The sequence below is a fragment of the Stenotrophomonas sp. YAU14D1_LEIMI4_1 genome, assembly GCF_003086815.1.
In the GTDB taxonomy this organism is placed as follows: domain Bacteria; phylum Pseudomonadota; class Gammaproteobacteria; order Xanthomonadales; family Xanthomonadaceae; genus Stenotrophomonas.
In genome coordinates this window covers 2701630-2756891 of record NZ_CP025997.1, presented here as the reverse complement: position 1 = coordinate 2756891, position 55262 = coordinate 2701630, and the positions used below count along the sequence as shown (strand labels likewise).

The 55262-nt window shown below is 67.0% G+C and carries 55 protein-coding genes (2 of these 55 only partly in view); 27 read left to right on the top strand and 28 right to left on the bottom strand.

The window, feature by feature from the left end; all coding sequences use genetic code 11:
- The 3 genes in view from ccmC to ccmA are tightly spaced (at most 43 nt apart) and all read right to left on the bottom strand, a layout consistent with a single transcriptional unit that may run on beyond the window.
- On the bottom strand, window positions 1–86 hold the start of the coding sequence (gene ccmC, locus C1932_RS12905; RefSeq protein ID WP_108762447.1) for a heme ABC transporter permease CcmC. 691 nt of this gene lie to the left of the window's left edge; only the first 86 of its 777 coding nucleotides appear in the window; its start codon is at window positions 84–86; its stop codon lies beyond the left edge, outside the window.
- Window positions 87–129: 43 nt separating this feature from the next.
- Window positions 130–825: a heme exporter protein CcmB gene (gene ccmB, locus C1932_RS12900; RefSeq protein ID WP_108762446.1), complete on the bottom strand. Its 696-nt coding sequence runs from the start codon at window positions 823–825 to the stop codon at window positions 130–132.
- The gene (gene ccmA / locus C1932_RS12895) at window positions 822–1469 is read right to left on the bottom strand and encodes a heme ABC exporter ATP-binding protein CcmA (RefSeq protein ID WP_108753605.1); all 648 of its coding nucleotides are present in this window, start codon (window positions 1467–1469) and stop codon (window positions 822–824) included. The genes ccmB and ccmA overlap by 4 nt, the downstream gene beginning before the upstream one ends.
- 173 nt (window positions 1470–1642) lie before the next feature.
- Here ccmA and C1932_RS12890 point away from each other — a divergent pair, with 173 nt between their 5' ends.
- The 3 genes from C1932_RS12890 to C1932_RS12880 all read left to right on the top strand — a co-directional run bounded on the left by C1932_RS12890 (window position 1643) and on the right by C1932_RS12880 (window position 4158).
- Window positions 1643–2791: a pyridoxal phosphate-dependent aminotransferase gene (locus C1932_RS12890; protein WP_108753604.1), complete on the top strand. Its 1149-nt coding sequence runs from the start codon at window positions 1643–1645 to the stop codon at window positions 2789–2791.
- A gap of 12 nt (window positions 2792–2803) precedes the next feature.
- Complete coding sequence (locus tag C1932_RS12885; protein ID WP_108762445.1) at window positions 2804–3610, top strand: amidohydrolase; 807 nt, start codon at window positions 2804–2806, stop codon at window positions 3608–3610.
- A 113-nt stretch (window positions 3611–3723) separates the two neighbouring features.
- A complete protein-coding gene (locus C1932_RS12880; RefSeq protein WP_108751591.1) occupies window positions 3724–4158 on the top strand; it encodes a hypothetical protein in 435 nt (144 codons plus the stop codon).
- A gap of 3 nt (window positions 4159–4161) precedes the next feature.
- On the opposite strand, the gene C1932_RS12875 is transcribed toward C1932_RS12880, so the two are convergent.
- The 4 genes from C1932_RS12875 to C1932_RS12860 all read right to left on the bottom strand — a co-directional run bounded on the left by C1932_RS12875 (window position 4162) and on the right by C1932_RS12860 (window position 8101).
- A complete protein-coding gene (locus C1932_RS12875) occupies window positions 4162–4422 on the bottom strand; it encodes a hypothetical protein (RefSeq protein ID WP_108753602.1) in 261 nt (86 codons plus the stop codon).
- A gap of 197 nt (window positions 4423–4619) precedes the next feature.
- Entirely contained in the window at window positions 4620–6311 is a 1692-nt protein-coding gene (locus C1932_RS12870; protein ID WP_108753601.1) for a pseudouridine synthase, read from the bottom strand.
- Entirely contained in the window at window positions 6304–7182 is an 879-nt protein-coding gene (scpB, locus tag C1932_RS12865; RefSeq protein WP_108762444.1) for an SMC-Scp complex subunit ScpB, read from the bottom strand. Before scpB ends, C1932_RS12870 begins: the two co-directional genes overlap by 8 nt.
- A 13-nt stretch (window positions 7183–7195) precedes the next feature.
- Window positions 7196–8101 carry a ScpA family protein gene (locus C1932_RS12860; RefSeq protein WP_108762443.1) on the bottom strand — a complete coding sequence of 302 codons (906 nt, stop codon included), beginning with the start codon at window positions 8099–8101 and terminating at the stop codon, window positions 7196–7198.
- A gap of 362 nt (window positions 8102–8463) precedes the next feature.
- Here C1932_RS12860 and C1932_RS12855 point away from each other — a divergent pair, with 362 nt between their 5' ends.
- The 10 genes from C1932_RS12855 (at window position 8464) to C1932_RS12810 (ending at window position 22307) form a co-directional block, all read left to right on the top strand.
- Complete coding sequence (locus C1932_RS12855; RefSeq protein ID WP_108762442.1) at window positions 8464–8763, top strand: YciI family protein; 300 nt, start codon at window positions 8464–8466, stop codon at window positions 8761–8763.
- Window positions 8760–9035: a BolA family protein gene (locus C1932_RS12850; protein WP_108762441.1), complete on the top strand. Its 276-nt coding sequence runs from the start codon at window positions 8760–8762 to the stop codon at window positions 9033–9035. Before C1932_RS12855 ends, C1932_RS12850 begins: the two co-directional genes overlap by 4 nt.
- Window positions 9036–9183: 148 nt before the next feature.
- Window positions 9184–10221, top strand: coding sequence for a LacI family DNA-binding transcriptional regulator (locus C1932_RS12845; protein WP_108750096.1), 1038 nt, complete (start codon window positions 9184–9186; stop codon window positions 10219–10221).
- 75 nt (window positions 10222–10296) lie between these two features.
- Window positions 10297–13353 carry a TonB-dependent receptor gene (locus C1932_RS12840; protein ID WP_108762440.1) on the top strand — a complete coding sequence of 1019 codons (3057 nt, stop codon included), beginning with the start codon at window positions 10297–10299 and terminating at the stop codon, window positions 13351–13353.
- A 236-nt stretch (window positions 13354–13589) separates the two neighbouring features.
- On the top strand, window positions 13590–15197 hold the full coding sequence (locus tag C1932_RS12835; RefSeq protein ID WP_108762439.1) for a glucoamylase family protein: 1608 nt from the start codon (window positions 13590–13592) through the stop codon (window positions 15195–15197).
- Window positions 15198–15201: 4 nt separating this feature from the next.
- Window positions 15202–16545: a sugar ABC transporter substrate-binding protein gene (locus C1932_RS12830; protein WP_234412136.1), complete on the top strand. Its 1344-nt coding sequence runs from the start codon at window positions 15202–15204 to the stop codon at window positions 16543–16545.
- Complete coding sequence (locus tag C1932_RS12825; protein WP_108762437.1) at window positions 16542–17423, top strand: sugar ABC transporter permease; 882 nt, start codon at window positions 16542–16544, stop codon at window positions 17421–17423. The genes C1932_RS12830 and C1932_RS12825 overlap by 4 nt, the downstream gene beginning before the upstream one ends.
- Window positions 17420–18256 (top strand): carbohydrate ABC transporter permease, encoded by an 837-nt coding sequence (locus C1932_RS12820; protein WP_108750092.1) that lies wholly within the window; start codon window positions 17420–17422, stop codon window positions 18254–18256. Before C1932_RS12825 ends, C1932_RS12820 begins: the two co-directional genes overlap by 4 nt.
- Window positions 18253–21420 carry a discoidin domain-containing protein gene (locus C1932_RS12815; protein WP_108762436.1) on the top strand — a complete coding sequence of 1056 codons (3168 nt, stop codon included), beginning with the start codon at window positions 18253–18255 and terminating at the stop codon, window positions 21418–21420. Before C1932_RS12820 ends, C1932_RS12815 begins: the two co-directional genes overlap by 4 nt.
- Window positions 21421–21422: 2 nt before the next feature.
- Window positions 21423–22307: an endonuclease/exonuclease/phosphatase family protein gene (locus C1932_RS12810; RefSeq protein WP_108762435.1), complete on the top strand. Its 885-nt coding sequence runs from the start codon at window positions 21423–21425 to the stop codon at window positions 22305–22307.
- 365 nt (window positions 22308–22672) lie between these two features.
- On the opposite strand, the gene C1932_RS12805 is transcribed toward C1932_RS12810, so the two are convergent.
- Window positions 22673–25921: an Rne/Rng family ribonuclease gene (locus C1932_RS12805; protein ID WP_108762434.1), complete on the bottom strand. Its 3249-nt coding sequence runs from the start codon at window positions 25919–25921 to the stop codon at window positions 22673–22675.
- A 408-nt stretch (window positions 25922–26329) separates the two neighbouring features.
- Here C1932_RS12805 and C1932_RS12800 point away from each other — a divergent pair, with 408 nt between their 5' ends.
- The gene (locus tag C1932_RS12800) at window positions 26330–27304 is read left to right on the top strand and encodes an RluA family pseudouridine synthase (protein WP_108762433.1); all 975 of its coding nucleotides are present in this window, start codon (window positions 26330–26332) and stop codon (window positions 27302–27304) included.
- Window positions 27305–27432: 128 nt separating this feature from the next.
- On the opposite strand, the gene zupT is transcribed toward C1932_RS12800, so the two are convergent.
- The 3 genes from zupT to C1932_RS12785 all read right to left on the bottom strand — a co-directional run bounded on the left by zupT (window position 27433) and on the right by C1932_RS12785 (window position 29104).
- Window positions 27433–28242 (bottom strand): zinc transporter ZupT, encoded by an 810-nt coding sequence (gene zupT / locus C1932_RS12795; protein ID WP_108750087.1) that lies wholly within the window; start codon window positions 28240–28242, stop codon window positions 27433–27435.
- 98 nt (window positions 28243–28340) lie between these two features.
- Window positions 28341–28757, bottom strand: a complete 417-nt coding sequence (locus C1932_RS12790; RefSeq protein ID WP_108762432.1) for an energy transducer TonB — start codon at window positions 28755–28757, stop codon at window positions 28341–28343.
- The gene (locus C1932_RS12785) at window positions 28757–29104 is read right to left on the bottom strand and encodes a 4a-hydroxytetrahydrobiopterin dehydratase (protein WP_108750085.1); all 348 of its coding nucleotides are present in this window, start codon (window positions 29102–29104) and stop codon (window positions 28757–28759) included. The genes C1932_RS12790 and C1932_RS12785 overlap by 1 nt, the downstream gene beginning before the upstream one ends.
- 90 nt (window positions 29105–29194) lie before the next feature.
- Here C1932_RS12785 and C1932_RS12780 point away from each other — a divergent pair, with 90 nt between their 5' ends.
- A complete protein-coding gene (locus C1932_RS12780; RefSeq protein WP_108753590.1) occupies window positions 29195–29794 on the top strand; it encodes an NfuA family Fe-S biogenesis protein in 600 nt (199 codons plus the stop codon).
- Window positions 29795–29804: 10 nt separating this feature from the next.
- Window positions 29805–31568: a hypothetical protein gene (locus C1932_RS12775; protein WP_108762431.1), complete on the top strand. Its 1764-nt coding sequence runs from the start codon at window positions 29805–29807 to the stop codon at window positions 31566–31568.
- A gap of 65 nt (window positions 31569–31633) precedes the next feature.
- Here the strand turns inward: C1932_RS12775 and C1932_RS12770 are convergent, their stop codons facing one another.
- The gene (locus C1932_RS12770) at window positions 31634–32047 is read right to left on the bottom strand and encodes a barstar family protein (protein ID WP_108762430.1); all 414 of its coding nucleotides are present in this window, start codon (window positions 32045–32047) and stop codon (window positions 31634–31636) included.
- Window positions 32044–32493, bottom strand: a complete 450-nt coding sequence (locus C1932_RS12765) for a ribonuclease domain-containing protein (RefSeq protein WP_108762429.1) — start codon at window positions 32491–32493, stop codon at window positions 32044–32046. The genes C1932_RS12770 and C1932_RS12765 overlap by 4 nt, the downstream gene beginning before the upstream one ends.
- A gap of 222 nt (window positions 32494–32715) precedes the next feature.
- On the opposite strand from C1932_RS12765, the gene C1932_RS12760 reads away from it, so the two are divergent.
- Window positions 32716–33327 (top strand): superoxide dismutase, encoded by a 612-nt coding sequence (locus tag C1932_RS12760; RefSeq protein WP_108750080.1) that lies wholly within the window; start codon window positions 32716–32718, stop codon window positions 33325–33327.
- A 79-nt stretch (window positions 33328–33406) separates the two neighbouring features.
- Here C1932_RS12760 and C1932_RS12755 read toward each other — a convergent pair whose 3' ends face one another.
- Window positions 33407–34255 carry an endonuclease/exonuclease/phosphatase family protein gene (locus C1932_RS12755; RefSeq protein ID WP_108762428.1) on the bottom strand — a complete coding sequence of 283 codons (849 nt, stop codon included), beginning with the start codon at window positions 34253–34255 and terminating at the stop codon, window positions 33407–33409.
- A gap of 162 nt (window positions 34256–34417) precedes the next feature.
- Between C1932_RS12755 and C1932_RS12750 the strand changes: the two genes are divergently transcribed.
- Together C1932_RS12750 and C1932_RS12745 are read left to right on the top strand one after the other, a co-directional pair.
- On the top strand, window positions 34418–35983 hold the full coding sequence (locus C1932_RS12750) for an oligopeptide:H+ symporter (RefSeq protein WP_108762427.1): 1566 nt from the start codon (window positions 34418–34420) through the stop codon (window positions 35981–35983).
- Window positions 35984–35995: 12 nt separating this feature from the next.
- A complete protein-coding gene (locus tag C1932_RS12745) occupies window positions 35996–36619 on the top strand; it encodes a rhomboid family intramembrane serine protease (RefSeq protein WP_108750077.1) in 624 nt (207 codons plus the stop codon).
- Window positions 36620–36668: 49 nt separating this feature from the next.
- Here C1932_RS12745 and C1932_RS19935 read toward each other — a convergent pair whose 3' ends face one another.
- Window positions 36669–36830, bottom strand: a complete 162-nt coding sequence (locus C1932_RS19935; RefSeq protein WP_199911963.1) for a hypothetical protein — start codon at window positions 36828–36830, stop codon at window positions 36669–36671.
- A 210-nt stretch (window positions 36831–37040) separates the two neighbouring features.
- Here C1932_RS19935 and C1932_RS12740 point away from each other — a divergent pair, with 210 nt between their 5' ends.
- The 3 genes from C1932_RS12740 to cfa are packed head-to-tail and all read left to right on the top strand — an operon-like array spanning window position 37041 to window position 39405.
- The gene (locus C1932_RS12740; protein ID WP_108750076.1) at window positions 37041–37343 is read left to right on the top strand and encodes a GNAT family N-acetyltransferase; all 303 of its coding nucleotides are present in this window, start codon (window positions 37041–37043) and stop codon (window positions 37341–37343) included.
- A 36-nt stretch (window positions 37344–37379) separates the two neighbouring features.
- Complete coding sequence (locus C1932_RS12735; protein ID WP_108763443.1) at window positions 37380–38267, top strand: DUF3298 and DUF4163 domain-containing protein; 888 nt, start codon at window positions 37380–37382, stop codon at window positions 38265–38267.
- 19 nt (window positions 38268–38286) lie between these two features.
- Entirely contained in the window at window positions 38287–39405 is a 1119-nt protein-coding gene (cfa, locus tag C1932_RS12730) for a cyclopropane fatty acyl phospholipid synthase (protein ID WP_108762426.1), read from the top strand.
- Between the two features lie 149 nt (window positions 39406–39554).
- Here the strand turns inward: cfa and C1932_RS12725 are convergent, their stop codons facing one another.
- Window positions 39555–41723 carry a M3 family metallopeptidase gene (locus C1932_RS12725; RefSeq protein ID WP_108762425.1) on the bottom strand — a complete coding sequence of 723 codons (2169 nt, stop codon included), beginning with the start codon at window positions 41721–41723 and terminating at the stop codon, window positions 39555–39557.
- 140 nt (window positions 41724–41863) lie between these two features.
- On the opposite strand from C1932_RS12725, the gene C1932_RS12720 reads away from it, so the two are divergent.
- Entirely contained in the window at window positions 41864–42343 is a 480-nt protein-coding gene (locus C1932_RS12720; protein WP_108762424.1) for a glutathione peroxidase, read from the top strand.
- 59 nt (window positions 42344–42402) lie between these two features.
- Here the strand turns inward: C1932_RS12720 and C1932_RS12715 are convergent, their stop codons facing one another.
- The 5 genes from C1932_RS12715 to C1932_RS12695 form a co-directional block, all read right to left on the bottom strand.
- Window positions 42403–42966 (bottom strand): TlpA disulfide reductase family protein, encoded by a 564-nt coding sequence (locus C1932_RS12715; RefSeq protein ID WP_234412132.1) that lies wholly within the window; start codon window positions 42964–42966, stop codon window positions 42403–42405.
- Between the two features lie 84 nt (window positions 42967–43050).
- Window positions 43051–43830 (bottom strand): ferredoxin--NADP reductase, encoded by a 780-nt coding sequence (locus C1932_RS12710; RefSeq protein WP_108753581.1) that lies wholly within the window; start codon window positions 43828–43830, stop codon window positions 43051–43053.
- Window positions 43831–43929: 99 nt separating this feature from the next.
- Window positions 43930–45783: an ABC transporter ATP-binding protein gene (locus tag C1932_RS12705; protein ID WP_108763441.1), complete on the bottom strand. Its 1854-nt coding sequence runs from the start codon at window positions 45781–45783 to the stop codon at window positions 43930–43932.
- 219 nt (window positions 45784–46002) lie between these two features.
- Window positions 46003–46452 (bottom strand): carboxymuconolactone decarboxylase family protein, encoded by a 450-nt coding sequence (locus C1932_RS12700; protein ID WP_108763440.1) that lies wholly within the window; start codon window positions 46450–46452, stop codon window positions 46003–46005.
- Between the two features lie 36 nt (window positions 46453–46488).
- Window positions 46489–47385 carry an RNA polymerase sigma-70 factor gene (locus tag C1932_RS12695; protein ID WP_108762423.1) on the bottom strand — a complete coding sequence of 299 codons (897 nt, stop codon included), beginning with the start codon at window positions 47383–47385 and terminating at the stop codon, window positions 46489–46491.
- Between the two features lie 160 nt (window positions 47386–47545).
- Between C1932_RS12695 and C1932_RS12690 the strand changes: the two genes are divergently transcribed.
- The gene (locus C1932_RS12690) at window positions 47546–49063 is read left to right on the top strand and encodes a fumarate hydratase (protein ID WP_108753578.1); all 1518 of its coding nucleotides are present in this window, start codon (window positions 47546–47548) and stop codon (window positions 49061–49063) included.
- Window positions 49064–49283: 220 nt separating this feature from the next.
- On the opposite strand, the gene arsC is transcribed toward C1932_RS12690, so the two are convergent.
- The 3 genes from arsC to C1932_RS12675 all read right to left on the bottom strand — a co-directional run bounded on the left by arsC (window position 49284) and on the right by C1932_RS12675 (window position 51384).
- Entirely contained in the window at window positions 49284–49625 is a 342-nt protein-coding gene (gene arsC / locus C1932_RS12685; protein ID WP_108762422.1) for an arsenate reductase (glutaredoxin), read from the bottom strand.
- The gene (locus C1932_RS12680; RefSeq protein WP_108762421.1) at window positions 49625–50779 is read right to left on the bottom strand and encodes a phospholipase A; all 1155 of its coding nucleotides are present in this window, start codon (window positions 50777–50779) and stop codon (window positions 49625–49627) included. The genes arsC and C1932_RS12680 overlap by 1 nt, the downstream gene beginning before the upstream one ends.
- A gap of 119 nt (window positions 50780–50898) precedes the next feature.
- A complete protein-coding gene (locus C1932_RS12675) occupies window positions 50899–51384 on the bottom strand; it encodes a DUF456 domain-containing protein (protein ID WP_108762420.1) in 486 nt (161 codons plus the stop codon).
- A 237-nt stretch (window positions 51385–51621) separates the two neighbouring features.
- Between C1932_RS12675 and C1932_RS12670 the strand changes: the two genes are divergently transcribed.
- Window positions 51622–51831, top strand: coding sequence for a cold-shock protein (locus C1932_RS12670; protein WP_065197592.1), 210 nt, complete (start codon window positions 51622–51624; stop codon window positions 51829–51831).
- Between the two features lie 73 nt (window positions 51832–51904).
- Here C1932_RS12670 and C1932_RS12665 read toward each other — a convergent pair whose 3' ends face one another.
- Together C1932_RS12665 and C1932_RS12660 are read right to left on the bottom strand one after the other, a co-directional pair.
- Window positions 51905–52399, bottom strand: coding sequence for a glycine zipper 2TM domain-containing protein (locus C1932_RS12665; protein WP_108750065.1), 495 nt, complete (start codon window positions 52397–52399; stop codon window positions 51905–51907).
- A gap of 128 nt (window positions 52400–52527) precedes the next feature.
- Window positions 52528–52962 carry a hypothetical protein gene (locus C1932_RS12660; protein ID WP_108762419.1) on the bottom strand — a complete coding sequence of 145 codons (435 nt, stop codon included), beginning with the start codon at window positions 52960–52962 and terminating at the stop codon, window positions 52528–52530.
- 79 nt (window positions 52963–53041) lie between these two features.
- Here C1932_RS12660 and C1932_RS12655 point away from each other — a divergent pair, with 79 nt between their 5' ends.
- The gene (locus C1932_RS12655; RefSeq protein WP_108762418.1) at window positions 53042–53866 is read left to right on the top strand and encodes a tRNA threonylcarbamoyladenosine dehydratase; all 825 of its coding nucleotides are present in this window, start codon (window positions 53042–53044) and stop codon (window positions 53864–53866) included.
- A gap of 24 nt (window positions 53867–53890) precedes the next feature.
- Here C1932_RS12655 and C1932_RS12650 read toward each other — a convergent pair whose 3' ends face one another.
- Both C1932_RS12650 and C1932_RS12645 read right to left on the bottom strand, forming a co-directional pair.
- Complete coding sequence (locus C1932_RS12650; protein WP_108762417.1) at window positions 53891–54664, bottom strand: TatD family hydrolase; 774 nt, start codon at window positions 54662–54664, stop codon at window positions 53891–53893.
- Window positions 54661–54876 carry a DUF6116 family protein gene (locus C1932_RS12645; RefSeq protein ID WP_108750061.1) on the bottom strand — a complete coding sequence of 72 codons (216 nt, stop codon included), beginning with the start codon at window positions 54874–54876 and terminating at the stop codon, window positions 54661–54663. The genes C1932_RS12650 and C1932_RS12645 overlap by 4 nt, the downstream gene beginning before the upstream one ends.
- A 163-nt stretch (window positions 54877–55039) precedes the next feature.
- Here C1932_RS12645 and C1932_RS12640 point away from each other — a divergent pair, with 163 nt between their 5' ends.
- A protein-coding gene (locus C1932_RS12640) for a glycine zipper 2TM domain-containing protein (RefSeq protein WP_108753570.1) crosses the window boundary here: on the top strand, window positions 55040–55262 show its start. It continues 617 nt past the right edge of the window; 223 of the gene's 840 nt are visible here — the first part of the coding sequence; the start codon lies at window positions 55040–55042; its stop codon lies off the right edge, out of view.

The following is a 55262-nucleotide window of genomic DNA, read 5'->3' as shown; positions in this document are numbered from 1 at the left end:
TAGAACACGCGGGACCAGCGCGCGGCGAAACGATCGAAGGTCGGAGGTGAACCGAGTTGGTGGAACCAGCGGACGATCGGATTCATGCGTGGCGGCTATCCAGCAGGGATGGATTGGCTCTCAGCTCGTTCAACTCAGAGAAATACGGATGGCCGCGGCCGTGGCCAGCGGTGCCAGCACCAGGGCAACCACCAGCCCCGCGCCCAGCATCAGCAGCGCACCGACTGGATCCTGCCCACGGCCGGCTGCCGCCAGACTGCCTGCACCGAACACCAGCACCGGTACATACAGCGGCAACGACAGCAACGCCACGAGAATACCAGAGCGCCGGATGCCGACGGTCAGTGCTGCCACCACACCGCCGATCAGGCTCAACACGGGTGTTCCCAGCAGCAACGATGCCAGCAACATCGTCAGTTGGTCATGTGGCAGATGCAGCATTTCCGCCAGCAACGGGCTGACCACGATCAGCGGCAGCGCCGTGGTGGCCCAGTGCACCAGCACCCGCACCAATACCAGCCAGGCCAACGGCACCGGGGCCAGCAGCCATTGTTCCAGCGAGCCGTCTTCGGCATCGGAACGGAACAGCGAGTCCAGCGCCAGTTGCCCGGCCAGCAGAACCGCCAGCCACAGCACGGCACCGGCCGTAGCGGCCAGCGACTGCGGATCGCGGCCCTGGGCCAGGGCGAACAGCACCACCACCAGCAGCGCGAACAGCAGCGGCTGCAGGGCATCGCCACGGCGGCGCCACAGCAGGCGCATGTCGCGCGCCACCAGGGCGCGCGCGGTCTGCCACAGACCCGGTTCGGTGCCCGGCGCGATCATGCGGCTTCTCCCTGGGCAAGATCCGGCTGCAGTTGCAGCAGGCGCGTGCGTACCGGCGGTGCGGCATAGGCACCATGGGTGGTGACCAGGGCGGCACCGCCACTGCGCAGGTGCGCCGAAATCATCCGGTTGACCAGGTTGATGCCGTCCAGGTCCAGGTTGGCGTAGGGCTCGTCCAGCAGCCACAGCGGGGCCGGTGACAGCCAGATGCGGGCCAGTGCCAGCCGCCGTTTCTGCCCGGCCGACAGGTGCCGCACCAGGGTGTCCTCGTAACCGGCCAGGCCGACGATGGCCAGCGCATTGCCCGGCATCTGCCGCGCACGCCGCCCATGCAGGCCGCACAGGAAGTGCAGGTTTTCCAGCGTGTCCAGGTCCGGCTTCAGCGCGGGCAGGTGGCTCAGGTAGGCCACGTAGCGCGCGCGCTCGGCCGTGCTGGCCTGCTTGCCGTCGATGCGTACCTGACCGGCGCCCGGCCGGGCCAGGCCGGCCAGCACGCGCAGCAGGGTGGTCTTGCCGGCGCCGTTGCCGCCCTGCACCAGCAGCGCCTCGCCGGCGTCCACATGGAAGTCCAGCGGGCCGAACACGGGCTCATCATTGCGGGAGAAGCTCAGGCCGCTGGCGGCCAGCAATGCAGGGGTGTTCAAGGGCCAGGGATCTTCATGCCGGGGTGCGGCGGCAATTGTAGCGGTGAATGCGGCCCCGGTAGCGCCGGACCAGGGCGGCTGGCGACGTGGAATATGCAAAGAACGGCCCGGTTCCGCAGGCAGGGCGTGGATTTCGTACACTTCCGGGCCTTGTTCTCCCATATTCCAGGCCGATGCAACCGAACACCAAGCTGCCCAAGGTCGGCACCACCATCTTCACGGTCATGTCCCAGCTCGCCGCCGAACACGGCGCGGTCAACCTGGGCCAGGGCTTCCCGGACTTCTCCGCACCGCAGCGGCTGATCGACGAGACCAGCAAGGCCATGGCGGCCGGCTTGAACCAGTACCCGCCGATGACCGGCGTGGCGCCGCTGCGCCAGGCCATCGCGCAGAAGTCGCTGGACCTGTACGGCGCCACCATCGACCCGGACACCGAGATCACCGTGACCAGCGGTGCCACCGAGGCCATCTTCAACGCCATCCACGCCGTGGTGCGTGCCGGCGAGGAAGTGATCGTGCTGGACCCGGCCTACGACTGCTACGAACCGGCCATCGAGCTGGCCGGCGCCACCGCCGTGCACGTGCCGCTGGACCCGCAGACCTTTGCCGTGGACTGGGACCGCGTGCGCGCGGCAATCACCCCGCGCACCCGCATGCTGATGGTCAACACCCCGCACAACCCGTCCGGCGCCATGCTGGACGAGGCCGACATGCAGGCGCTGGCCGACCTGCTGCGCGGTACGCAGATCTACCTGATTTCCGATGAGGTGTACGAGCACATCATCTACGACGGCCGCCGCCACGAATCGGCGCTGCGTTACCCGGAACTGCGCGAGCGCACCTTCGTCATCTCCAGCTTCGGCAAGACCTACCACTGCACCGGCTGGAAGATCGGCTACGCGGTGGCGCCGCCGCTGCTGACCGCCGAATTCCGCAAGGTGCACCAGTACAACACCTTCACCAGCTTCGGCCCGGCCCAGTATGGGTTTGCCGCGATGATCCGCGACGAGCCGGAACACCACCTGGAACTGGGTGCGTTCTACCAGGCCAAGCGCGATCGCTTCCGCGAACAGCTGGCCGGCACGCGCCTGAAGCCGCTGCCGGTGCCGGGCGGCTACTTCCAGCTGGTCGACTATTCGGACATCAGCGATCTGCCCGACCACGAATTCGTGAAGTGGCTGACGATTGAAAAGGGCGTGACCGCCATTCCGCTGTCGCCGTTCTACGAAACCGCGCCGGTGGGCCAGCGCCTGGTGCGCCTGTGCTTTGCCAAGAACGAAGCCACCCTGGACGCGGCGATCGAACGCCTGCGCCTGCTCTGAGGGGACACGACCATGCAGGACCTGCGTATTTCCCTCGTCCAGGGCGACACCCGCTGGCATGACCCGACGGGCAACCGCGATTACTACGGCGCGCTGCTGGCGCCGCTGGCCGGCCGCACCGACCTGGTGATCCTGCCGGAGACCTTCACCAGTGGGTTTTCCAACGATGCCATTGCCCAGGCCGAGGGCATGGACGGCCCGACGGTGGCCTGGCTGCGCGAGCAGGCACGTGCGCTGGATGCCGCGGTGATCGGCAGCGTGCAGCTGCGCGAAGGCGAGGGCGTGTACAACCGCCTGCTGTTTGCCACGCCTGATGGCGAACTGCAGTACTACGACAAGCGCCACCTGTTCCGCTACGGCGGCGAGCACGAACGCTATGCCGCCGGCCGCGACCGCCTGAGCGTGGAATGGAAGGGCTGGCGGATCAACCCGCAGGTCTGCTACGACCTGCGTTTCCCGGTGTTCTGCCGCAACCGCTACAACGTGGAGCGGGCAGGGCAGATGGATTTCGACCTGCAGATCTTCGTGGCCAACTGGCCCTCGGCACGTGCCTATGCGTGGAAGACCCTGCTGCGCGCACGCGCCATCGAGAACCTGTGCTTCGTGGCGGCAGTCAACCGCATCGGTGTGGACGGCAACCAGCTGCACTACGCCGGCGACAGTGCGGTGATCGATTTTCTGGGCCAGCCGCAGGTGGAGATCCGCGAGCGCGAGCAGGTGGTCACCACCACCATCTCGGCCGAGGCCCTGGCCGCGCACCGCGCGCGCTTCCCGGCCATGCTCGATGCCGACGCCTTCCATCTGGACGAGCGCGCCTGAGCGCACGCTGCGGCGGCTGAACGCTTGCCGCACCCACGCGCGCGCCTGCATCCACCGTGCACGCGCGCGCTGCTAGATTCGCCGGCAGTCCGAATGAAGTGGAAGTGCTGCCGATGAAGAAGTCCCTTGCCCTGCTGCTGGCCCTTGCCGCCAGCGCCCTGGCCCCGGCCGCGCAGGCCGGCGGCAACCTGGATTGCCAGTTGCGCTACAACCTGTCCGGCTGGTCGCTGATCTACAAGACCGCCTCGGGCACCGGCACGGTCCGCTGCAGCAACGGCGCCAGCATGCCGGTGCGCATCCAGCTCAAGGGCGGTGGCCTGACCGTGGGCAAGTCGAAGATCACCGATGGCCGTGGCAGTTTCACCGGCGCCAGCAGCGTGGGTGAGCTGCTGGGCACCTATGCCTCGGTCGGTGCCCATGCCGGTGCGGTGAAATCCAGCAACGCCCAGGTGATGACCAAGGGCGACATCTCGCTGGCCCTGTCCGGCACCGGCAAGGGCTGGGACCTGGGCGTGGATGGTGCGGCGTTCACCATCAGCCGCCGCTGAGCCTTACCAGCCGATCTGCAGGTGCCAGGCGTGGCCGGTCACGCTGAGCTGTTCGACCACGTAGCCGCGATCCTGGTAATGCGCCAGTACCGCTTCGGCCTGGCCTTCGCGGGCCTGGCCGCGCGGCAGGGACACTACGATGCGGCGTTCGCCCTTGCGCGAGTTGGCGTCGATGGAATGATCGATGTCCTGGATGAATTCGCCGGTGGTGCGGCCAGCGAGGTCGGCGTTGGCGCGGGCCTGGTCGGGGGTGATGCCGGTCATGGGTGTTGCCTTGTCGTGTGAGTGAGCCTTGACGATAGGCAGCGGCCGCACCAGATGCGGCGACCTATGGCACAAATGGCCTGTTTTCAAACAATTCCTAGAGAAAGCCCGCGCAACGATCAGGCGCCCTCACGACCCAGCCACCAACAAAAAACCCCGGCCGAAGCCGGGGTTTTTCATTTCAGCGAGGACCGCGATCAGCCGCCGCGCGGGCCGCTGCGGCGCGGGCCGCCTGGGCCGCGGTTGCCACCAGGGCCACCCGGGCCACGGTTGCCACCCGGACCGCCGGGACCACGGTTGCCGCCCGGGCCACGGTTGCCACCGGGACCGCCCGGACCGCGACCGCCCGGACGGGCGCCGTGCGCCGGCTTCGGGCTGCCATACGGGTTGAAGCCCGGGGTGGCATGGTCGGACGGGAAGCTGGGGGCATTGCCCGGATGGCCGTACGGGTGCTTGTTGCCCTGGCCCTGCGAGCGGTTGCCCGCGCCGGCCGGACGACCCTGGCCGCCACCGGCGCCACCACGGCCTTCGCCGCCGAAGCCGCCACGGCCCTGGCCGCCGGCATTACCGCGACCTTCGCCGCCGAACCCACCACGGCCCTGGCCGCCGCCGGCACCCGCACCCGGGCCCTTCGGCTTGCCGTACGGACGGCCCTGGCCGCCTGCGCCCGGACCACGGGCACCCGGGCCACGCGCGCCGGGGCCGGCGTTGCGGTGGCCGCTCGGGCCGGTGCTCACGCCATCGGGCACATACCAGGTGCGGAACGCGGCCGGGTTGCCTTCCGGCAGCGAACGATCGTTCTTCGGCGCGCGCTGCTTGAACGGCTTCTGCGACTGCTTGGCCGCCGCTTCACCGCTGACGGTCAGGCCGCCCTTGAAGCCGCCGCCCTTGCCGCCACGGCCACGGCCGCGGTCTTCGCGCACGTTGTCGAAGCGGCGCAGTTCGCGGCCTTCATCGGCCGTGCTGTGGCCATTGACGTAAGCGTTGCCGCGGCCACCTTCGCGCACGCGCACGGTGGTCTTGGCGGCGCGGCGCTGGCCGATCACCGGCTGCAGGGTCAGCGCCGACGGCGCGCCTTCTTCCAGCTTCAGCTGCGCACGCAGGGCTTCCACCTGGGCGCTGGGCAGTTCCACGGTCTGGCCACGGGCCAGTTCGCGCGGCAGCGACACCTTGCCGTAGCGGGTGCGCTTGAGGCGGCTGACCTGGCAGCCCTGCGATTCCCACAGGCGGCGCACTTCGCGGTTGCGGCCTTCCTTCACTACCACGCGGAACCAGTCGTGCGAGTCGGTGCCGCCGATGCGTTCGATCTCGTCGAACTTGGCCGGGCCGTCTTCCAGCGCCACGCCACGGGCCAGGCGGTCGACGATCGCGTCGCTGACCTTTTCTTCGCCTTCCGGCGCACGCACGCGCACCACGTACTCGCGCTCGACCTCGAACGACGGGTGCATCATGGCATTGGCCAGTTCACCGTCGGTGGTGGCCAGCAGCAGGCCGGTGGTGTTGATGTCCAGGCGGCCGATCGCGATCCAGCGCGCGCCCTTCAGCGGCGGCAGCGCTTCGAACACGGTCGGGCGGCCTTCGGGATCTTCGCGGGTGGTCACTTCGCCTTCCGGCTTGTTGTAGACCAGCACGCGCGAGGGTTCGGCCAGTGCGGTGGCGACGAAGCCGCGGCCGTCCAGCTCGATCTTGTCGCCGCTCTTGACCGACATGCCGGTCTGCGCGACTTCACCGTTGACCTTGACCAGGCCTTCGGCGATGCGCTGTTCCAGCGCGCGGCGCGAACCCAGCCCGGCCTGGGCCAGCACCTTGTGCAGGCGCTCTTCCAGCTTGAACTGTTCGGAGGTGGCTTCGCGCTTCAGCGACAGCTTGTTACGGGGGGTGTCACTCATCAGATTTGCTCCGGCCGACGGTTTCGAGGTCGGCCTCTGGTTCGGAATCGGCTTGGTCAACAGCCACGGTCGTCATCGCGACGGCGTTGTCTTCGCGTTCGTTCACGGGAACCGCGCGCTCGCCCGGCGCGGAATCGGGGTGCCCAGCATCGAAGGGCGAAGGTGCTTGCTCGTCACTGGCCGGTGCAGGGGCTGCGCCGGCGGAATCGGGGGTGTTGCCAGTGCCTGCGTCCAGGCGGGTGTCATCGTTGGCAGCGCCGTCAGGGTCGGCACTGATGTCCGGGCCGGCGGCGCCGGCGGCGGCCGGGCCGTCACGGTCCAGTGCCAGCTGCGGCTCCAGCTCGCCCAGGTCCTTCAGTTCGGACAGTGGCGGCAATTCGTCCAGCCGCTTCAGCCCAAAGTAGTCCAGGAAGCCCTTGGTGGTGCCAAACAGCGCCGGCTTGCCGGGTACGTCGCGGTGGCCGACCACGCGGATCCACTCGCGTTCTTCCAGCGCCTGGATGATGTTGCTGCTGACGGCCACGCCGCGCACCTGCTCGATCTCGCCGCGGGTGATCGGCTGCCGGTAGGCGATCAGCGCCAGCGTTTCCAGGGTGGCGCGGGTGTAGCGGGTCTTGCGTTCGGTCCACAGCCGGCTGATCCAGCCATGCACTTCGGCGGTCACCTGGTAGCGGAAGCCGGAGGCTACCTCCAACAGTTCCACGCCGCGGCCGGCGCAGGCCTCGCGCAGCTGTTCCAGGGCGCGCTCAATGCTGCCCGGCGGCGCCGGCTCGTCTTCCGGGAACAGGTCTTTCAGCTGGGCCAGGGTGAGCGGCTGGCTGGACGCCAGCAGGGCACCTTCGACAATACGGTTGATCAGCGGTTGGTCCATCGGCAGGCAGCGCTCACTCGTTCTCGTTGGCGGCGTCGTTGTCGTCGAACTCGCTGCTGAACTGCAGCGGGGCGTTGGTGTTGCCGGCCGCCAGCGATTTCACGTAGATCGCCGCCAGCGGTTCTTCCTGCACGATGTCCAGCAGCTGTTCCTTGGCCAGTTCCAGCATGGCCAGGAAGGTGACCAGCACGCCCAGCTTGCCTTCCTCGGCGGTGAACAGACTTTCAAACCGGTAGAACCGGCCATCTTCCATGCGGCCCAGGATCTCGCCCATGCGCTGGCGCACGCTCAGTGCCTCGCGCTTGATCGCATGGCCAGTGAACAGCTCGGCGCGCTTGAGCACGTCGTGCAGGGCCAGCAGCATTTCCTTCAGGTCCACCGGCGGCGGCAGCTTCACCGTCGCTCGTTCCGGCATGAACGCATGCGCCACCGTGGTGTCGCGGTCCTGCCGGGGCAGGGCGTCGATATCCTCCGCCGCCTGCTTGAAACGTTCGTACTCCTGCAGCCGGCGCACCAGCTCGGCGCGCGGGTCGGCCTCGTCGCCGTCCTCGCTGACCGGGCGCGGCAGCAGCATGCGCGACTTCACTTCGGCCAGGATCGCGGCCATCACCAGGTATTCGGCGGCCAGCTCGAAACGCAGCTCGCGCATCACCGTGATGTATTCCACGTACTGCCGGGTGATCTCGGCCACGGGAATGTCCAGCACGTCCAGGTTCTGCCGGCGGATCAGGTACAGCAGCAGGTCCAGCGGCCCTTCGAAGGCATCCAGGATGACTTCCAGCGCGTCCGGCGGGATGTACAGATCCTGCGGAATCTGCAGGACCGGTTGCCCATGCACCACGGCCAGCGGCATTTCCTGCTGCTGGGGGGCGGGCGGCCGGGTTGGCGGGTTCGCGTCGAGCGCGAGTTTGGAAGTCATCTAATGGACGTCAGTATTGCAACGGACCAGTCGCGGTACCCGCCATGCCGGGCCAACGCCACGGCCACGGGGGCACCAGGCACGCCTGTCTCGGCGCGATTCCACACATATGAAACAGCAGCACGCGCTGCACAACAGCGGCAGCGACAAGACTACGGGGAGGTCGTCTACGTGGCCCGTCAGGAAGCGGCGGGGCGATCGTCGGGGGCTGCGGAAGCCGCGGAAACCGACGGGCTGCTGCATCCAGCCACGTGCAATTGACCCTAGGGTAAGGCTTTGCCGCGCCAGTGTCCAGCAACGGCAGGCAACCGGCTGGCATTGGCTAGAATCGGCGCACCGCAACATGAACGAGGAACCACCCCATGTGGTACGTGATTGAAGGCTATGACGGCCAGGATGTGCTGGCCCAGCGGCTGCAAGTACGCCCGCAGCATCTGGCGCGACTGCAGGCGCTGAACGACCAGGGGCGCCTGCTGCTGGCCGGTCCTTGCCCGGCCATCGACAGCGAAGACCCGGGTCCGGCCGGCTTCAGCGGCTCGGTGGTCATCGCCGCATTCGACTCGCTGGCGCAGGCACAGGAATGGGCCGAAGCCGACCCGTACGTGGCTGCGGGCGTGTACGTACGCACCCAGGTGCGTCCGTTCCGCAAGGTGCTGCCATGAACGCGCGGCGCATCGAACAGATTCGTGATGCGCTGCAACAAGCATTGGTCCCCAGCGTGCTGGAGATCGAAGACGCCAGTCATCGCCATGCCGGCCATGCCGGCGCGCGCGATGGGCGCGGCCATTTCAACGTGCACGTGGTCAGCGAACGCTTCGCCGGCATGGCCCCGCTTGCGCGCCACCGCGCGGTCTACGCCGCGCTGGGCAGCCTGATGGACACCGACATCCATGCGCTGTCCATCCGTGCACATACCCCGTCAGAACAGGGCTGAACATGACCCAGATACTGTCTTTGCAGGTCACCGTGCGGGCCTGCCCGGGACAACTTTTTGTGTCCGGAATGGGACATTCGCCTAACGGACAGTTTACAAGCGCAGATGGAAACGCTTACATTCCGCGCCAAGCTGGTGGGTCCAAGCCGTGGAGGGCGGCTTCGTGAACAAGGCAGCCATAACAATCAAAGATGTCGCACGCGAAGCCCGGGTCTCCGTGGCCACGGTTTCCCGCGCGCTCAACGGGCATGAGAACGTTGCCGAACCGGTCCGCCAGCTTGTGCTGGAAGTGGCCGCGCGGCTGCGTTACACCCCACATGCTGCCGCGCGCAGCCTCAGCAGCCGCCGTACCAATACGGTGGGCGTGGTGCTGCCCGATCTGTACGGTGAATTCTTCTCCGAGCTGATGCGCGGCATCGACGGGGTGGCCCGCAGCCGCCGCCAGCACCTGCTGGTGTCCAGCTACCACGGCGACCAGGAACAGCAGGGCGCAGCGCTGCGCGCCATGCGCGGCCGCGTCGATGGCCTGCTGGTGCTGTCCCCGTATGCGGAAAGCCCGGGGTTCCTGACCGACAACCTGCCGCAGTCGCTGCCCACCGTGCTGATCAACACCTACCTGCCCACGCAGGACCACCCGGTGTTGAGCATCGACGACCACGCAGGGGCGATGGCCATGACCCGCCACCTGCTCGATGCCGGCCACCGCCGCATCGCTTTCATTTCAGGCCCGGACCTCAACTTCGACGCGCGCGAGCGCCTGCGCGGCTTCCGTGACGCGCTGGCGGCTGCTGGCAACGGCGCCGAAGGCATCGAGCTGCCCGGTGATTTCGACGAAGCTTCCGGCCATCGCGCCGGTCAGGAGTTGCTGGCAGCCGGTGCGCTGCCCGATGCCGTGTTCGCCGCCAACGACATGATGGCCTTGGGGTGTCTGTATGCGTTCGCGCAGGCAGGCGTCCACGTGCCCACCGATGTCGCCCTGGCGGGTTTCGATGACATTCCGCTGGCGCGGTTCGTACACCCATCGTTGACCACCATGCAGGTCAGTATCGCCGAGTTGGGCGATCGGGCCATGACGCGCCTGTTGCAGTTGATGGACGGCACTACCACGGAAGGGGCAGGGGACAAGCAGACGCTGGTACCCCGCCTGATCGTTCGAGATTCCACCACCTCGCCATCCGGCCGTTGAAGCCGGAGGCTTTCCTTTTCTTTTGACTGATCGCAGGAACCGCGCAAGCGGGACCACCACCCGGAGATTGAGTTGATGATGCATTCCACCATCCGCACGCCGGCACGCCGGCTGCTGAGCACCGCCCTGGTCAGCTGCCTGATGTTGGCCGCTGCCCCGAACGTGATGGCCCAGTCGGCCAACGCCAGCCTGCGTGGCCAGGTGTCCGGCGCCCAGGCCGGCGCGGAAGTGACCGCCACCAACGTGGCCACCGGTTCGGTGCGTCGTGGCACCGTGCGTGCCGACGGCAGCTACTCGCTGATGGGCCTGGACCCGGGCACCTATGACGTGGTGGCCAACGGCCAGACCCAGAAGGTCACCGTCACCGTGGCCTCCACCGCCACGCTGAACTTCAGCGAAGCGGCCGCCACCGGCGGCGGCACCACCGCGGCCACCAACCTGGACACCGTGAACGTGGTCGCGCCGACCCTGCTGCAGGAAGTGCGCACCTCCGAAGTCGGCAAGACCGTCAGCCTGCAGCAGATCCAGACCACCCCCCAGGTGTCGCGCAACTTCCTGGAGTTCGCCGACGCCGTGCCGGGCATGATCTTCACCCGTGATGCCAAGGGCAACACCTCGCTCCGCGGCGGTGCCACCAATGCCGACGGCACCAACGTCTACATCGACGGCGTGGGCCAGAAGAGCTACGTGAAGGGCGGCGGCGTGGCCGGCCAGTCCGGCAGCGCCGGCAACCCGTTCCCGCAGCTGGCCATCGGCGAATACAAGGTCATCAGCGGCAACTACAAGGCCGAGTACGGCCAGGTGTCCAGCGCCGCGGTGACCGCCGCGACCAAGTCCGGTACCAATGAATTCAAGGGTGAGGCGTTCTACCGCTACACCGACGAAGACATGCGCGCCAAGACCCCGGCCGAGCGCCAGGCCGGCCAGGAAAAGATGGTCTCGGCCGAGAAGGAATACGGCTTCGCCCTGGGCGGCCCGATCGTCAAGGACAAGGCCCACTTCTTCGTGACCTACGAAGCCAAGCGCTTCGACCTGCCGGTCACCATCGCGCCGGACGGTGCGGTGACCAGCAGCGTGGGTCTGCTGCCGGCTGACGGCGCTGCCGGCCTCGGCCCGGCCAGCCAGCCGTTCCAGCAGGACCTGATCTTCGCCAAGGTCGACTTCGAGCCGACCGACAACGATCGCATCGAGCTGACCTTCCAGGACCGCGACGAAACCCAGCAGCAGTTCAGTGGCCAGACCTCGCCGGAAGCCGGCCGTGAAGTGGTCAACACCGACCGCCGCTATGCGCTGCGCTGGAACCACAGCGGTGAGCGTTACTACAACGAATTGATGGTCACCCACGAAGATTCGTTCAACAACCCGACCCCGCTGACCCTGGCCAACGGCATCACCTACACCGCACCGGACGGCACCGAAGACCGCACCATCGTGAAGGTCGGCGGCGCTTCGGCACTGGATTCGCAGGTGAAGGGCCAGAAGGGCTGGTCGATCGAAGACAACCTGACCCTGGATGGCATCCAGTGGGCGGGCGACCACACCATCAAGATGGGCGCCAAGTACAAGGAAATCGATCTGTACGCCTCTGACGCGGCGCAGATCAACCCGACCTTCACCTACACCCTGGGCGATCCGGACTTCCCGTCGGACATCCCGTACAAGGCACAGTTCGTCAAGCCGGTCACCGGCGTGTCGGGCGTGTCCGGTGAAGTGCGTTCCAAGGCCAAGCAGCTGGGTCTGTTCATCCAGGACGACTGGCAGGTCAACGACCACCTGCAGATCAACTTGGGCCTGCGCTGGGACTACGAAAAGAACCCGGCTTACCTGGACTTCGTGACCCCGCAGCAGGTGGTGGACGCCATCTACTCGCAGGACCCGCGCGCTGCCGCCGGCCAGACCTACGCCGATTCGCTGGCGCTGGGCGGCCTGGACATCAGCGATTACATCAGCAACGGCCACAACCGCAAGGCGTTCAAGGATGCCTGGCAGCCGCGCCTGGGCTTCTCGTATGACATCAACGCCGACGAGCAGCACGTGATCCACGGTGGTGCCGGCCGTTCCTACGACCGCGACCTGTTCGACAACCTGCAGCTGGAAACCACCAAGCTGGCCCTGCCGCAGCCGACCATCTACTTCCGCAACCCGACCACCGGCACCTGCATCAACGGCCAGGCCGCCTGCTACGACTGGAACCCGAACCTGCTCAACGGCATCGGCAACCTGCAGGCCCTGGTGGGCGCCACCAGCAATGCCGGTCTGGAAGTGGACCTGCTCAACAACAAGCTGAAGGCCCCGTACTCGGATCAGTTCAGCCTGGGTATGAGCAACCAGATCGGTGACTGGCTGACCGACGCCACCATCGCCCGTACCCTGAGCTACGACGGCTTCGCCTTCACCCTGGGCAACCGTTACCCGACCGGCCAGTTCTTCGATGACCCGCGCCTGTGCGGCGGCACCGACCCGGGCCTGAGCCAGGCCTGGAGCTGCAACGTGCCGGGCTTCGGCAGCCTGATCATCGGCCAGCAGGGCATCAAGACCCGTGCCACCCAGGTGCTGCTGTCGGCGCAGAAGCCGTTCACCAAGGAAAGCGGCTGGGGCACCTCGATCGCCTACACCTGGACGACCGCGCGCCACAACCGCGACATCAACGAGAAGTACGCGTTCGACCGCGGCCTGATCGGTGACTACCCGACCATCCGTTCCAACGGCGCGCCGCGCCACCGCCTGGTGGTGACCGGTTCGTACGCGGGCTTCTGGGGCATCACCTTCGGCGGCAAGATCACCCTGGCCACCCCGACTGCCGTCAACGACTGGTACGGCATCCCGCAGGCCAGCGGCTACACCCTGCCGACCCCGCAGGCCGCCGTGCCCAACGCCAATGGCAAGTTCCTGATCGGTGGCAAGGTGTTCGGCTACCGCTCGGTCGACCTGCAGGCGACGAAGACGTTCAAGATGCCGGGTGATACCGAGCTGTACGCTCGCCTGGACATCATCAACGTGTTCAACTTCGACAACTTCTCCAGCTACAACTACATCAAGAGCAACGGCAAGCTGGAAGCCAGCTACAACGAGACCGGTGACATCATCGGTACGCCGCGCCAGATCAAGGCCGAAGTGGGCTTCCGCTTCTGATGATCGCGCTTGGTACCGCCGGTTCGCCGGCGGTACCGGTTGTGCAATGGCCGGCCGTGATGGCCGGTCCATTGCCCATGCCAGTGCACCGCGACTGCACGCTGCACTGGCATGGGCAATGACGCCGACACCCGGGCCACGTTTTTCGTGGTTTTTTAAGAGTCCGTGCTGTAAACGATTTCAGGTGTTTGGACGTTATGCTCTTCCATCGAACAGCCCACCGGAGGAACCGCGCCATGCAGGCACGCCACCTGTTGACCGCCGCTGCGATGACCCTGTCCATCGCCGCCTGCAAACCGGCCCAGCAGGAAGCGCCGGCCAAGCCCAAGCCGCAGGTGATCCTGGTCGAGGCCGACGCACCGCCGCGGCCGATGAAGCCGGAACTGCCGCCGCTGTTCGACGATATCGAGCGCCGCACCTTCCAGTTCTTCTGGGATACCACCAATGAACTGAACGGCCTGACCCCGGACCGTTATCCCTCGCGTCCGTTCGCCAGCATCGCCTCGGTGGGCTTCGCGCTGACCGCCTACCCGATCGGGATCGAGAACGGGTGGGTCAGCCGCAACCAGGCCATCGACCGCACCCTGACCACGCTGAAGTTCTTCCGCGATGTGCCGATGGGCCCGCAGCGCACCGGCAAGGCCGGTTACAAGGGCTTCTACTACCACTTCCTGGACATGCAGGAAGGCCGTCGCTACGACAGCTGGGTGGAACTGTCCTCCGTGGATACCGCGCTGCTGATGATGGGCGTGCTGTTCGCCCAGTCGTACTACGACGGCGACGACCCGCGCGAAAAAGAGATCCGGCAGATCGCCGACAGCCTGTACAAGCAGGTGGACTGGCCGTGGCTGCAGCAGCGCGCACCGCTCATTTCGATGGGCTGGTTCCCCGAAAGCGGCTTCATCGACCACGACTGGATGGGCTACAACGAGGCGATGATGGTCTACATCCTCGCCCTGGGCTCGCCCAGCCACCCGGTCAGCCCGGATGCGTGGACCGTGTGGACCCGCACCTACGACAACGACTGGGGCGTCTACCAGGGCCAGGAATACTTGTCCTTCGGGCCGCTGTTCGGCCACCAGTACAGCCACGTCTGGATCGATTTCCGCGATATCCAGGACGCGTACATGCGCGAACGCGGCAGCACCTACTTCCTCAACAGCCGTTCGGCGGCGCTGGCCCAGCGTGAGTACGCCATCGCCAACCCGATGAACTGGAAGGACTACGGCGAGAACGTGTGGGGCCTGACCGCCAGCGATGGCCCGCAGAACACCACCCAGGAATACCGCGGCGAGCAGCGCCAGTTCCGCCATTACTCCTCGCGCGGCGCAGGCCTGCGCGAGAACTTCGACGACGGCACCATCGCCCCGACCGCGGCGGTGTCCTCGATCGTGTTCGCGCCGGAGGAAGTGATCCCGGCCACGGTGGAGATGCACAAGCGCTACGGCGACTACATCTATTCCAGCTACGGGTTCCTGGATTCGTTCAACCCCAGCTTCAACTACGACATTCCGATCAAGACCGGGCGCCTGGTGCCCGACCGCGGCTGGGTCGCCAGCGATTACATCGCCATCGACCAGGGCCCGATCCTGACCATGATCGCCAACTACCGCGATGATTTCGTCTGGGAAGTGATGAAGAAGAACCCGTACATCCGCAAGGGTCTGGAGCGGGCAGGGTTCAGTGGTGGCTGGCTGGCGCCGGAAGGCGAGTTCCAGCCGCTGCAGCTGCAGAAGGATGAGAAGGCCGCGGCGGCGCGCGCGGTGGGTATCGCAGAATCGCGCGCGGCCGCCGCGCAGGAACAGAAGAACAATGCCAACCGCAACACTGGACAGGGGAAGTAAGCCGGTGCAACCCTGGACCCATCGCCTGCGCCGCTGGGCGCTGCCGCTGCTGGCTGCGCTTGCCGTTGCCGGCTGCGCCCGCACCGAGCCGGGCACCACCACCGTGCGCTTCTGGGCCATGGGCCGTGAAGCGGAAGTGGTCAGCGAGCTGATCCACGAGTTCGAAGCCGAGAATCCCGGCATCAAGGTGGATGTGCAGAACATTCCGTGGACGGCCGCGCATGAAAAGCTGCTGACCGCCTTCGCAGCCGATGGCCTGCCCGATGTCTGCCAGCTCGGCAACACCTGGGTGCCCGAGTTCGCCGAACTGGATGCACTGACCCCGCTGCAGCCGTTCGTGCAGCGCTCCACCGTGGTCGATCCGCAGGATTATTTCCAGGGCATCTGGGATACCAACGTGATCCACGGCGAGCTGGTGGGCGTGCCCTGGTACGTCGATACGCGCCTGATCTACTACCGCAAGGACCTGCTGGCCAAGGCCGGTTTTGACCACCCGCCGCGCACCTGGGCCGACTGGGACCAGCAGATGGCGGCGATCAAGAAGATGCAGGGCCCGAACCGCTATGCGGTGCTGATGCCGATCAACGAATTCGAGCAGCAGCTGTCGCTGGCGCTGCAGCAGCCCGATCCGCTGCTGCGTGACGACGACACCCGTGGCAACTTCGCCAGCCCCGGCTTCCGCCGCACCCTGGCGTTCTACTCGAACATGTTCGAGCAGGGCTGGGCACCGAAGATGTCCGAGACGCAGATCTCCAACGTCTGGGATGAATTCTTCCGCGGCTTCAACGTCTTCTACATCTCCGGGCCCTGGAACATCCGCGAGTTCAAGAAGCTGCAGCCCAAGGAACTGGAAGGGCAGTGGGGCACCGCTGCGCTGCCGGGTCCGGACGGTCCGGGCGCCGGCATCGCCGGCGGCACCAGCCTGGTGATCTTCCGCAAGTCGCAGCAGAAGGAAGCCTCGTGGAAGCTGATCGAGTTCCTGTCGCGGCCGGAGATCCAGGCCCGCTTCCATTCCATCATCGGCGACCTGCCGCCGCGTCGCAGCACCTGGAACGCGCCTTCGCTGGCGGGCGATCCGCTGGCCGCGGCCTTCCGTGACCAGCTGGAGCGGGTCAAGCCCACGCCGAAGGTGCTGGAGTGGGAGCGCATCGTGCAGGAAATGCGCATCGTCACCGAAAAGGTGGTGCGCGGTGGCCTGCCGCAGGACAAGGCCGTGGAAGAGCTGGACCAGCGCGTGGACAAGGTGCTGGCCAAGCGCCGCTGGATGCATGAACAACAACGCCTGCAGGGCGGCGGTGCGCAGGCACCTGCCGATGCGCCGGCCGCAGCGGCCGGGAGCCCGCAATGAAACGTACTTCGCTTGCCGGCTGGATCTTCGCCGGCCCCTCGCTGATCGTGCTGGGTCTGTTCTTCGGCCTGCCGGTGGCCTCGGCGCTGGCGCTGAGCGTGACCGACTTCGATCTGTATGCCCTGTCCGACAGCAGCAACCTGCGGTTCGTCGGCCTGGGCAACTACATCGATCTGCTGCAGACCCCGATGTTCTGGAAGTCGCTGTGGAATACCACCTACTTCGTGCTGATCGGCGTACCGCTGTCGATCGGCGTGTCGCTGGGCGCGGCGATGCTGCTGAACGCACCGGCGGCGCGCTTCAAGGCGATGTTCCGCACCGCGCTGTTCGCCCCGGTGGTGACCACCCTGGTGGCGGTAGCGGTGATCTGGCGCTACCTGTTCCACACCAGCTACGGCTTGGTGAACTATGGCCTGGGCCACATCGGCATCAGCCCGATCGACTGGCTGGGTGACCCAAACTGGGCCATGCCCACCATCATGCTGTTCGCCGTGTGGAAGAACTTCGGCTACAACATGGTGATCTTCCTGGCCGGCCTGCAGGCCATTCCGCATGACCTGTACGAGGCCGCGCGCATCGACGGTGCCTCGCGCTGGAAGCAGTTCCTGCACATCACCCTGCCGATGCTCGGCCCGGTGCTGCTGGTGGTCGGGGTCATTACCGTGTCCGGTTACTTCCAGCTGTTCGCCGAACCCTACGTGATGACCCGCGGCGACCCACTGCAGAGCACCGTCAGCGTGCTGTATTTCATGTTCGAGGAAGGCTTCAAGTGGTGGAACCTGGGTCGCGCCTCCGCGGTGGCGTTCCTGCTGTTCCTGATCATCCTGGCGGTGACCACCGTGATGCTGCGTTTCGGCCGCAAGAGGCAGTTGGTATGAGTCGTGAAATCGGCCAGTCGCGCTGGCACCCGTGGATGGTCAATGGTGCGTTGCTGGTGCTGGCCCTGGTCAGCCTGGCACCGCTGCTGTGGATGGTCTCGGTCTCGTTCATGCCGCAGGGCGAGGCCACCCATTTCCCGCCGCCGTTGCTGCCCTCGCACGTCACCACGCGCAACTACCTGGAGTTGTTCGCGCGCACCGGCATGGGCGGCAACTTCGCCAACAGCCTGCTGGTGTCGCTGGCCATCACCCTGGGCTCGCTGCTGCTCAACACCATGGCCGGCTACGCCTTCGCCAAGCTGAACTTCGTCGGCCGCGAGCGTCTGTTCCAGGTGTTGATGGCTGCGCTGGTCATTCCGGCGCAGGTGGCCATGCTGCCGCTGTTCCTGCTGATGAAGCAGCTGGGCCTGGTCAACAGCTTCGGCGGCGTGATCGTGCCGGCCCTGGCCAGCGTGTTCGGCATCTTCCTGGTGCGCCAGTACGCCCGCTCCATTCCCGATGAACTGCTGGAAGCGGCGCGCATCGACGGGGCAGGGGAGCTGCGGATCTTCTTCCAGATCGTGCTGCCGATGCTCAAGCCGGTGCTGGTCACCCTGGCGATCTTTACTTTCATGGGCGCATGGAACGATTTCATGTGGCCGTTGATCGTGTTGACCGACCAGGAGCACTACACTTTGCCGGTGGCACTGGCCACCCTCTCGCGCGAACACATCATGGACGTGGAAATGATGATGGCCGGCGCGGTGGTCACCGTGGTTCCGGTGCTGGCCCTGTTCCTGGTGCTGCAGCGGTACTACATCCAAGGTCTGTTGCTGGGGAGTGTGAAGGGATGAAGCGTGCGATCGCCGTTGGATTGGGCCTGCTGTGGTCTTCCCTGGCGATCGCCGCACCACCGGCGCTGCCCGCGCCGAAGGTGCTGGATGACTTCGACGACATCGGCGCATGGAAGCTGGTGCTGTCCGACCAGGTCAGTGGTTCGCTGCGCCCGGTCACCGCACCGGGCGGTGGCCGCGCGCTGTGCCTGGATTACGACTTCCACAAGGTCTCCGGCTATGTGGGCCTGCGCCGTGCGCTGAACATCGAATACCCGGTCAACTACCGCTTCGGCTTCCAGCTGCGCGGCGATTCGCCGGGCAACGACCTGCAGTTCAAGCTGATCGACGCCAGCGGTGACAACGTGTGGTGGGTCAACCGCCCCGGTTACAGCTTCCCCAAGGCCTGGACGCCGGTGGAGTACCGCCGGCGCCAGATCGACAAGGCGTGGGGGCCGTCGCCGGACAAGGAGATGGCGCGCAGTGCCGCGGTCGAGTTCACCATCTACAGCAAGGTGGGTGGGCGCGGCACCGTGTGCTTCGACAAGCTGACCCTGCAGGGCCTGCCGGCGCAGGACACCTCGCCGCTGCACCCGGCGGTAATTGCCGATACCGCGCCTGCGCTGCAGGACCGCATGATCGACGGCAAGAGCGATACCTTCTGGATCAGCGGCGGGGTCAAGCAGCAGACCATCAGCCTGGATCTGCACAACACGCGCGAGATCGGCGGGGCGGTGATCGACTGGCTGCCCAGTCTGGAAGCGACCCGCTACACCGTGCGCACCTCGCAGGACGGCCGCGACTGGCGCACCGTGCGCGAAGTGACCAATGGCGGCGGTGGTCGTGACTGGCTGGCGTTGCCCGACACCGACGCGCGCTATGTGCGCTTCGACCTGCAGGGCGGCCCGAACTGGCGCTACGGCATCCGTGACATCGCGCTGAAGCCGCTGGCCTTTGCGGCCACGCCCAACGCGTTCCTCTCGTCGGTGGCTGCAGACCTGCCGCGCGGCGCGCTGCCGCGTGCCTTCGTGGGCGAGCAGCCGTACTGGACCCTGCTGGGTCTGGATGGTGGCCAGGAACAGGCGCTGATCAGCGAAGACGGCGCGCTGGAGCCGGCCAAGGGCAGCTTCAGCATCGAGCCGTTCGTCCGCCTGGATGGCAAGCTGCTGGACTGGTCCAACGTGGCCATCACCCAATCGCTGCAGGACCGCTACCTGCCCATCGCCAACGTCGATTGGGTGCATGAGAAGGCCGGGCTGTCGGTCACCGGTTTCGTGCAGGGCACGCCCGAGCGCGCGCAGCTGATCGGCCGCTACCGCTTGAGCAACCCGGACAAGGTGGCGCACGAGTACACCCTGGCCTTGGCGATCCGGCCGTGGCAGGTGAATCCGCCGACCCAGTTCCTGAACACCACCGGCGGCTTCAGCCGCATCGACAGCCTGGACGTGGGCGAGCAGCTGGTGCGCATCAATGGCGAGCCGCGGGTCTACCCGCTGCAGGCGCCCGATGCGCGCTTCGCCACCACGTTCGATGGCAAGCTGGACGCGATGCACCTGGCCAGCGGCAAGCTGCCCGGCACCACGGCGGTGAAGGACAGCACCGGGCTGGCCTCCGGCGCCTTGCTGTACACCATCAAGCTGGAGCCGGGGCAGAGCCGCGAAGTGGCGGTGGTGCTGCCGCAGACCGGCAGCTGGGCGCCGCAGGCGCTGGACGTGGCCAAGGCGCAGCAGCAGGTGGCCGCGCAGTGGCGGCAGAAGCTGGGCGTGGTGTCGCTGCAGGTGCCGGCCGCCGGCCAGCCGCTGGTGGAAACCCTGCGCACCGCCGTCGCCCATATGCTGATTTCCCGCGTGGGACCGCGCCTGCAGCCGGGCACGCGCTCCTATGCGCGCAGCTGGATCCGCGATGGCGCGATGATTTCCGAAGGGCTGCTGCGCATGGGCCGCAGCGATGCGGTGCGTGACTACGTGAACTGGTACGCGCCCTTCCAGTTCGAGAACGGCAAGGTGCCGTGCTGCGTGGATGCGCGCGGCAGCGACCCGGTGCCGGAGAACGACAGCCATGGCGAACTGATCTACAACATCGCCGAGTACTGGCGCTACACCGGCGATGGCACCTTCCTGGAACTGATGTGGCCGCATGTGCAGGGCGCCTACCAGTACATGGAACAGCTGCGCGCCAGCGAGCGCACCGAAGAGAACCGTGCGCGCAATCCCGCGTTCTACGGGATGATGCCGGCTTCGATCAGCCACGAAGGTTATTCGGCCAAGCCGATGCATTCGTACTGGGACAACTTCTGGGCACTGCGCGGCTACAAGGACGCGGCGATCATCGCCGCGCAGCTGGGCAAGGTCGAAGCGATGCAGATCAGCGAATCGCGCGACCAGTTCCGTGATGACCTGCAGGCATCGCTGCAGTCGGCCATGCAGCAGCATCGCATCGACTTCCTGCCCGGTTCGGCCGAGCTGGGGGACTTCGATGCCACCTCCACCACCATCGCCCTGGCACCCGGTGGTGAGCAGGGGCGCCTGCCGCAGCCCGCGCTGGACAGCACGTTCGAGCGCTACTGGAACGAATTCGTGGCGCGCCGCGACGGCAAGCGCGAATGGAAGGATTACACCCCGTACGAGTGGCGCAACGTGGCCGCGTTCGTGCGCCTGGGCTGGCGTGACCGCGCCTGGCAGGCCAGCCAGTTCTTCTTCAAGGACCGCGCGCCGCAGGCCTGGAACCAGTGGGCCGAAGTGGTCTCGCGCACGCCGCGCACGCCGTTCTTCGTGGGCGACCTGCCGCATGCCTGGGTGGCCTCGGACTTCGTGCGCTCGGCGCTGGACATGTTCGCCTACAACCGCGATGTGGATGACGCGCTGGTGCTGGCCGCAGGTATTCCCACGGCCTGGTTCCAGGGCGAGGGCATTGCCGTGCAGGGCCTGCGCACCCCGCAGGGGCAGTTGAACTACCGCCTGCAGCGCAACGACAAGCAGCTGGTGCTGGAAGTGCAGCCGGGCCTGCTGCCGCCGGTGGGTGGCGTGGTGCTGCCGTGGCCCTACAGCGGCGAACCCGGCGCGGCCACGGTCAATGGCGAGCCGGCCGAATGGGTGGACAACGAGCTGCACGTGCACGCGCTGCCAGCGCGGGTGGAAATTGAAGTGCCAAGTGCGGTGCGCCGCGCCGAACGCAAGGGGCAGTAAACATGGTGTTGAAGCAGGGGAGGGCGCGCGTGGCACTGCGCGCCCTGGGGCTGGCGATGGCACTGGCATGGCCCGCGTTGGCGGTGGCGCAGCAGGCAGGTGAACCTGCCGTGGCGCAGGCATCGACCGCGCCCGGCATGGGCATGGTCACCTTCAACCTGCACCATGACCGCGAAGACTGGCCGACCCGGCGGCGCACGATCGTGGCCGAGCTCAAGCGCCTGCAGCCCGATGCCATTGCCCTGCAGGAAGTGATCCAGCGCCGCAACGTGCGCAACCAGGCCCAGTGGCTGGCCAGCCAGCTCGGTTACAAATACGTCTTCGTATCCACCGATCCGGTGGGTGCGCCCAAGCGCTATGGCAACGCCCTGCTGACCCGGCGCCCGATCCTGGCCCACGGCGAGCACCTGCTGCAGCCGCTGGATGACTACCGCACCGTGGCCCACCTGCGCATCGACGTGGACGGGCAGCCGGTGAACGTCTATGCCACGCATCTGAACGAGCGCAGTGACGAGCGCGGCCAGGGCATCCGCCGCAGCCAGGTGGAAGACCTGCTGCGCTTCATCACCGAAACCTCGGCCGGTGCGCCGGTGGTGATTGCCGGTGATTTCAACGCCCTGGTCGATGCCGGCGACCTGAGCGAACTGCGCAGCCACTACGGTGACAGCTACGGCAGTGTGCACGTGAACACCGACCTGGCGGCGGTCAGTACCTTGAACCGGCACTATTACCCGGCGCCCTCGCGCATCGACCACATCTTCTTCCAGCAGGACCGAATGGTGGCGCGCGAAGCCAAGATCCTGTTCGACCAGCCCGACGACAGCGGTCGCTGGGCGTCGGACCACTACGGCGTGTGGACCCGCCTGCAGTTCGCCCCGGCCCGCTGATGCCACGGGGCTTCATGCTCTGGTAGGTGCCAACCTTGGTCGGCACGGACGCATCCGCGTGCGGTGAATCAAAGGCGCTCTGGTAGGTGCCAACCTTGGTTGGCACGGACGCATCCGCGTGCGGTGAATCAAAGTCAGTTCCGCACCCGCGCTCTGGTAGGTGCCGACCTTGGTCGGCACAGCCGTTCGGCGCGCGACCGGGCATTGGTGCGGACCAAGGTCCGCACCCACCGGAAGTGGGCCACAGCCATTCATTGGTAGCTGCCAACCAGGGTTGGCAGCGACCAAGGCCGTACGGGCCGCACAAACAAAAACGGCGGGGATCATCGATCCCCGCCGTTTCGTTCTACGCGATCAAAGAACGATCAGTTCGCCGGCGGCGTGCGCTTGGCGGCTTCTTCGTCTTCGTCCGACGCCGGGGCCTCGGCAGCCTGGCTGGCCGAATCGGCGTGGCCATCGGCCACCGGGTCGATCGACGGCGTCACCACGGCTTCGGCCACCGGCGCGGCAGCTTCAACCGGCGCGGCTTCCACCACGGCCGGGGCCACCGGCTGCTCGACCACCGGCTCAACGTGCACGACCGGCGCGGCTTCGACTGCCGGTGCGGCGACCGGCGCGGCCTCGGCCACTGGAGCAACCTCAGCGGCGACCGGCTTGGCCTCGGCCACCGGGGCGGCGTCGGTCACGACCGGAGCGGCTTCCACCACCAGAGCGGCTTCAACCACGGCCGGGGCCGCTTCGGCCACCGGAGCGGCCTCGACCACGGCCGGCTTCACCTCGGCCACGGGGGCGGCGGCAACCGGCTGCACCGGGGTGGCCGCATCGATGGCATCCAGCATGCTGGTCTGCACCGGGGTCGGCTTCGCCTGTTCCGGCTGCGGGGCGGCTTCGCGGGCCACCGGCACGTCCACGGACTGCACTTCGGCAACGGCTTCCAGTACGGCGCTGCTGACCGCAGCCACCGGCGCGGCAGCGGCAACAGCAGCCGGTGCGCGCGCGGGCTTCTCGGCTTCTACGCTGGCCGGCTCGATCTCATCGTCGAAATCGAACTCGGGCTGCGAACGCGCCGGCTGCTGGGCAGCGACCGCAGCGGGCGCGCTGCTGTCGCGGTTCGGTTCGACCACGTCCTGGTCTTCGCCTTCGTCACCTTCGTCCTGGTCATCGCCCAGCACGTCGGCGCCGTTGGCGTTCTCGGCGCCACCGCGACGACGACGACGGCCACCGCGACGGCCGCGACGACGACGGGTTGCGCCTTCACCGGCCTGCTCGCCGTTGGCCGCATCGGCCGCAGCGTCTTCATCGCCGGCAACCACGCCTTCGGCCTCAACGGCCGGGGTCGGGGTCGTGTCAGCGGGGGCCGCGACCTGCGCTGCCGGAGCGGCAACCGGGGTCGCCACCGGTGCGGTGGCTTCCTGCGCGGTGACCATGTTGGCGGCCACGGCAGTGGCGGCGACCGCGGCGGCCGGCACGGCGTCCACGGCCTCTTCGGCGGCGTTGCGCTGCGGCTTGTCGGTCAGCTTCTCGCCATCCTGCGGACGCGGCTGGCGCGGCTGCTTCAGCTTCGGCTGCTGCTGGCCTTGGCCCGGGTTGGGGTTCTGGCCCTGCTGCTCGTTGCGCGGCTTGTTCTGCTGCGGCTGCTGCGGCTGGGCAGCGTCCTTCTGCTGCTTGCCCTGCTGCGCGTTGCCGTTGTTGTTGTTGTTGTTGTTGTTGCGGCCGTCCTTGCGCTTGCCGCCATCCTTCTGCGCGTTGCCATTGCCGCCGTTGCCACGGTTCTCGTCGCGACGGTCCTTGTTACGGTCCTTGTTTCGATCCTTGTTGCGGTCCTTGCGCTGGCCGCCGTCGTGCTGCGGCTGGCGCGCGGCCGGGGCCGGCGCGGCGGCCGGGGCCGGTTCGCCACCAAAGATGCGCTTCAGCCAACCGACCACGCCGCCGCTGCTGGCAGCGGCCGGGGCAGCTGCAGCCACCGGGGCCGGGGCCGGCGCAGCGGCCGGTTCGGCTTCGGCACGCACCGGGGCCGGCGCAGTGTGCTTGACCTGGGTGACCGCCGGCGGCGGGATGTTCAGCTGGCCCTTGGTCAGGGCATGCACCGGCAGCTTGCGCGGGGTGCCGCGCTGGTAGCTGGGCTTGTTGCTCTCTTCACCCAGCTCGTTCTCGCGCAGGCGGGTAACGGTGTAGTGCGGGGTGTGCAGCTGCTCGTCGGCAACGATCACGATTGGCGCTTCGTGGCGGCGTTCGATCTCGCGCAGCGCGCTGCGCTTCTCGTTCAGAAGGTAATTGGCGATCTCCACCGGGGCCTGGACCAGCACCTGCCCGGTGTTTTCCTTCATCGCATGCTCTTCGGCCACGCGGATGATCGACAGCGACAGCGACTCGACGCTGCGCATGCGGCCATGGCCATCGCAGCGCGGGCAGACGATCTGGCTGGATTCGCCCAGGCTCGGGCGCAGGCGCTGGCGGCTCATTTCCAGCAGGCCGAAGCGCGAGATGCGGCCGACCTGCACGCGCGCACGGTCGTACTTCAGCGCGTTGGCCAGGCGGTTCTCGACTTCGCGCTGGTGCTTGTTGGAGGCCATGTCGATGAAGTCGATCACCACCAGGCCGCCCAGGTCGCGCAGGCGCAGCTGGCGGGCCACTTCCTCGGCCGCTTCCAGGTTGGTCTGGAAGGCGGTGTCTTCGATGTCGCTGCCCTTGGTGGCGCGCGAGGAGTTCACGTCTACGGCGGTCAGCGCTTCGGTCTGGTCCACCACGATCGAGCCACCCGACGGCAGGCGCACGTTGCGCTCGTAGGCACCTTCGATCTGCGATTCGATCTGGAAGCGGTTGAACAGCGGGATGTCGTCCTTGTAGTGCTTGAGCTTGCGCAGGGTCTGCGGCATCACCTGCTGCATGAACTCCTTGGCGTGCTCGTACATCTCCTCGGTGTCCACCAGGATCTCGCCGATGTCGGCGCGCAGGTAGTCACGCAGGGCGCGCACGATCAGACGCGATTCCTGGTAGATCAGGAACGGGGCCGGCTTGCTCAGGGCGGCTTCGGCAATGGCGCGCCAGACGCTCAGCAGGTAGTCCAGGTCCCACTGCAGCTCTTCGGCATCGCGGCCGACGCCGGCGGTGCGGATGATCACGCCCATGTCGTCGGGGATGTTCAGCTTGTCCAGGGCGTCCTTCAACGCGGCCCGGTCTTCGCCCTCGATGCGACGGGAGACACCGCCGGCGCTGGGCGAATTCGGCATCAGCACCATGTAGCGGCCGGCCAGGGAGATGAACGTGGTCAGGGCGGCGCCCTTGTTGCCACGCTCTTCCTTGTCGACCTGCACGACCACTTCCTGGCCTTCCTTCAGCAGTTCGCGGATGCCGGCCTTGTTGTGGTCGACGCCGGCCTGGAAGTAGTCGCGGGAGATTTCCTTCAGCGGCAGGAAGCCATGGCGGCCGCCGCCGTATTCGACGAAGGCCGCTTCCAGCGAGGGCTCGATGCGGAAGATCCGGCCCTTGTAGATGTTGGACTTCTTCTGTTCCTTGGACGGCTGCTCGATATCGATGTCATACAACGACTGGCCATCGACGATGGCAACACGCAGCTCTTCGGCCTGCGTGGCGTTGATCAGCATTCGCTTCATTCTTGCGTTCCTCGCAAGCGGCTACCGCGCGGAACGCCATGGGGTTTCGCCTCTGGATACGGCTCGCCGCCCATTCGCGCATGCGCGGGGAGGGCAGCTTCGGTTTCCAGCGCTACGACACCACGGCAGGCCGCGGGAGCGCTTCACTCTTATGGGTTTTGGGGTGTTGCAGGGCCGCAGGCAGCTGTCAGCCAGGCTGGAGCGCCACGCGGGACATGTTCAGCTCGGTTGCGTGTCAGGCATCCGGCGATGGCCGGGAAGGCCGGTGAGCCGCTAACATGGCCGCCCCGCGGGCGGTGGTCGCGCACTGTGCCGGATTCGTCGGAAGCTGGGCTTCTGGCCCTGAGTAACTTCCAACGAAATCAATCCCTTATCTCGCCCCCCGAGTGTAACAGAATAAACAGCCCGATGACTGCATCAGACCCCACCAAGCCGGCCGGCGACAAGCCTTCCGTGCGCATGATCACCGTTCCCGAGGACCGCGCCGGCCAGCGGCTGGACAACTTCCTGCTGGGCCAGCTGAAGGGCGCCCCGCGCAGCCTGGTCTACAAGCTGGTGCGCAGCGGCCAGGTACGTGTGAATGGCGGCCGCGCCAAGGCCGAACGCAAGCTGGAGGCGGGCGACGAGGTGCGTGTGCCACCGGTTCGTCTCACCGAGGAAGGAGACAAGGCCGGCCCGCCCGAGGCGTTCATGCGCCGGCTGGAGCAGGCGATCGTGTTCGAGGACGCGCGCCTGCTGGCCCTGAACAAGCCCACCGGCGTGGCCAGCCATGGTGGCAGCGGCATCAGTTTCGGCGCCATCGAGACCCTGCGTGCGCTGCGCCCGGGGCAGACCCTGGAGCTGGTCCATCGGCTTGATCGCGACACCTCGGGCCTGCTGATTGTGGCCAAGAAACGTTCGGCGCTGAGCGAACTGCAGGCCCTGCTGCGTGAAGACCACGGTGCCGGCATCCGCAAGCGCTACCTGACCCTGCTGGCCGGGCGCATGCCCGACGGTGTGATGACGGTGGACGCCCCGCTGCACGTGGGCCTGCGCCAGGGCGGCGAGCGCCATGTGCAGGTGAACGCGATCGGCAAGGAATCGATCAGCCACTTCCGCGTTCTTGAACGGCGCGGTGGGCATTCCTACTGCGAGGTGCGCATCGAGACCGGCCGTACCCACCAGATCCGCGCGCATGCCCAGCACCTGGGGCACCCGGTGGCCGGTGACGATAAGTACGGCGATCCTGCCGTCAACAAGCGGCTTCGTGAGCAGATCGGGCTGAAGCGCCTGTTCCTGCACGCGGCCTCGCTGGAGTTTGCGCTGGACGCCGGCAAGACCCCGTACGTGCTGAACGCGCCGCTGGCCGACGAGCTTGTGGAAGCGTTGGACCGCCTGCGCTGAGGGGAGGGTAGAGTCGAGCTTGCTCGACTGGCTTTGCGCGCGACCCGACCGAAGAGCCGTCGAGCAAGCTCGACGCTACCTGGGGGCGGTAGATCCACGCCATGCGTGGATGCGCCGTGCGGAGGCCGTCACCACTTGAACAGCACCAGGCTGATCGCCAGCGTGCCCATGCCGGCCACCAGCCCGTACACGGTCTCGTGGCCCTTGGCATAGCGTTTGGCCGCCGGCAGCAGCTCGTCCAGCGCCAGGAACACCATCACCCCGGCAATCAGGCCGAACACCCAGCCGAACGTGGCGTGCGACAGCGCGCCCTTCAGCAGGAAATAACCGATCACCGCACCCACCGGCTCGGCCAGGCCCGACAGCAGGCTGGCGGCGAAGGCGTGCAGCTTGTTCTGCGTGGCGAAGTACACCGGCACCGCGATCGCGATGCCTTCGGGAATGTTGTGGATGGCGATGGCAAACGCCAGCGGCATGCCCACCGACGGGCTTTCCAGGGTGGCAAAGAACGTGGCCAGCCCTTCCGGGAAGTTGTGCGCGGTGATGGCGATGGCCGTCAGCAGGCCGACCCGCTTGATGTACGCCTTGTTGTTGTCGCGGAACGCCGGGTCCTGCTTGTCCAGCGTCTCATGCGGGTTGGGGATCAAGTGGTCGATCACCACGATCGCCAGCATGCCCAGCAGAAAGGCTGCCGTGCCGTAGGTGAAGCCGCTGCGCTCGCCGTAGGCCAGCGAGAACGAGTCGATGGCCTTGTTCAGGATTTCCGACAGCGAGACATAGACCATCGCGCCGCCGGCGAAGGCCAGGCCAAAGGCCAGCAGGCGCGGGTTGGGCCGGCGCGAGAACAGCACCAGCAGGCTGCCGATGGCCGTGGCCAGGCCGGCCGCCAGGGTGACGGCCAGCGCCATCCAGATGTTTTCAGGGGGGATCTGCAGCATGTGCCGACGCGTTCCAGGGGGTCAGTCGACCGCCCCGGCACGGGCCGGGGCGGCAAGGGCGAGGCGGGCGTCGGCTGGCCTCGTCGCAGTCAGCGCGATCAGCCGCCGCGGCGCGCGCGCTCTTCAATGGCAAAGCACTGGTCAGGCTTGGGCTGCGGCGGGTTGAAGCTGACCGGCACCTGGATCGTGGCCGGCACCGCCGCGCCATTGCGGGTGGCGGCCTTGAACTGCCAGCCCTGCACGGCGGAGCGGGCCAGTTCGTCCAGCTGCGGGTTGCCCGCGCCGGTCAGCAGGGCCACGTCGCTGGGCTTGCCGTCGGTGCCGATCACTACCTTGAAGGTGCTGGTGCCGCCCACGCCCAGGCAGGCCAGTTCCAGCGGGTACTGCGGCGGCGGCGTCTTCACCGCGGCCACTTCGGTGGGCGGCGCGGCCGGCGCCGCCGGCGGTTCTGCGCCGCCGCAGCCGGCCAGGCCGGTGGCAGCCAACAGGGAAAGGGACAGCAGTCGCACATTCATCACTTTTGCTCCGTCAGGGCCGAAGTCTTGGCCGCGCAGATGAAGTCGTTCTCGCTCAGGCCGCCCACGTCGTGGGTGGAATAGCGCACGACGGCGCGGTCGTAGTGCACGCCCAGGTCCGGGTGGTGGTCCTCGTGGTGGGCGATCCAGGCCAGCGCGTTCACGAAGGCCATGGTTTCGTAGTAGTTCTTGAAGCGGAAGGTACGCAGCAGGGCCTGGCCGGCCTCGGCCAGCTCCCAGCCCGGCACCTGCGGCAGCAGCTCGGCCAGGCGGGCCTCGCCCAGCTTGTGGTCGCTGCCCTTTCGCGGCACGCAGTGCGCCTGTGCCAGCGGAATCAGGTCGGACATGGGTTCCTCCACCTCGTGTTGACTGAACAATGCGCCGGACAGTGTATAAATCGAATGAGCGGCCGACGCTGACTTGGCTAGAATAGCCTGATGATCCAGATCTCCGACACTGCCCAGACCCATTTCCGCAAGCTGATCGAACGTGAGGGCGTGCCCGGCATGGGCGTGCGCCTGAGCGCCGTCGATCCCGGCACCCCGCGCGCCGATGCGCGCCTGGAGTTCGCCGAGCCGACCGATCTGCTGGGCGACGAATGGGCCGTGGATTGCGACGGCTTCACCCTGTACGTCGACGCCACCAGCGTCGGCTGGCTCGATGGCGCGGAAATCGACATCGTGCCCGGCACCGCCGGTACGCAGCAGCTGACCATCAAGGCGCCGCGCATCAAGGGCGAAGCGCCCGGCGAAGCGGCTTCGCTGGTGGAGCGCGTGCATTGGGTCGTGGAAAACGAGGTGAACCCGCAGCTGGCCTCGCACGGCGGCAAGGTGGCCGTGCAGGAAGTTTCGGCCGACGGCGTGGTGCTGCTGCGCTTCGGTGGCGGCTGCCAGGGCTGCGGCATGGCCGATGTCACCCTGAAGCAGGGTATTGAAAAGACCCTGATGGGCCGGGTGCCGGGCGTGACGGCGGTGCGTGACGCCACCGACCACGACAGCGGCCACGCGCCGTACATTCCCCGCGGCAACGCCGCCTGACCGGCACCGCGTGCCTCTGCCCAGGGCTGAGCAACTTGTCGATGTGCTGCTGGCACGCCAGCAGCAGCGTCTCATTCTCGAAAAGCACACCCGCCTGCCGTATGGCTGGGCGATCTGGCTGCGCTCGCTGAAACCCCTGCCACGCCTGTTCCATGCCCGCGATGTGATTGCGGTGCTGCTGCCGCGGCCGCTGCCGGGGCGTCCGGGACGACTGCCGGCACTGTCGCCGTGGAATGCGGCGCGCCGCCTGTTCTGGCAGGACTGGGAGCCGGCGCCGCGTGACCAGCGCTGGATGCGCTGGACCTCGGCCGTGCTCAGTGCCGTGCTGCACCTGCTGTTCTTCCTGCTGCTGCTGTGGGTGGCGGTGATCCGCACCACCGAGCCCGATGCGGACGGCGCCGAAGGCGAGCGGGTACAGATTGAATTCATCGGTGCCGGCGCGCAGGAAGGCGGTGGCGACCAGGCCGGTGCCGAAGCCGCCGCTGCGGCAGCGCCAGCCGGTTCCAGCGCCGCCAGCGGTGCGCCCGGCGGTGCTGCCACTGCACCGCAGCCGCAACCGCAGCCCGTTCCGCCCGCACCTGCAAAGCCCGCCGCGGCGGCTGCGGCGAGTGCGCCGCCGGTGGCAGAGCCGGCGCCTGCGGTAGAGACCGCGCCGCCGCCTTCACCGGTGCAGGCCACCGAGGTCGCTGAGGTCACGTCCGATTTCGTGGTGCCGCCAGTGACGGTGCCGCGTACCGAAGTGAGCGTGGTGCCGCGCAGTGTCACCCCCAGCGTGACCGAGCGCAGCGTGCCGCTGCTGCAGGCGCCGGCCACCCCTACGCCCGTGGCACCGACGCAGGTGGTGGTGCAGACGCCTGCACCGCGCGATATCCAGGTGCGCGAGCGCGAAGTGGCCGTGGTGGATGCACCCGTGCTGTCGCCGCAGCCGATGCGCAGCGTGGAAGTGCCGGTGTCGATGCCGCAGCGCGAAGTGCAGGTGCGCGAACGCGAAGTGCAGGCGGTAGTTGATCCACAGGTGCGCATGGCGACCGTGGCCGGCCGCGAGCCGACCGTGCGGGCGCCACAGGGCCGTGACGTGCAGGTGCGCGAGCGTGCGATCGCCCCGGCACCGGCAGCCGCGCCGTCGTCGGCCACCGGTAATGCGGCTGCGCAGGCCGCGGCAGCCTCGGCGCAGAGCGTGGCCAGCACGGCGGCCACTGCAGCGGCCACGGCCGCGGCGAAACCGGCACAGGCCGGTGCGCGGCCGGCGCCGACACCGGGCAGCTGGGCCACGCCGGCGCGCGGCGATGATTGGGGCGCCTCCAGTCGCAATCGTGACGGTGCCGCGCAGGGCAGCAGCCAGGCCAGCCGCAGTGGCCAGGGCGAGGGCTTGTTCAACGCCGACGGCAGTGTGCGCGTGCCCGGCCAGGACGGCGCGGACGCGGCCGAGCGCGGCGCCCCGGGCGGGGCCAACGATGGCTGGAGCAAGGAGCGCATCGCCCAGTCCGGCACCTGGCTCAAGCGGCCGCCGTACGACTACACGCCCACCTCGTTCGACAAGTACTGGGTGCCGCAGGAATCACTGCTGGCCGAATGGGTACGCAAGGGCATCAAGGCCATGGAGATTCCATTGCCTGGCACCAGCACGAAGATTTCCTGCGTGATCTCGATCCTGCAGGCCGGTGGCGGCTGCGGCCTGAGCGACCCGAACATGCAGGACCAGCCGGCGATCGCGCGACCGCCGCCGGATATCCCGTTCAAGAAAGAGCTGCAGGAAGATAACGGCAGCCGGTAACGGGGCTGCCGCGCTGGTAGATCCACGCCATGCGTGGATGACTCGCCGAGGCCGCTGCGTGACCCTCACTCGCTCTGCGAGAGAAACACCCAGAACGGCACATCACGGCCCACCCAGTCGCGGCAGGCTTCATCCATCACGTCCAGCAGCGTGTCGAACTCCTTGCCCGCCTCGGCACGCAGGATATCCACGTCGGCCAGGAACAGTGCATAGCCCGGCGCCGGCAGCCACTGCAGGTCGCGCAGATTGTCTGAAAGGGCATCCCAGTTGCCACCGAAACCGGCGGGGAAGTCGAGCTGCGCCGACAGCCGCGCCAGCAGCGTGCGCTTGTCGGCCACGCCCTGCAGGTCGATGCGGATCACCTTCAATTGTGCATCGCGCATGGCGGCCGACAGTGCGGCAATGTCGCCGGTATCGATGGCATAGACGCCAGCATTGTTGATGTCGTGCAGGCCGAGGCCGAAATCATCGTGGCTCATGGGCGGTCTCCGGAAGCGGGTACGGTGAAACTGCGGAACGATTCGTAGTGGTCATCGGTGTAGTACCAGGCCTGGGCCGGGTCGCCGCCGGTAACGATGCGGCGGGCGCCGCGGTTGCGTGCGCCCGGGGTGTCGACGGTGTATTCGCGGTAATAGCCGCGGTCGCGCGGCGGCAGCCGCTGTTCGCGGTTGCCGAAGGTGCTGCCATCCTGGCGGTGCGGGAACGGGCCGCCGCGCTGGATGAGGGCGATGGTCTGCCGCGCCTCGGCCGGCAGGAAGGCGGGCAGGGCATCGTTGCGGGCGCTGGCCGTGGGTGCCGCCACGGCCGGTTGGCCGGCAAGGCTGGGCGCGAACTGTGGCGGCGCCGGCCGCTGCAGGAAATGGTTGACCAGCAGACCCAGCAACAGCAGGGCGATGGCGGTGATCAGCAGCCGGGGGTTGCGCATGGGCGGGCGGGGCAGGGAAGGTGCATGCACTGTAGCGCCTGCGCGCTGCATCGCGCATGAGGACAGCGGCAGCGTCACCGCTGCGTAACAATTGCCGGAAGGCTCACGGGCAGGACGCAATTTCCTTTACATCCCCCTTGGTAATCTTCGCGTCTGTCCCCATCATTCAACGCGCACTGCCCGGCGACACCGCCGGGTGCCCTCGCTATCAGGAGATGCATCATGGCCTACACCCTGCCCAAGCTGTCCTACGCCTACGACGCTCTGGAACCGCATATCGATGCGGCGACGATGGAAATCCATCACACCAAGCACCACCAGACCTACATCAACAACGTCAACGCAGCGCTGGAAGGCACCGAGTACGCCGACCTGCCGGTGGACGAACTGGTGAAGAAGCTGAAGTCGCTGCCGGAAAACCTGCAGGGTCCGGTGCGCAACAACGGTGGTGGCCATGCCAACCACTCGCTGTTCTGGACCGTGATGGCCCCCAACGCCGGCGGCAACCCGGTGGGCGACGTGGCCAAGGCCATCGACAAGGACCTGGGCGGCTTCGACAAGTTCAAGGATGCCTTCACCAAGGCTGCGCTGACCCGCTTCGGCAGCGGCTGGGCCTGGCTGAGCGTCACCCCGGACAAGAAGGTCGTGGTTGAAAGCACCGGCAACCAGGACAGCCCGCTGATGGAAGGCAACACGCCGATCCTGGGCCTGGACGTGTGGGAACACGCGTACTACCTGAAGTACCAGAACCGCCGTCCGGAATACATCGGCGCGTTCTTCAACGTGATCGACTGGAACGAAGTCGAGCGTCGTTACCAGGAAGCGATCGCCTGATCGCTGCACTGGGATGAAACGAAGAGGCCGGGGCAAACGCCGGCCTTTTTGTTTGCGTGCGGTGGGCGCAACGCGGCGATCATTCGCTGGACGCGGGCACACCCTGCAGGCGCAGCGTGGCCATCACCCCCAGCCGCACGCCGGGTGCATCCCCTGCGGCCGGCAGGTCGATGGCCTGCTGGCGGATGCCGCCGAAATGCTTGACCTGGAACAGCACGTCCAGGCCGTGCCCGCTGGCACCGCCACCATTGGCGGCCGCCGTGTCCGGGCGTCCGCCGGGATTGCGCCGGGCCGGCTGGAAGCCCGGCGTGCTGCGCACCAGTTCGGTGGTGGGCGCGGCGAAGTCGCCGGCAATCAGGCTGGGCAGGCCTTCGGCGGTGGCGTCGATCCAGGCCATCAGGTCGCTGGTCTGGTGCTGGCGCGCGCTGGCCTCGTCCGCCTCCGGGCGCAGGCGCGCCACATAGACATTCAGCAGCGCCTCGCCCAGCCGCAGCCGCAGCATGCCCGCCGCACTGAAGGTGCCCGGCGGATGCAGCAGGGTCACCCCGTCTTCGCTTACCGGCAGTCGGGTCAGCATGGCGTTCCCGTGGCGCAGCGGCTGGCTTGGCGGGTCGGCGGTGACGAAGTCGCAGCTGTAACGCAGGCGGCTGGCCAGCCAGCACGCCGGGTTGCGGCCCTGTTCCTGCAGCACCTGCTGCACGGAAATCACATCGGGCTGCAGCTCGGTGAGCAGTTGCAGCACCTGTTCGCGCCGCTGCTTCCACTGCGCGTCATCGCGGCTGGGCAGTTCCAGCGCCGCCACGGTCAGCTGCCGCACGTCGCCGGCCGCGCCGGGCGCCGGCGGCAGCTGCGGGCGCGCCAGGGCGGGCAGGACCATCAGCAGCGCAAGGCTGCCGAGCAGGAAGCGGGCGGGGGCGAGGGGGCGCATAACGATAAGTTTACGCTTTCGCCGTGCAGGTGCCGTGACTTCCGGCACGGTGCGGCGCGCCTGCCATGGATCGGCGGCGCTGTCATGCAGCCCTGCAGCGTGCTTCGCGGGCGCAGGTTCCGGTAACCTTCACCCTTTCGCTTTGCAGGAATGCCTTACAGGATGAGCCACGACGCAGTCGCCCCCATCGCCGGCCAGGGAAAGATGCCGCGCCAGATTCCGTACATCATCGGCAATGAGGCCTGCGAACGGTTCAGTTTCTACGGGATGCGCAACATCCTGGTGCAGTTCCTGATCACCTCGCTGCTGCTGCAGGAACTCACTGCAGAAGGCCGCGCCGGTGAAGCCAAGGACATCATGCACAGCTTCATGATCGGCGTGTATTTCTTCCCGCTGCTCGGTGGCTGGTTGGCTGACAGGTTCTTCGGCAAGTACCACACCATCCTGTGGTTCAGCCTGGTCTACTGCGCCGGCCACCTGTGCCTGGCGCTGTTCGAGAACAGCCGCGAAGGCTTCTTCCTGGGCCTGGGCCTGATCGCGCTGGGCGCCGGTGGCATCAAGCCGCTGGTGGCCTCGTTCATGGGCGACCAGTTCGACCAGAGCAACAAGCACCTGGCCAAGATCGTCTTCGACGCCTTCTACTGGATCATCAACTTCGGCTCGCTGTTCGCCTCGCTGCTGATCCCGCTGGTGCTGAAGAACTGGGGCCCGCAGTGGGCCTTTGGTATTCCGGGCATCCTGATGTTCATCGCCACCTTCGTGTTCTGGCTGGGTCGCAAGCGCTACGTGCTGGTGCCGCTGCCGCCGAAGGATCCGCATTCGTTCGCCAACGTGGTGCGCACCGCGCTGACCGCGCGCGTGGCCGGCCAGAGCCGTCCGGGCCTGGTGATGGCCATTGCCGGTCTGGTGCTGGCCGCCGCCTCGTTCGGCCTGGTCGGTTCGCTGGGCATCGTGATCTGCCTGTGCCTGGCGCTGGTGGCCATCCTGGCCGGCATCGGCGGCGGCACCTGGCTGCAGCTGGACCGCGCCCGCGCGCAGCATCCGGCCGAAGCCGTGGAAGGCGTACGCGCGGTGCTGCGCGTGCTGGTCATCTTCGCCCTGACCACGCCGTTCTTCTCGCTGTTCGACCAGAAGGCCTCCACCTGGGTGTTGCAGGGCCAGCAGATGCAGATGCCGAGCTGGTTCACCGCCTCGCAGATGCAGGCGCTGAACCCGCTGCTGGTGATGATCCTGATCCCGTTCAACAACCTGGTGCTGTACCCGGCGCTGCGCCGCTTCGGCTTCGAGCCGACCGCGCTGCGCCGCATGACCGCCGGTATCGCCTTCAGCGGCCTGGCCTGGATCGTGGTGGGCGGCATCCAGGTGGTGATGGACGGTGGCAATGCCATGTCGATCTTCTGGCAGATGCTGCCGTATGCGCTGCTGACCTTCGGTGAAGTGCTGGTCTCGGCCACCGGCCTGGAGTTCGCCTACAGCCAGGCGCCGCAGGCCATGAAGGGCGTGGTGATGAGCTTCTGGAACCTGACCACCACCATCGGCAACCTGTGGGTGCTGCTGTCCAACGCGGCGGTGCGCAACGAGGCGGTGACCCACAAGATCGCCAGCACGGGACTGAGCGAGGCGGCGTTCCTGATGTTCTTCTTCGCCGGCTTCGCCTTCATTGCGGCGTTCGCCTTCGGTTGGTATGCACGACGCTATCGTATGGTCGACAACTACCGCAGCGCCTGAGCCTGACCTGACATGACCCCCGTCAATCTCCTGTTGATCGCCATCACCGCCGTGCTGTCCTGGATGGCGTTCAACAATCGCAAGCTGGCTGACCGCCTGATCCTGTGGCCGCCGGCGGTGGACCGCCACCGCCAGTACGACCGCCTGGTCACCTACGGCTTCATCCATGCCGACTGGCCGCACCTGATCTTCAACATGTTCACCCTGTTCTTCTTCGGGGGGTACATCGAGAGCGTGATGGTGCAGCTGACCGGCAGCTTCCTGACCTATCCGGCGTTCTACCTGGGGGCGCTGCTGGTGTCGATCCTGCCCAGCTACCTGAAGAACCAGAAGAATCCGAACTACCTCAGCCTGGGCGCGTCCGGTGCGGTGTCGGCGGTGCTGTTCGCCTACATTCTGCTGAACCCCTGGAAGATCATCCTGGTGTTCTTCATTCCGGCGCCGGCCATCGTGTATGCCGCGTTCTACGTCGGCTACAGCATCTGGATGGACAAGCGCGGCGGCGATCGCATCAACCACAGCGCGCATCTGGCGGGCGCAGCGTTCGGCATCATCTTCATGCTGGCCATGCAGCCGGCCATCTTCAGCCACTTCCTGCGCGAGCTGTCCAACCCCACCTTCAGCCTGGGCGGCTGAAGCGTGCCTGGGGTCGGATCCGATGGATCCGACCCCGGTCTACCCGGTTTCAGGCCTGGCTGGCCTGGCCGTAGGTATCCAGCAGCCGCGAATACACTTCCTCGCCGATGCGCTGGAAGTCCTGCTCTTCGGTCTGCCCTTCCACAGCCAGCTGCAGGAGGCCTTCCAGCAGGGCGCGGTCGGTATCGGATGGGGACGGGTTGGGGTGCATGACGGGCCTCCACGGCAGAGTACGGGGACATCGTTCGCAAGGGCCGTGCCAGCGCGGCCGTACCCCTGCGAAGGGGTTAGCGGCCGCCCGCGCTGCAGCTTGAGGGGCACAAACTGACGCAGCCCGGCAGTCCTTGCCCCTGTTCAGGCTTCACGCGATCATGGCGCCCGGCTGCGCACCATCCACGCAGTCGCCGCAGGAGACAGTCCCATGGCTTCGGTCACACCCCCCGGTCTGGCCTATGAGGTCGCGCATGACCAGGCCAACCACCGTTTCACCGCCCGCGTGCGCGGGCACGTGGCGGTGCTGGACTACCAGCTCAAGCGCAAGCGGATGGTGATCACCCACACCGAAGTGCCCGAGCCGATTGCCGGCCGGGGTGTTGCCGGCGAGTTGACGCGGGTGGCGCTACGCTTCGCCCGTGAGCACAAGTACAAAGTGGTGCCGGCCTGCGCGTATGCCGAGGCATTCCTGCAGCGGCATGAGGAGTTCCACGACCTGCTGGTGGGGTGATGCCGGCGGGCCACGCTTCAGCCACCGCGGGCGATGATGTACGAACATGAACAGGGGATCCCGATGAAGAACGGAAACAACCGGCCGTTGCGCGCAAGCGTGCTGGCCGGGGCAATGGGCGTGCTGCTGCTGGCCGGTTGCCAGCGCGGTGACGATGCGGCACCGGCCACCGACAGCGCACCCAGCGCCGACGCCAGTGCACAGGACACGGTGCAGGCGCCTGCCGCCGAAGCGCCGCTGGACCTGCGCGATGTGATCGAAAACAACGAACGCGAGGTGGTGGGAATCAGCTACCCGGCCGGCATCGACCGCTACCCGGGCCTGGCCCGCGCGCTGCAGGACTACGCAACTTCGGCACGCAGCGATCTGCAGCAGGCGCTCGATGGCCTGGGCAACGACAAGCCGACCATGCCCTACGAGCTGTCGCTGAGCTTCGAGAAAGTGCTGGAAACCCCGCAGCTGGTGGTGGTCAGTGCCGATGGCAGCCGTTACACCGGTGGCGCCCACGGCGAACCGCTGGTGGCACGTTTCGTCTGGCTGCCGCAGCAGCAGCAGATGCTGAGCGCCGACAAGCTGGTGGCCGACAGCAAGGGCTGGAAGACGGTCAGTGATTTCGTGGCCGACCAGTTGCGCGAACGCGTGGCCACGCGCCTGAGCGGCGAAGACATGGAACCGGCCGAGCTGCAGGAATCGCTGCGCAATGCCTCGCGCATGATTGCCGAGGGCACCGGCCCGCAGGCCGACAACTTCAGCCAGTTCCAGCCGCTGACCGATGACAAGGGCCAGATCACCGCCCTGCGTTTCGTGTTCCCGCCCTACCAGGTGGGGCCGTATTCGGATGGCACGCAGACCGCCGATGTACCGGCCGCCGTGCTGTTGCCGCACGTGGCCAAGGACTACGTGGAACTGTTCGCCCGCGGTTGACCGCCCAGCAGGAGGTGTCGTGGATACAGGGTTGCAGGAGCGGGTGACCGGCCTGCTCCACGAAGCCGGGGTCCGCATTGGCGGCACCCAGCCACAGGACATCCAGGTGCATGACCCGCGCTTCTTCGCGCGGGTCATGGGCCAGGGCTCGCTCGGCCTGGGCGAAAGCTACATGGATGGCTGGTGGGACGCCAACGTGCTGGATGAATTCCTGGTGCAGCTGATGCAGGCGCACCTGGATGAGCGCGTGCACGGCTGGCGCGAAGTGGCCGATGCCTTGAAGGCGCGTTTGTTCAACCTGCAGGCCGGGCAGGGCAGCTACGAGGTGGGCCGGCGCCACTACGACCTGGGCAACGATCTCTACCAGGCCATGCTGGGCCAGTACATGGTCTACAGCTGTGGCTACTGGCGCAACGCGGTGGACCTGGATGCGGCGCAGGAGGCCAAGCTGGACCTGGTCTGCCGCAAGCTGGGCCTGCGCCCGGGCCAACGGGTGCTGGACATCGGCTGCGGTTGGGGCGAAGCACTGAAGTACGCCGCCGAGCGCTACGGCGTGAGCGGTGTGGGCGTGACCATTTCCCAAGAGCAGGCCGCGTTCGCCCGTGAGCGCTGTGCCGGGTTGCCGATCGAGATCCGCCTGCAGGATTACCGCGAACTGGACGAACCGTTCGATGCGATTTTCTCGATCGGCATGTTCGAACACGTGGGCGACAAGAACTACGGCAGTTTCTTCGAGGTGGCGCGGCGCTGCCTGTCGCCACGTGGCCTGCTGTTGCTGCACACCATCGGCAGCAACATCTCCCGCCACCGCACCGACCCGTGGATTGCCCGCTACATCTTCCCCAACTCGATGCTGCCCTCGGCGGTGCAGATCAGCCGCGCGTTCGAAGGGCGGTTCGTGCTGGAGGACTGGCACAACTTCGGCACCGACTACGACCTGACCCTGCAGGCGTGGCGGCGCAATGTGGAAGCGGCCTGGCCGACCCTGGACGCGCAGCGCTACGACGAGCGCTTCCGCCGCATGTGGAGGTTCTACCTGGCCGGTTCGATGGCCAGCTTCCGCTGTCGCCATGCGCAGCTGTGGCAGCTGGTGCTGTCGCCCGATGGCGTGCCGGGTGGATACGTCGCGCCGCGTTGAGTACAGGCATGGGGTCAGAGCCCTTTCCTGTGGAAAGGGATCCGACCCCGGGGTCGGATCCCATTTCGTAGAAATGGGCTCTGACCCCGGCCCACAAAAAACCGCCCGGTCTCCCGGGCGGTTTTCGTTTCACGCTACCAGGCGGGCGATCAGTTGCTGGCGCCGGTCAGGCCACGCTTTTCCAGCAGCGGTTCGATCTGCGGCTCGTGGCCGGCGAAATCGCGGAACAGCTGCATGGCATCCACGCTGCCGCCCTTGGACAGCAGGGTGGCGCGGAAGTGGTCGCCATTCTTGCGGCTCAGGCCGCCGTTGTCGCGGAACCACTTCTGGGTGTTGGCGTCCAGCACTTCCGACCAGATGTAGGCGTAGTAGCCGGCCGAGTAGCCGCCCATGATGTGGCTGAAGTACGGGGTCTTGTAGCGCGGCGGCACCGGCGCGTAGTAGATGCCGTCCTTTTCCAGGGCCGCACGTTCGAAGGCCATCACGTCCTTGGCCGCCGGCACCTGGTCAGCGCCGATCTGGTGCCAGCGCTGGTCCAGCATGGCCGCACCCAGGTATTCGGTGGTGGCAAAGCCCTGATTGAACTTGGCCGCGGCCAGCACCTTGTCCAGCAGCGCCTGCGGCATGGCCGAACCGTTCTGGTAGTGCTTGGCGTAGTTCTTCAGGATGGCCGGGTTGTCCGACCACATCTCGTTCACCTGCGAGGGGAACTCGACGAAGTCACGCGGCACCGCGGTGCCCGAGAAGTACGGGTACTTCACGTTGGAGAACATGCCGTGCAGGGCGTGGCCGAACTCGTGGAAGGTGGTGGTCACCTCATCCCAGGTCAGCAGGGTCGGCTGGCCGGCCGGCGGCTTGGGAATGTTCAGGTGGTTGGCCACCACCGGCTTGAAGCCGGTCAGTTCGGACTGCGAAACGTAGGAGTTCATCCACGCACCGCCACGCTTGGACGCGCGCGCATACGGGTCGAAGATGAAGATCGCCAGCTGGCTGCCATCGGCATCGAACACGTCGTAGACGGTCACGTCATCGTGGTAGACCGGCAGGTCGGTGCGCTGCTTGAAGGTCAGGCCGAATTCCTGGTTGGCGGCGAAGAACACGCCGTTTTCCAGCACGTTCTTCATTTCGAAGTACGGCTTCAGCTGCGACTCGTCGAAGTTGTACTTGGCCTGGCGCACCTTCTCGCTGTAGAACGCCCAGTCCCACGGTTCCAGGGCGAAGGTCGGCTTGCCGGCGGCCTTCTGTTCCTTGTCGATCATCGCCTGCAGGTCGGCGGCTTCGCGCTTGGCGTTGGCCACCGCGGCCGGGGCCAGCTTGCCCAGCATGGCGTTGACCGCTTCGGGGGTCTTGGCGGTCTGGTTGGTCAGGTTGTAGGCGGCGAAGTTGGCAAAGCCCATCAGCTTGGCCTTGTCGGCACGCAGCTGCATGATGCGCGAGACCAGCGCGGTGTTGTCGAACTCACCGCCACGGCTGCCGCGGCTGATCGACGCTTCGTAGATCTTCTGGCGCAGCGCGCGGTTGGCCAGGTTGGTCAGCGGCGGCTGGCCGGTGGTGTTGAGCAGGGTGATCACGTACTTGCCGTCCAGGCCACGGGCCTTGGCGGCTTCGGCAGCGGCGGCGATCTGTTCCTGCGACAGCCCGTCCAGTTCCTTCACGTCGTTGACGGTGATCGCCGAAGCATTTACTTCCGACTGCACGTTCTGGCTGAACTTGGTGCCCAGGTTGGCCAGTTCAGCATTCATCTTCTTCAGCGTGGCCTTGTCGGCCTCGGACAGCTTGGCGCCGGCGCGCACGTAGTTGTCGTAGTACTTCTCGACCAGGCGCACGCCTTCGGCATCCAGGCCCAGCTGGGTGCGGGTGTCATACAGCGCCTGGATGCGCGCGAACAGCTTGCCGTTCAGTGCGATTGCATCGCTGTGTGCGGCGAACTTCGCCGAGTAGTCGGCCTGCAGCTTCTTGCGCGCGTCGTTGGTGTCGGCGCCGACCAGGCTGAAGAACACGGTGGTCGCGCGGTCCAGCACGTCGCCGCTCTTTTCCAGGGCGATGATGGTGTTGTCGAAGGTCGGCTGGGCCTTGTTGTTGGCAATCGCCTCCACTTCCTTCAGCTGCTGCGCCATGCCGGCGTCGAAGGCCGGGGCGAAGTCGCTGTCCTTGATCTTGTCGAACTGCGGGAAGTGCAGCGGCAGCGGGCTGTCGGCGAAGAACGGGTTGGCCTGCTGGGCGTTGGCGGCAGCCGCCGGGGTGGCAGCGCTGGCCGAATAGGCGGGCAGGGCAAGGCCGAGGGTCATGGCCACGGCAAGGGCAAGGCGGGTGGTCAAGGCGGAACTCCGGTAAGACAGACAAGGGCCCGAGCGTAACCTGCGCAGCGGGCTGGGCACTTGTGTCGAAAGGCATGGACGCCACCGGCGCGGGCGGGGCGCTGCGATTACCATGGGGTTTTCCTGTCGGGAACGCTGCCATGGCCACCGCCTTCGATTTCACCTTCGTAGACCTGGGCGGCCAGCCGCAGGCCCTGGCCCAGTACGCCGGTCGCCCGCTGCTGTTGGTGAACGTGGCCAGCCGCTGCGGCTTCACCCCGCAGTACACCGGGCTGGAACAGCTGTGGCAGGATTACCGCGAGCGCGGTCTGGTGGTGGTCGGCTTCCCGTGCAACCAGTTCGGCGCGCAGGAGCCGGGCGATGCGGCGCAGATCCGCCAGTTCTGCTCGCTGGATTACCCGGTCAGCTTCCCGCTGTCGCAGAAGATCGAGGTCAACGGCGAAGGAGCCGATCCGCTGTGGGCGTGGCTGTCGCAGCAGAAGCGCGGGCTGCTGGGCAGCGCGCGCATCAAGTGGAACTTCAGCAAGTTCCTGGTCGATCGGCAGGGCAACGTGGTGGACCGCTTTGCCCCCACCACCAAGCCCGAGCAGCTGCGTGGGGCCATCGAAGCGCTGCTGTAACCGCCCACGCCCCGGGGTAGCGCCAGGCCACGCCCGGCCTTGCGCGCGCTTGCCGCCGCTCAGTTGGCTGCGGTGCCCGCCTGCGATGGGCGATTGCGCACGTCTTCAGGCAGCGCAGCGATGATTTCCTCCAGGATGCCCGGCAGGCTCGCTTCGCTGTAGCCGCGATGGGCATGGGCGACCTGTCCATCGCGGCCGATGATGAACATGTGTGGCACCGCGGCGATGCCGTACTGCTCGGCCAAGGCGCCACGCGGATCGTGCAGGTAGTCCAGCTTCGGCCAGTCGCGGTGGCGCACCAGCCGGTTCACGTCGTTGCGCGGTTCGCCCCAGTTGATCGCGTAGACCTTCATCGCGTCTTCGCCGACGACCTTCTGCAGGTGCGCCAAGATCGGCAGTTCCTTGCGGCAGGGCCCGCACCAGGATGCCCAGAAGGTCACGATAACCACCTTGCCGCGCTGGTCGGCCAGGTTGACCGGCTTGCCCTGGCGGTCGTTGCCCAGCGCCTGTGGCGGTAGGTCGCCCGGGGCGGGCGATTCGGCCAGGGCCGGAAGGGCCATGACCGCAAGCGCGGCCGCACACACCCACGCCCGCACCGACTGCGGGAACCGCTTGTTCGTCATCCTTGAGCCCCTGTTCGGGCCGACGGCCCGTGCAGCGCAGACGATGCCGGGAAGGCAGCGTCCACGCAAGGGGCAGGGCAGGACTTACTTTTCGACGAACGCCCGCTCGAACACGTAGTGGCCCGGCTGGCCGATGCGCGGCGAGACCTGGAAGCCGCGTGCATCGAGCACTGCGCGCAGGTCGGCCAGCATCTGCGGGCTGCCGCAGATCATCGCGCGGTCGTTTTCCGGGTTCAGTTCCGGCAGGCCCAGGGTGCGCTGCATCTCGCCGCTTTCCATCAGCGAGGTCAGGCGGCCCTGGTTGGCGAACGGTTCGCGGGTCACGGCCGGGTAGTACAGCAGCTTGTCGCCGATCATCTCGCCCAGGAACTCGTGCTCACGCAGTTCCTTTTCGAAATAATCGCGGTAGGCCAGGTCCTTTTCGTAGCGCACGCCATGGCACAGGATCACCTTGTCGAAGCGCTCGTAGGTTTCCGGGTCCTTGATGACCGACAGCCACGGCGCCATGCCCGTGCCGGTGCCCAGCAGGTACAGGTTCTTGCCCGGGTGCAGGTCGCTGATCAGCAGGGTGCCGGTGGGCTTCTTGCCGACCAGTACCTTGTCGCCCGGCTTGATGTGCTGCAGGCGCGAGGTCAGCGGGCCGTCCTGCACCTTGATGCTGAAGAACTCCAGGTGCTCTTCCCAGTTCGCGCTGGCGATGGAATAGGCACGCAGCAGCGGCCGCGCCTCGGTTTCCAGGCCGATCATCACGAACTGGCCGTTCTCGAAACGGAAACCGCTGTCGCGGGTCAGGGTGAAGCTGAAGTAGGCGTCGGTCCAGTGGCGGACCTCAAGCACCGTTTCGGCGCCGAAAGCAGAAGACATGGGGTAGTCGGGGCATGGTTTCGTCCCCTCCATTCTACCCCAAATGAGAGAAGTTCTCATTGGCCGGAACGAGAGGCGTTCTCAGCCCGCCGGCACGGTTCAGCGATAGCCCGCCGCCTGCAGTTCGAACAGCTCGGCATAGCGCCCGCCCTGGGCCATCAGTTCGGCGTGGGTGCCGCTGGCCTCCAGCCGGCCTTCGGCCAGCACCAGGATGCGATCGGCCATGCGCACCGAAGAGAAACGGTGCGAAATGAGCACCGCGGTGCGCTGCTCGGCCAGTTCGCGGAAGCGCTGGAACACTTCGAACTCGGCGCGGGCATCCAGTGCCGCGGTGGGCTCGTCCAGGATCATCACCTGCGCATCGCGCATCCACGCGCGGGCGATGGCGATCTTCTGCCACTGCCCCCCGGACAGGTCCACGCCCTGCTTGAAGCGCCGACCGATCAACTGCTGGTAGCCGCCGGGCAGGGCATCGATCACTTCTTCGGCCATGCCGCGGCGCGCTGCATCGGCAATGCGCGCCTGGTCGGCCATGGCCTCCACCTGGCCCACGCCGATGTTCTCGGCGGCGGTCAGGTTGTAGCGCACGAAATCCTGGAAGATCACGCCCAGGTTGGCGCGCAGGTCGTCCAGGTCGTAGTCGCGCAGGTCACGGCCATCCAGCAGGATGCGGCCTTCATCCGGCTCGTACAGCCGCGCGAGCAGCTTCACCAGGGTGGTCTTGCCGGCGCCGTTTTCGCCCACCAAAGCCAGTACTTCGCCGGCGTGCAGCTGGAAGTCCAGGTGGCGCACCGCCCACTGCTCGGCATCGGGGTAGCGGAAGCCCACGTTCTCGAACACGAATCCCTGCTGGATCGGGCGCGGCACCGGCAACGCGTTGTCGCGCGAATGGATTTCCGGCTGGATCTGGAAGAACGAATACAGATCGTCCAGGTACAGCGCCTGGCTGGCCACCTGCGAGAACCCGATCAGCAGCCCTTCCAGCAGTTGGCGCAGGCGCAGGAAACTGCCGGCCAGGAAGGTCAGGTCACCAATGCTGAAATCGCCGCGCACCGTGCGCCAGGCGATGTACGCGTAGGCGGTGTAGTAACCCAGCGTGCCCAGCGCCGCCAGCAGCGTGCCCCAGAACGCGCGACGCCGCGCCAGCGCACGGTTGGCCAGGAACAGCGCGGCCGACAGCCGCCGGTAGCGCTCCACCAGAAAGCGGTGCAGGTTGAAGATCTTCACTTCCTTGGCTGTTTCCACGCTGGCGCCGAGCTGGCGCAGGTAGTCCAGCTGGCGGCGCTCGGGCGTCCACAGGAAGTTGAGGCTGTAGCCGGCCGCGTTGAAATGCGATTCGCCGATGAAGGCGGGCACCAGGGCCAGCGCCAGCAGCACGATCAGCCACGGCGCGTAGACCAGCAGGCCCACGGCCAGGCTGACCACGGTGATCGCATCCTGCACCTGGCCGAACAACTGGCTCATCAGGTTCATCCGGCCCATGGTCTGGCGCCGGGCGCGGTCCAGCTTGTCCTGCAGGTCGGGGTCTTCGAAGTCTTCCAGGTCCAGCGTGGCGGCATGCTCCATCAAGCGCACGCTGGTGGCGTTGGCGAACAGTTCCGACAGCAGCGCGTCGGCGTAGCTGACCAGCCGCCCCAGCAGGTCCGAGGCGATGGCCAGGCCGAATTCCAGCGCCAGCAATCCCAGAATCGGGTTCAACAGGCCGCTGGACAGCGCTTCGCCCAGCGGCGGGAAGCCGGCACCGTGCTGGCTCAGGTGCAGGGCGGTATCGATGATCAGCTTGCCCACGTACAGCATGGCCACCGGCAGCAGTGCGCGGATGATGCGCAGGCCGAGGCTGGCCAGGGTCAATGCCGGGCTGGTCTGCCACACCTGGCGCAGGAACGGCGGCAGGTTGCGCATGGCTTTGAAGCGCTGGCGCAGGCTGGGTTTCTTTTCGTTGGCAGCAGGCATGCCGCCATTGTGCGCGCGCACGGCGTGCAGATGGGGTCAGATCCCTTTGCAGCGCAAAGGGCTCTGACCCCTCGACCCATCGTGTCGACCAAGGTCGACACCTACCAACAGCAGCGGGACACCCGCCCCGCCATCCCACAGAACCCCAGCTGTTGACGTTGCCCTTGCTCTGGCCGTTGCCTCGGCGGGTGCCGGGCGCAGCCCGGCCAGAAAAGCCCCTTACGGCAGCGGCGGCAGCAGGCCGGCGCCCAGCCGGTTCCAGGCATTGATCACCGCAATGCCCATGCTCAGGTCGCTGATGCCCTTTTCGTCGAAGTGCGGCGCCAGTGCATCGAACGCGGCCTGCGACGGTGCGCCATCGGTCAGCCTTGTCAGCGCCTCGGCCCAGCCCAGCGCCGCGCGTTCGCGGGCATCGAAGAAGCGGCTTTCGTGCCATGCGGGCAGGGTGTCCAGCTTGCGTGGCTCGATGCCGCCCTTGCGCAGCGCGGTGCCGTGCATGTCCATGCAGTAGCCACAGCCGTTGAGCTGGGACACGCGCAGGAACACCAGTTCCATCAACGCCGGGTCGATCGAGCTGTCATGCACCGCCTTGCTGGTGGCCAGCAGGCCCTTGAAGGCCTCGGCGGCCAGGCGGGTGTAGGGAACGCGGGGAGAGGCGTGGTCGGACATGTTCGGCTCCACGGCGGCCACGATGGCCGCCTTTCTCTACCAGGACGCCGCCGCGTCCGCCGCCGTGACAGCCGCCGACAATTTTTCCGGGTTCAGCACGCTGTAGACCTCGGCGATGCGCCCGTCCACCACCTGCACCGTGGTGACCGAATGCAGGCGCTGGCCATCGAAGCGCAGGATCGCCGGTTCGCCGTTCACATAGCCCAGCTGCGCGGTGTGGCCCAGGCCGCGCTGGGCAATGGCCCAGAACAGCCGGCCGATGCGCTCGGCGCCCAGCAGCGGCCGGATCGCGGCGGTCACCACACCGCCGCCATCAGAGACCAGGCGCGCGTTGGCATGCAGCAGGGCCTGCACGGCCTGGCTGTCGCCCTGCTGGGTGGCGTGCATGAAGCGCGCCAGCAGTTCGCGGTGCTGGCTGGCATCGGCGTTGAAGCGCGGGCGCCCGGCCTGCAGGCGCTGCCTGGCCCGATGCACCAGCTGGCGGCAGTTGGCCTGGCTGTGGCCGATCAGCTCGGCGATCTCGGCATAGTCGTGGTCGAACACTTCCTTCAGCAGGAAAGCGGCGCGCTCTTCCGGTCCCAACTGTTCCAGCAGGGTCAGGAAGGCCACCGAGACATCGTCGGCCAGCGCGTGGCGTTGCGCCGGGCCAGGGGCCGGGTCGGGTTCCAGGCTGATCGCCAGCGGTTCGGCCAGCCACGGGCCCACGTAGTGCGCGCGCTCGCGCCGGGCCGCGCGCAGGCGGTCCAGGCCCAGTCGCGTGGTGGCGGTCACCAGCCACGCCTCGGCATCGCGCACGCTGGCCGGGTCGGCGCCGGACCAGCGCAGCCAGGCGTCCTGCACCACGTCCTCGGCGTCGGCGCGGCTGCCCAGCAGGCGGTAAGCCAGCGCCATCAGGCGCGGGCGGTGGGTCTGGAAGGTCGATTCAGCGTTCATGTTGGCAAGGACGCCAGAGAGGGCAGGGGCGTGACAGAGGGGGCGGGGTCAGAGCCCTTTCCCGCGGAAAGGGATCTGACCCCTGCGAATCTACGCGCAGTCGGCGGAGGGGGTAAAATGGGCGGATTACCCCCGCCAGCCTTGAGCAAGCGAGCAAGCCGTGACATCGATCAAGCAGGAAGACCTCATCCAGTCCATCGCCGACGCGCTGCAGTACATCTCGTACTACCACCCGGTCGACTACATCAAGAACCTCGCCGCTGCCTACGAGCGCGAAGAGTCGCCGGCCGCGAAGGAAGCGATGGCCCAGATCCTGATCAATTCGCGGATGTGCGCCGAAGGCCACCGTCCGATCTGCCAGGACACCGGCATCGTCACCGTGTTCCTGGAAATCGGCATGGACGTGCGTTGGGACGACGCCACCATGGGCGTGGAAGACATGGCCAACGAAGGCGTGCGCCGCGCCTACCTGCACCCGGACAACAAGCTGCGTGCCTCGGTGCTGGCCGATCCGGCCGGCAAGCGCATCAACACCAAGGACAACACCCCGGGCGTGGTGAACGTGAAGGTGGTGCCGGGCAACACGGTCGATGTGATCGTGGCCGCCAAGGGCGGTGGTTCGGAAGCCAAGACCAAGTTCGCCATGCTCAACCCGTCCGACTCCATCGTCGACTGGGTGCTGAAGACCGTGCCGACGATGGGCGCCGGCTGGTGCCCGCCGGGCATGCTCGGCATCGGCATTGGTGGCACCGCTGAGAAGGCGATGCTGCTGGCCAAGGAAGCGCTGATGGAGCCGATCGACATCACCGAGCTGCAGGCCCGTGGTGCATCCAACCGCATCGAAGAGCTGCGCCTGGAACTGTACGAAAAGGTCAATGCGCTGGGTATCGGCGCGCAGGGCCTGGGCGGCCTGACCACCGTGCTGGACATCAAGATCAACGATTACCCGACTCACGCGGCCAACCTGCCGGTGGCGATGATTCCGAACTGCGCTGCCACCCGCCATGCGCACTTCACCCTGGATGGCAGCGGCCCGGTGATGCTGGATCCGCCGTCGCTGGAAGACTGGCCGAAGCTGACCTACGACGCGTCCAAGGGCACCCGCGTGGACCTGGACACGATCACCCCCGAAGACGTGGCCAACTGGAAGCCGGGCCAGACCCTGCTGCTCAACGGCAAGCTGCTGACCGGCCGCGACGCCGCGCACAAGCGCATGGTCGACATGCTCAACAAGGGTGAGGAACTGCCGGTCGATCTGAAGGGTCGCTTCATCTACTACGTCGGCCCGGTCGATCCGGTGCGCGATGAAGTGGTGGGCCCGGCCGGCCCGACCACCGCCACCCGCATGGACAAGTTCACCGAACAGGTGCTCGCCCAGACCGGCCTGCTGGGCATGGTCGGCAAGGCCGAGCGCGGCCCGGCCGCGATCGAGGCCATCAAGAAGCACAAGTCGGCCTACCTGATGGCGGTCGGTGGTTCGGCCTACCTGGTGTCCAAGGCGATCAAGGCGGCCAAGGTGGTCGGTTTCGCAGATCTGGGCATGGAAGCGATCTACGAATTCACCGTGCAGGACATGCCGGTGACCGTGGCAGTCGATTCCACCGGCGAATCGGTGCACAAGACTGGCCCGCGCGAATGGCAGGCCCGCATCGGCAAGATTCCGGTGGTGGTGGAGTAATCCACAACGGAATTACGGAAAACGGCGCCGCAGGGCGCCGTTTTTCGTTGACCGGCCGTGATCGCCCGCGACACGACGGGGTAGAGTCGACTGTCAGTCGACTATCGCGCGCAGCGCGGGATTTTCGTGGCCTGGGCGAACAGCAGTCGACTGACAGTCGACTCTACCGAGCGTGCACGGTCGCCGGATCGGACGTGCATCGTCGCGCGATTGCCCGCTGCTACAACAGCTCCAGCACAGTTTCCGGCGGGCGGCACAGCCGCGTGCCCTTGGGCGTGCGCACCACGGGCCGGTTGATCAGGCGCGGGTGTTCGGCCATGGCGGCCAACAGGGTGGCGTCATCCGCGTCGGCCAGGTCCAGTTCGGCGAACTGCGCCTCCTTGCTGCGCACCAGCTCACGGGCGCTCAGGCCGGATTCGGCCAGCACCGCACGCAGGCTTGCGATGCCAGGCGGGGTGCTCAGGTAATCGACCACCACCGGCTCGATGCCGGCGTCGCGGATCAGGGCCAGGGCCCCGCGCGAATTGCTGCACGCCGGGTTGTGCCAGATCGTCACCGACATCAGAACCACTCCAGCAGCGACACGCCCACGCCCACGTAGGTGGCCTTGTGGTTGTAGTCGATCAGGCTTTCGCCGTAGCCGTCGAAGATCTGCACGTGGCCGCGCAGCAGGTTGCTGATCGGGAAGCCGTAATCGAGCTGCAGCGCGCCGTGCGAGCGGTCGCCGGTGCGCAGCGAATGGCGTGCCATCAGCGAGACCTCATGGCCGTTGCGGTTCCAGATGAGCGTGGCATCGCCACGGCCCATGTAGTCTTCAATGTCCGGGTTGTTGTCGTCGCTGCGCGTTTCCGGAATGCGGTACCAGGGCCGCAGCACCAGCGCCCAGTTCTCGCGGTCCAGGCCGATGTTGAGCATCACCCGGTTCCAGCTGCGCGACAGCGGGTCGGCGCGGCCGTTGGACTGGTGGTTCAGGCTGATGCCGGTCATGCGCCCGCGCCAGCCGCCAATCGAATAGCCGTTGCGGAACACCATCATCACTTCCGGCTCGTAGTTCGTTTCGCGGAAGGGGCGGGAATTCTCGGCGTTGTAGGCCTGCCAGCGCGAACTCTGGGTATAGCCGGCCCAGATATCGCCGTTGTCGCCGAACAGGTTCTCGGTGATCTTGGTCTTGAAGCTGATCTGGAACTTCAGCTCGGTGCTGTCCAGCACCTGCGGCGTGGTCACGCTGTTGACCGGGTTCGGGGACTGCGGCATCTGGTTCTTGTCGCTGGTCCAGAACGCGGGCAGCAGGTACACCGGCTTGTAGGCGCGCAGCTGGAACGGGCCCAGCTTGGAGTCTTCGGCCAGTTCCCAGCGGCTGTCCAGCAGCGAGCCGCGGCCGGCGTTTGCCAGCGCGCTGTCATCCGGGGCAGGGCGGAAGATGTCACCCACGCGGGCGCGCAGGTTCTCTTCGCCCTGGCTCAGGCGCGCGGCACGGCGTTGTTCGCGCAGCGCCTGCGCGGCCTGCTGGGCGGCCGCATCGGCAGCGGCGGTGGCCTCGGCACTGTGGCCGAACAGCCGGTCGTAGCAGGCCAGGCGGGCGGCATCGGTGTCGATGGCCGCGCAGCCGGCCGGTGTGGTGGTGGCGGTCGGCACGATCTCCTGCGCGGCCACGGGCGCGGCGGCCAGGGCCAGCGCCAGTGGAGCAAGGCGGGGGAGCAGAGCGGGGAGGGTCATTGCAGCAGGCCCTTCAAAATGAATACGGTGGATGCACAGTGTGGCGGCTGCCCGCACCTGCGGCCAGCCCCTTCGGTTTATGCCCAGCACCGGCGTGCGCGGGGTGTGAAGACGGGCCGCTAGAGGAACCAGGCAAAGGCGAACAGCCCCAGCATGGCGATGACCAGCGCCAGCTTCAGTGCCAGCCCCAGCAGGATGCCCAGCCAGGTGGCCAGGCCCACCTTGGTGGAACGGCCCAGCTCGCGGCTGTGCCAGTACTCGCCCAGCAGGGCGCCCACCAGCGGGCCGGCGAACAGGCCGATGGGCATGAAGAACAGGCCCACGATGCTGCCCACGAAGGTGCCCCAGAGTGCCTTGCGGCTGGCGCCGACCCGTTGCGCACCCACCACGGTGGCCAGCACGTCGACCAGCAGCGACAGCACGGTCAACACGGCCAGGATCACCAGGGTGGGCCAGCCCACATGCACGAAACCGTCAGCCCAGGCGGCCAGCAGCAGGCCCAGGAACACCAGCGGCACCCCCGGAAGGGCCGGCAGCACGATGCCGGCCAGGCCGACCAGGACAGAAATGACCGCTAGCAGGTACAAGATGAATGAGAGGTCCATGCTGGTCCGTATGGTTGGCTTTTTGGGCTTGACAGTGAAAGATTTTGCCAGTTGCTTTTTCGTTTTGGTCGGGTTAAGTTGCAGTCGCTGAGCTTGGCAAGGTCACCGTGGATCGTGGCCTGATGAAGCAAGATCTCACCGATCCGCTGCATCGTTGCACCTCGCTTCCCCCTTGCTTGTCAGCCGCCCAACCAGGCGTATCCAACAACAAGAGAGAGTCACCAGGGAGTTAGTGAGATGTCTGATCGCGAGAGCGGTACCGTCAAGTGGTTCAACGATGCGAAGGGCTTCGGCTTCATCAGCCGTGAAAACGGCGAAGATGTGTTCGTGCACTTCCGTGCCATCCAGACCCAGGGCTTCAAGAGCCTGAAGGAAGGCCAGAAGGTCACCTTCACCGTCGTGCAGGGCCAGAAGGGCCTGCAGGCCGATGCCGTGCAGCCGGTCTGACCGGAACGCATCGCGTTGAACGAAAAAGGCCCGCGCAAGCGGGCCTTTTTCTTTGCCAGTGGCCCGGGGCAGGTCAGCGCAGGATCACCCGGCCGTTGACCACGCGCACGTAGGTGTTTTCGCGGATACCGGCCAGGTCGCGCTGGTTCACCACCACGGTGCGGCCATCATCCATGCGCACGGTGATGTCGTAGGTATCGCTGGTCACGTTCTTCTGGATCTGGTTGCCGGCCAGCGCGCCACCCACCGCGCCTGCGGCGGCGGCGATGTTCTTGTTGCCGCGGCTGCCGCCGGTGTGGTCGGAAATCTCATGGCCGGCAACGGCGCCGACCAGACCGCCCAGGATGGCGCCGGTGGCGGCCGGTGCGGTTCGGCCCGAGGCCACGGTGTTGATGCGGGTGACGATACCGCAGTCCGCGCAACGGCCCTGGTTGTAGCCGGAGTTGTTGCCGTAGCCGCCGTTGTTGTAGCCATTGTTGTAACCACCGCCGCCGTAACCGGGCGAGGTGGCGCAGCCGGCCAGCGCGAGGGTGGCGATGGTGGCGGCAGCGATGAGCTGGATCTTCATGGGGCGTCTCCTGGCCGTGAAGGCGGGTGCGGGTGGTGCTGCGTCATGCAGCAGGGTGGCTGGCATCGTCCGCTTTCCCACGTGAACAAGGTGCCAACCGCGACAGCGCATTCCGGCTGGAAGATGAATCAGCGGAAATCCTGGTGGCAGGCTCGGCAATCGTCCTGCACGGCCTGCACCCGCGTGGCCAGTGCCGTGCAGTCAGCCGGCGGCGCGGCCAGCGCGTCGTTGAGCCGGCCGCGGTAGGCACTGGCATGGGCCTGGAAGCGGCGGTCGTGTTGCAGTTGCGGGAAGGCCAGGTCCAGGTCGTTGGACAGCAGGCGCAACGCCTGCAGGCGCGGCACGCTGTCGGCCAGGCTGCAGCGGTTCTGCTGCTGGGCCTGCTGCAGCAGTTGCGACTGCCGCTGCATCACCTGCATCAGGCTGTCGGGAAACGGATCGCGACGGGCCTGCAGGGCACGGCCCACCATCACCGTGGCCACCAGGCCTATCAGCAGGCCCAGGGCCAGCACGAACAGATAGCGGTAGGCCGTGGTCTGGCCGGGGGAGGGGCTGGCAGTCATGCGGGCACTCCGGGCATGCAACGGTGGGTTCGGTTGTGGCGCGCTGTGGCGACCGCCGCCTGCACGTTAAAATAGCCGCATGAACGAACAGGTCAAAGAACGCTTCGCCGGCATTGAACGGCTGTATGGCGTGGGTGCGCTCGAGCGCCTGCAGGGCAGCCGCGTGGCGGTGGTGGGCATGGGCGGCGTCGGCTCGTGGGTGGTCGAAGCGCTGGCGCGTTCGGCGGTGGGGCACCTGACCCTGATCGATGCCGACGATATCTGCGTGTCCAACACCAACCGCCAGTTGCCGGCCATGGAGGGCAACTACGGGCGCAACAAGTCGGTGGCGATGGCCGAGCGCTGTCGTGCCATCAATCCGCAGATCGAGGTGGATGCGGTGGAGGCGTTCCTGACCACCGGCAACATGGCCGAACTGCTGGACCGCAGCTTCGATCTGGTCATCGACGCCTGCGACAGCTTCCGGGTGAAGGTGGAAACCATTGCCTGGTGCCGCCGCCGCAAGCTGCCGCTGTTGACCGTGGGCGCAGCCGGTGGCCGCACCGATCCCACCCTGGTGCGCATCCGCGATGTCTCGCGCACCGAACATGACGCCATGCTGGCGCTGATCCGCAAGAAGCTGCGCAGCGAGTTCAACTTCCCCAAGAACGCCAAGCGCTACTTCGGCGTGCCGGCGGTCTATTCGCTGGAAAACGTGAAGTACCCGCAGGCCGATGGCAGTGTCTGCGGCCTGCGCCCCAACCTGGGCGCCGATGCAGCGTTGAAGCTGGATTGCGGTGCCGGCCTGGGCGCGGCCACGCACATCACCGGCGCCTTCGCGTTCGCAGCAGCGGGCAAGGCGCTGGAGATGCTGCTGGAGCCGAAGAAAGTGAAGGCCGAAGCAGACGCCGCCCAGGACCGGTAGCGCCGGGCCATGCCCGGCGACGGGTCACACCTTGGGCAGGTTGAACAACCGCCGGGCGTTGTCGGCGGTCGCCTGGGCCACCGCCTCTACGGCTACCCCACGCAGCGCGGCCACGTGGCGGGCAATCACTGCCAGCCGCGCCGGCTCGTTGCGCTGGCCGCGAATGCCAGCATCGGGCTGGTCGGGCGCATCGGTTTCCAGCAGCAGCTGTTCCAGCGGTATTTCGCGCACCAGCCGGTGCAGGCGCTGGGCGCGCTCATGCGTCAGCGGCCCGCCCAGGCCCAGCAGAAAGCCCTGCTTGTGCAACTGCACGGCCTGTTCGGGGCTGCCGGAATAGCTGTGCACCACCCCGCGCAGCCCGCCGATGCGGCGTATCGCGGCGATCACCGCATCCACTGCCTTGCGCGCGTGCACGATCACCGGCAGGTCGAATTCCCGCGCCAGCTGCAACTGGCCCAGGAAATAGTCCTGCTGGGCCTGCATATCCAGATCGCCCACGAAGAAATCCAGACCGCATTCGCCGATGGCACACGGGCGCTCGCGCTCGATCCAGTCGCGCAGCTGCTGCAGATGCTCGGGCCGGTGCTCGGCCAGGAACATCGGGTGCAGGCCGTACGCCGGGTACAGCCCCGGCGCGTGCTGGCAGACCTGGCGCAGCTTCGGCCAGCTGGCGGCAGTAACCGCCGGCACCACCTGGGCCTGCACGCCGGCCGCCCGGGCGCGCGCGATCACCGCATCGCGGTCGGGGTCGAATTCGCTGGCATCCAGGTGGCAATGGCTGTCGATCAGCACGCTCAACCCTGCTGCAACGGCGGCGGCACGGCCGCGCCGCGCTGCTTCCAGTTGGCCAGCAGCAGCGTGCCCAGGCCCAGCAGCAGCTCATCCACGAACGGAATCGGGTCGGGAATGAAGAAGGTGATGGCAAACAGACCGGCGGTCAGCTTGAACAGGGTGGGGTAGCGCAGCCGGCGTGCCCATTGCAGAACCGGCAGCAGCATCGGGTTGGCCATGGTGGAAGTCCATGCGGGGAATGTGCAAACGCTATCACGGGCACAGCATTTCCAGATGCTGAATGGGTTACGGCCATGAGCAGGAAATGTGGAGATTCCGTTCAGGCGGACCATGCTGCAATCTGTTCCAAGAACGTTGCGGATCGTCCGCAGGGAGCAGGTCATGAAAAGCACAACTACAACGGTCCTGGTCGCAGCAGGCGCACTGCTGGTCGGTGGTATTGCTACCGCCGCCTTCATGAAGAGCGGCTCGTCGGCCGACGTGGCCGGTTCGGCCCAGCCCTCGGCCGAATCCCGCCTGGCCGATGGCAACGCGGCCGATGACGGCGCGCGCACCGATACGCTCGACCCGAGCGCGCCGCGTGGGCTGGAATACGCCGATGTGC

Excerpts from the sequence above, each read along its gene's own strand:
- ccmB (WP_108762446.1), bottom strand. The coding sequence starts at position 825 with ATGATCGCGCCGGGCACCGAACCGGGTCTGTGGCAGACCGCGCGCGCC.
- C1932_RS12890 (WP_108753604.1), top strand. The coding sequence starts at position 1,643 with ATGCAACCGAACACCAAGCTGCCCAAGGTCGGCACCACCATCTTCACG.
- C1932_RS12885 (WP_108762445.1), top strand. The coding sequence starts at position 2,804 with ATGCAGGACCTGCGTATTTCCCTCGTCCAGGGCGACACCCGCTGGCAT.
- C1932_RS12880 (WP_108751591.1), top strand. The coding sequence starts at position 3,724 with ATGAAGAAGTCCCTTGCCCTGCTGCTGGCCCTTGCCGCCAGCGCCCTG.
- C1932_RS12875 (WP_108753602.1), bottom strand. The coding sequence starts at position 4,422 with ATGACCGGCATCACCCCCGACCAGGCCCGCGCCAACGCCGACCTCGCT.
- C1932_RS12870 (WP_108753601.1), bottom strand. The coding sequence starts at position 6,311 with ATGAGTGACACCCCCCGTAACAAGCTGTCGCTGAAGCGCGAAGCCACC.
- scpB (WP_108762444.1), bottom strand. The coding sequence starts at position 7,182 with ATGGACCAACCGCTGATCAACCGTATTGTCGAAGGTGCCCTGCTGGCG.
- C1932_RS12860 (WP_108762443.1), bottom strand. The coding sequence starts at position 8,101 with ATGACTTCCAAACTCGCGCTCGACGCGAACCCGCCAACCCGGCCGCCC.
- C1932_RS12855 (WP_108762442.1), top strand. The coding sequence starts at position 8,464 with ATGTGGTACGTGATTGAAGGCTATGACGGCCAGGATGTGCTGGCCCAG.
- C1932_RS12850 (WP_108762441.1), top strand. The coding sequence starts at position 8,760 with ATGAACGCGCGGCGCATCGAACAGATTCGTGATGCGCTGCAACAAGCA.
- C1932_RS12840 (WP_108762440.1), top strand. The coding sequence starts at position 10,297 with ATGATGCATTCCACCATCCGCACGCCGGCACGCCGGCTGCTGAGCACC.
- C1932_RS12835 (WP_108762439.1), top strand. The coding sequence starts at position 13,590 with ATGCAGGCACGCCACCTGTTGACCGCCGCTGCGATGACCCTGTCCATC.
- C1932_RS12825 (WP_108762437.1), top strand. The coding sequence starts at position 16,542 with ATGAAACGTACTTCGCTTGCCGGCTGGATCTTCGCCGGCCCCTCGCTG.
- C1932_RS12820 (WP_108750092.1), top strand. The coding sequence starts at position 17,420 with ATGAGTCGTGAAATCGGCCAGTCGCGCTGGCACCCGTGGATGGTCAAT.
- C1932_RS12815 (WP_108762436.1), top strand. The coding sequence starts at position 18,253 with ATGAAGCGTGCGATCGCCGTTGGATTGGGCCTGCTGTGGTCTTCCCTG.
- C1932_RS12810 (WP_108762435.1), top strand. The coding sequence starts at position 21,423 with ATGGTGTTGAAGCAGGGGAGGGCGCGCGTGGCACTGCGCGCCCTGGGG.
- C1932_RS12805 (WP_108762434.1), bottom strand. The coding sequence starts at position 25,921 with ATGAAGCGAATGCTGATCAACGCCACGCAGGCCGAAGAGCTGCGTGTT.
- C1932_RS12800 (WP_108762433.1), top strand. The coding sequence starts at position 26,330 with ATGACTGCATCAGACCCCACCAAGCCGGCCGGCGACAAGCCTTCCGTG.
- zupT (WP_108750087.1), bottom strand. The coding sequence starts at position 28,242 with ATGCTGCAGATCCCCCCTGAAAACATCTGGATGGCGCTGGCCGTCACC.
- C1932_RS12790 (WP_108762432.1), bottom strand. The coding sequence starts at position 28,757 with ATGAATGTGCGACTGCTGTCCCTTTCCCTGTTGGCTGCCACCGGCCTG.
- C1932_RS12785 (WP_108750085.1), bottom strand. The coding sequence starts at position 29,104 with ATGTCCGACCTGATTCCGCTGGCACAGGCGCACTGCGTGCCGCGAAAG.
- C1932_RS12780 (WP_108753590.1), top strand. The coding sequence starts at position 29,195 with ATGATCCAGATCTCCGACACTGCCCAGACCCATTTCCGCAAGCTGATC.
- C1932_RS12770 (WP_108762430.1), bottom strand. The coding sequence starts at position 32,047 with ATGAGCCACGATGATTTCGGCCTCGGCCTGCACGACATCAACAATGCT.
- C1932_RS12765 (WP_108762429.1), bottom strand. The coding sequence starts at position 32,493 with ATGCGCAACCCCCGGCTGCTGATCACCGCCATCGCCCTGCTGTTGCTG.
- C1932_RS12760 (WP_108750080.1), top strand. The coding sequence starts at position 32,716 with ATGGCCTACACCCTGCCCAAGCTGTCCTACGCCTACGACGCTCTGGAA.
- C1932_RS12755 (WP_108762428.1), bottom strand. The coding sequence starts at position 34,255 with ATGCGCCCCCTCGCCCCCGCCCGCTTCCTGCTCGGCAGCCTTGCGCTG.
- C1932_RS12750 (WP_108762427.1), top strand. The coding sequence starts at position 34,418 with ATGAGCCACGACGCAGTCGCCCCCATCGCCGGCCAGGGAAAGATGCCG.
- C1932_RS12745 (WP_108750077.1), top strand. The coding sequence starts at position 35,996 with ATGACCCCCGTCAATCTCCTGTTGATCGCCATCACCGCCGTGCTGTCC.
- C1932_RS19935 (WP_199911963.1), bottom strand. The coding sequence starts at position 36,830 with ATGCACCCCAACCCGTCCCCATCCGATACCGACCGCGCCCTGCTGGAA.
- C1932_RS12740 (WP_108750076.1), top strand. The coding sequence starts at position 37,041 with ATGGCTTCGGTCACACCCCCCGGTCTGGCCTATGAGGTCGCGCATGAC.
- C1932_RS12735 (WP_108763443.1), top strand. The coding sequence starts at position 37,380 with ATGTACGAACATGAACAGGGGATCCCGATGAAGAACGGAAACAACCGG.
- C1932_RS12720 (WP_108762424.1), top strand. The coding sequence starts at position 41,864 with ATGGCCACCGCCTTCGATTTCACCTTCGTAGACCTGGGCGGCCAGCCG.
- C1932_RS12715 (WP_234412132.1), bottom strand. The coding sequence starts at position 42,966 with ATGACGAACAAGCGGTTCCCGCAGTCGGTGCGGGCGTGGGTGTGTGCG.
- C1932_RS12710 (WP_108753581.1), bottom strand. The coding sequence starts at position 43,830 with ATGTCTTCTGCTTTCGGCGCCGAAACGGTGCTTGAGGTCCGCCACTGG.
- C1932_RS12705 (WP_108763441.1), bottom strand. The coding sequence starts at position 45,783 with ATGCCTGCTGCCAACGAAAAGAAACCCAGCCTGCGCCAGCGCTTCAAA.
- C1932_RS12700 (WP_108763440.1), bottom strand. The coding sequence starts at position 46,452 with ATGTCCGACCACGCCTCTCCCCGCGTTCCCTACACCCGCCTGGCCGCC.
- C1932_RS12695 (WP_108762423.1), bottom strand. The coding sequence starts at position 47,385 with ATGAACGCTGAATCGACCTTCCAGACCCACCGCCCGCGCCTGATGGCG.
- arsC (WP_108762422.1), bottom strand. The coding sequence starts at position 49,625 with ATGTCGGTGACGATCTGGCACAACCCGGCGTGCAGCAATTCGCGCGGG.
- C1932_RS12680 (WP_108762421.1), bottom strand. The coding sequence starts at position 50,779 with ATGACCCTCCCCGCTCTGCTCCCCCGCCTTGCTCCACTGGCGCTGGCC.
- C1932_RS12675 (WP_108762420.1), bottom strand. The coding sequence starts at position 51,384 with ATGGACCTCTCATTCATCTTGTACCTGCTAGCGGTCATTTCTGTCCTG.
- C1932_RS12670 (WP_065197592.1), top strand. The coding sequence starts at position 51,622 with ATGTCTGATCGCGAGAGCGGTACCGTCAAGTGGTTCAACGATGCGAAG.
- C1932_RS12665 (WP_108750065.1), bottom strand. The coding sequence starts at position 52,399 with ATGAAGATCCAGCTCATCGCTGCCGCCACCATCGCCACCCTCGCGCTG.
- C1932_RS12660 (WP_108762419.1), bottom strand. The coding sequence starts at position 52,962 with ATGACTGCCAGCCCCTCCCCCGGCCAGACCACGGCCTACCGCTATCTG.
- C1932_RS12655 (WP_108762418.1), top strand. The coding sequence starts at position 53,042 with ATGAACGAACAGGTCAAAGAACGCTTCGCCGGCATTGAACGGCTGTAT.
- C1932_RS12645 (WP_108750061.1), bottom strand. The coding sequence starts at position 54,876 with ATGGCCAACCCGATGCTGCTGCCGGTTCTGCAATGGGCACGCCGGCTG.